The sequence below is a fragment of the Streptomyces sp. NPDC051243 genome (assembly GCF_044455405.1).
Lineage (GTDB): Bacteria > Actinomycetota > Actinomycetes > Streptomycetales > Streptomycetaceae > Streptomyces.
Window position 1 is genome coordinate 112,271 of the sequence record NZ_JBITES010000008.1, and the last position, 56,934, is coordinate 169,204.

Here is a 56,934-nt window from a genome sequence, read left to right on the forward strand (position 1 = left end):
TCCTCGGCGATCGCGCGCATCTTCGCGTAGTCCATGCCCATGAACTCAGAGTACTGAGCCGGAAGCCTGCAGACGTGCCCGTCGCCGCAGCTCAGCCCCCCGCCGCCCCGAACGCCCCCCGAGCCATCCGGTGCAGCAACTCCGCCGTGACCCCCCGCCCCGGCAGCGACCCCGGCCGCCCCAGGTGCGGCGTCGAGTTCAGCAGCCCGAACACCGAATGCACTGCCGAGCGGGCCGTCGGCTCGGCGAGGTCCGGGTAGACCTCGCGCACCACCTCCACCCACAGCTCGACGTACTGCCGCTGGAGCTGGCGCACGAGCTTGCGGTCGCTGTCGCGGAGGCGGTCCAGCTCGCGGTCGTGCAGGGTGATGAGGGGGCGGTCGTCGAGGGCGAAGTCGATGTGGCCCTCGATGAGGGAGTCCAGGACCGCCTCGGCCGGCACCCCGTCGGCCTCCGCCAGACGCCGCTTGGCGCCCGTCAGCAGCTGACCGCTGATGCCGACCAGCAGTTCGGCGAGCATCGCGTCCTTGCCGGCGAAGTGCCGGTAGAGACCGGGGCCGCTGATGCCCACGGCGGCGCCTATCTCGTCGACACCGACGCCGTGGAATCCACGCTCGGCGAAGAGGCGCGCGGCCTCCTTGAGGATCTGCTCGCGGCGGGTGGGGGCGTCGGTTCTGGTGGCCATGAAAGCAATTCTAGACAGGGAGGTTAGCGGTCGTTAACCTGAAGGAAATGGTTAACGCTCATTAACAGTCGACCACTGGGTGAGGGGACCGCAGGATGCACGAGGCACCGGAGCTTCACAGCGCGGCAGACCCCGCGTCGGAAGCCTGGCGGGCCAACGAGGAGGCCCACCGGGCGCTCGGGGAGGAGCTGCGCGCCAAGCTGGCGGCGGCCCGGCTCGGGGGCGGTGAGAGGGCACGCGCCCGGCACACCGCGCGCGGCAAGCTGCTGCCCAGGGACCGGGTGGACGCCCTCCTCGACCCCGGCTCCCCCTTCCTGGAGCTCGCCCCCCTCGCCGCCGACGGCATGTACGAGGGCCAGGCCCCGGCGGCCGGTGTCATCGCCGGGATCGGGCGGGTCAGCGGGCGCGAGTGCGTGATCGTCGCGAACGACGCCACGGTCAAGGGCGGGACGTACTACCCGATGACCGTGAAGAAGCATCTGCGCGCCCAGGAAGTCGCCCTGGAGAACCGGCTGCCGTGCCTGTATCTGGTGGACTCCGGTGGGGCCTTCCTGCCCATGCAGGACGAGGTGTTCCCGGACCGCGAGCACTTCGGGCGGATCTTCTACAACCAGGCCCGGATGTCGGGCGCCGGCATCCCGCAGATCGCGGCCGTGCTCGGCTCGTGCACCGCCGGGGGCGCCTACGTCCCGGCCATGAGCGACGAGGCCGTCATCGTCCGGAACCAGGGGACGATCTTCCTGGGCGGTCCGCCCCTGGTGAAGGCCGCCACCGGCGAGGTCGTCACCGCCGAGGAACTGGGCGGCGGCGAGGTGCACTCCCGGATCTCCGGTGTCACCGACCACCTCGCCGAGGACGACGCCCACGCCCTGCGGATCGTGCGGAACATCGTCGCCACGCTCCCCGCGCGCGGGAGCCTGCCCTGGTCCGTGGAGCCGTCGGCCGAGCCGAAGGTGGACCCGTACGGGCTCTACGGCGCCGTACCGGTCGACTCCCGCACCCCTTATGACGTGCGCGAGATCATCGCGCGCGTGGTGGACGGCTCCCGTTTCGCCGAGTTCAAGGCGGAGTTCGGGCAGACCCTGGTCACCGGATTCGCCCGGATCCACGGCCACCCGGTGGGGATCGTGGCCAACAACGGCATCCTCTTCTCCGAGTCCGCCCAGAAGGGCGCCCACTTCATCGAGCTGTGCGACCAGCGCGGGATCCCGCTGGTGTTCCTGCAGAACATCTCCGGGTTCATGGTCGGCAAGGACTACGAGGCGGGTGGCATCGCCAAGCACGGCGCCAAGATGGTGACGGCCGTGGCCTGCACACGCGTGCCGAAGCTGACGGTCGTGGTCGGCGGGTCGTACGGCGCCGGGAACTACTCCATGTGCGGCCGGGCCTACTCGCCCCGCTTCCTGTGGATGTGGCCGAACGCCAAGATCTCCGTCATGGGCGGCGAACAGGCCGCCTCCGTCCTCGCGACCGTCAAGCGGGACCAGTTGGAGGCGCGCGGGGAGTCCTGGCCCCCGGAGGAGGAAGAGGCCTTCAAGGACCCGATCCGTGCGCAGTACGAGCGTCAGGGGAATGCCTACTACGCGACGGCCCGCCTCTGGGACGACGGGGTCATCGATCCCCTGGAGACCCGGCAGGTGCTGGGCCTGGCCCTGACCGCCTGTGCGAACGCCCCGCTGGGTGACCCCCAGTTCGGCGTCTTCCGGATGTGATGAGGGGACTCATGTTTGACACCGTGCTTGTGGCCAACCGGGGCGAGATCGCCGTCCGTGTCATCCGGACCCTGCGCACGCTGGGCGTGCGCTCGGTGGCCGTCTTCTCGGACGCGGACGTAGACGCGCGGCATGTGCGGGAGGCCGACACGGCGGTACGGATCGGTCCGGCGCCGGCGGCCGAGAGCTATCTGTCGGTGGAGCGGATCCTTCAGGCGGCGGCCCGCACCGGCGCCCAGGCCGTCCACCCCGGCTACGGCTTCCTCGCGGAGAACGCGGCGTTCGCGCGCGCGTGCGCCGAGGCGGGGCTCGTGTTCATCGGCCCGCCCGCGGACGCCATCTCGCTCATGGGCGACAAGATCCGTGCCAAGGAGACCGTGAAGGCGGCCGGGGTGCCGGTGGTTCCCGGGGGCCGGGATCCCGAACTGGCCGAGGCGGCCCGCGAACTGGGCGCGCCCGTGCTGCTGAAGCCCAGCGCCGGCGGTGGCGGCAAGGGCATGCGGCTGATCCGGGACCTCACCGTCCTGGAGGAGGAGATCGCCGCCGCCCGCCGCGAGGCCCGCGCCTCCTTCGGTGACGACACGCTCCTGGTCGAGCGGTGGATCGACCGGCCCCGGCACATCGAGATCCAGGTCCTGGCCGACGGCCACGGCAATGTGGTCCACCTCGGCGAGCGCGAGTGTTCCCTCCAACGGCGGCACCAGAAGATCATCGAGGAGGCGCCGAGTGTGCTCCTCGACGAGTCCACGCGCGCGGCGATGGGCGAGGCGGCCGTGCAGGCGGCCCGCTCCTGCGGGTACCGGGGCGCGGGCACGGTGGAGTTCATCGTGCCGGGCGGCACTGTGCCTGTCGGGGGGACACCCCCCGAACCCCCCGTGTCCTCGTTCTACTTCATGGAGATGAACACCCGCCTCCAGGTGGAGCACCCGGTCACCGAGCTCATCACCGGCCTCGACCTGGTGGAGTGGCAGCTGCGGGTGGCGGCGGGCGAGCGGCTGGCTTTCGGGCAGGACGACGTCCGGCTCACCGGGCACGCGATCGAAGCCCGCATCTGCGCGGAGGACCCCGCGCGCGGATTCCTGCCGTCCGGCGGCACGGTCCTGCGCCTGCGCGAACCGCAGGGCGACGGCATCCGCACCGACTCCGGGCTCAGCGAGGGAACGGAGGTCGGGAGCCTGTACGACCCGATGCTGTCCAAGGTGATCGCGTACGGGCCGGATCGCGAGACGGCGATCCGCAGGCTCCGGGCGGCCCTGGCGGAGACGGTCACTCTGGGCGTGCAGACGAACGCCGGGTTCCTGCGGCGGCTGCTCGCGCATCCGGCGGTAGTGGCGGGCGAGTTGGACACGGGGCTGGTCGAGCGGGAGGTGGCGGGGCTGATCGCCACGGACGTCCCGGAGGAGGTCTACGAGGCCGCGGCGGCCGTACGGCTGGACGGCCTGAAGCCGCGCACGGAGGGCTGGACGGACCCGTTCTCGGTGCCGAACGGCTGGCGGCTGGGGGGCGTTCCGAAGCCCGTCGCCTTCCCGCTGCGCGTCCAGGAACCGGTCGCCTACGTCCCGCGCGGCACACACACCGTCACCTCGGACGACGTCTGCGTCGTCCTCGACGGCGTCCGCCACGCCTTCCACCGGGCCGGCGACTGGCTGGGGCGCGACGGCGAGGCGTGGCACGTGCGCGACCACGACCCGGTGGCCGCGTCACTGACCGGCGCGCGCCACTCGGGCGCGGACTCCCTCACCGCCCCCATGCCCGGCACGGTCACCGTCGTGAAGGTCGCCGTCGGGGACGAGGTGACCGCCGGTCAGAGCCTCTTGGTCGTCGAGGCCATGAAGATGGAGCACGTCATCTCCGCCCCGCACGCCGGCACGGTCGCCGAGCTGGACGTCACTCCGGGCACGACGGTCGCCATGGACCAGGTGCTCGCGGTGATCGCGCCCCACGAGGAGGTGGCGGAATGAGCACCCCGGAACTCGGCCTTCCCATGGTCGTACCCGCACCGGGCCTGCCCGCCCGCGTCCGGATCCACGAGGTCGGCGCCCGCGACGGCCTCCAGAACGAGAAGTCGACCGTCCCGACGGAGGTGAAGGCGCAGTTCGTCCGCCGCCTCGCCGACGCGGGGCTGACGACGATCGAGGCCACCAGCTTCGTCCACCCGAAGTGGGTGCCCCAACTGGCCGACGCGGAGCAGCTGTTCCCGCGGGTCGCCGACCTCCCGGTGGCACTGCCGGTCCTCGTTCCCAACGAACGCGGCCTCGACCGCGCACTGGCCCTCGGAGCCTCGCGCGTCGCCGTGTTCGCCAGCGCCACCGAGTCCTTCGCCAAGGCCAACCTCAACCGCACGGTCGACGAGGCGCTGGCGATGTTCGAGCCGGTGGCGGCCCGGGCGAAGGCGTCCGGCGTCCACGTCCGCGGCTACCTCTCCATGTGCTTCGGCGACCCGTGGGAGGGGGCGGTCCCGGTCCCGCAGGTGGTGCGGGTGTGCAGGGCGCTGCTGGACCTGGGCTGCGACGAGCTGAGCCTGGGCGACACGATCGGGGTGGCGACGCCGGGGCACGTGGGCGCGCTGCTGAGAGCCCTGAACGAGGCGCGGATCCCCACGGACGTGCTCGGCGTCCACTTCCACGACACCTACGGGCAGGCGCTCGCCAACACCTACGCCGCCCTGGAACACGGCGTCACCACGGTCGACGCCTCCGCCGGCGGCCTCGGCGGCTGCCCGTACGCCAAGTCCGCCACCGGCAATCTCGCCACCGAAGACCTCGTGTGGATGCTGCGGGGTCTCGGCATCGACACCGGAGTCCACCTCGACCGCCTCGTCGCCACGAGCGCGTGGATGGCCGAACAACTGGGCCGACCCAGCCCGTCCCGCACCGTACGAGCCCTGTCCCACAAGGAGCAGTGACCCGCGATGGACCACCGACTCTCCCCCGAACTCGAAGAACTCCGCCGTACGGTGGAGGAGTTCGCGCATGACGTCGTAGCGCCCAAGATCGGCGAGTACTACGAGCACCACGAGTTCCCCTACGAGATCGTCCGCGAGATGGGCCGCATGGGCCTGTTCGGGCTGCCGTTCCCGGAGGAGTACGGCGGCATGGGCGGCGACTATCTGGCGCTGGGCGTGGCCCTCGAGGAGCTGGCCCGGGTGGACTCCTCGGTCGCCATCACCCTCGAAGCGGGCGTCTCGCTGGGCGCGATGCCGATCCACCTCTTCGGCACGCAGGCCCAGAAGCAGGAGTGGCTCCCGCGCCTGTGCTCCGGTGAGATCCTGGGCGCGTTCGGGCTGACCGAACCCGACGGCGGCTCGGACGCGGGCGCGACGCGCACGACGGCCCGCCTCGACCCGGACACCGGCGAGTGGGTGATCAACGGCACCAAGTGCTTCATCACCAACTCGGGTACGGACATCACCGGCCTGGTCTCGGTCACGGCGGTGACCGGCCGCAAGCCGGACGGCAGGCCGCGGATCTCGTCCATCATCGTCCCGTCCGGCACCCCGGGCTTCACGGTGGCCGCCCCGTACTCCAAGGTCGGCTGGAACGCCTCCGACACCCGCGAGCTGTCCTTCGCCGACGTCCGGGTCCCGGCGGCCAACCTCCTGGGCGAAGAGGGCCGCGGCTACGCCCAGTTCCTGCGCATCCTGGACGAGGGCCGGATCGCCATCGCGGCACTCGCCACGGGTCTGGCCCAGGGCTGTGTGGACGAGTCCGTGAAGTACGCCAAGGAACGCCACGCCTTCGGCCGCCCCATCGGCGCCAACCAGGCCATCCAGTTCAAGATCGCCGACATGGAGATGAAGGCCCACACGGCCCGCCTCGCCTGGCGCGACGCGGCCTCCCGCCTGGTGTCCGGGGAGCCCTTCAAGAAGGAGGCGGCGCTGGCGAAGCTGTACTCGTCGACGATCGCGGTGGACAACGCCCGCGACGCGACGCAGATCCACGGCGGCTACGGCTTCATGAACGAGTACCCGGTGGCCCGTATGTGGCGGGACTCCAAGATCCTGGAGATCGGGGAGGGCACGAGCGAGGTGCAGCGGATGCTGATCGCTCGGGAGCTGGGGCTTGTGGGCTGAGCGCGTCGACCGCTCGAACAACGCTCAACGCCCCTTGATTTCATGGGGCGTTGAGCGTCTCTGTCCATGTGAGGCACCCTCACAGCGTGCGCACAACTTCGATCAGAAGGCCACCCACCCCTGGACATCAGCTCAGGTTAGGCTAACCTACCTTCGAATTGTCCGGCGGGCGATCCGCCCTGTTCGAAAGCAGCGTAGCTATGCCCAACGCCAGAGCCACCCACCTCACCCGCCGCGGCATCCTCGCCGCGGGCGGCGCCCTCGGCCTCGGGGCCGTGCTCGCAGCCTGCGGGGACGAAAACGCGAAAAGCGGTGGGTCGGACGAGGCCACGACCGCTGCCAAGTCCGGCCCCTGGACGTTCAAGGACGACCGCGGCACCACCGTGAAGCTCGACAAGGTCCCGACGAAGATCGTCGCCTTCGTCGGTGTCGCGGCCGCCCTGTACGACTACGGCATCGAGGTCAAGGGCGTCTTCGGCCCGACCAAGACGCAGGACGGCAAGGCCGACGTCCAGGCCGGCGACATGGACGTCAGCAAGCTGACGGTCTTCGGCAACGTCTGGGACCAGTTCAACGTCGAGAAGTACGCCGCGTTCGCCCCCGAGGTCCTCATCTCCACGACCTTCGACAGCGCCGGCACCCTCTGGTACGTCCCGGAGGCGTCCAAGGACAAGATCGCCAAGCTCGCCCCGAGCGCCGCGATCTCCGTCTACGACCGTCAGCTGACCCAGCCGCTGGAGCGGGTCTGGGAGCTGGCCGAGTCCCTCGGCGCGGACATGAAGGCCGACAAGGTGGCCCAGTCGAAGAAGGAGTTCGAGGCCGCCGCCGAGCGTCTGCGCAAGGCCGCCAAGGCGCGCCCCGAGATCAAGGTGATGGCCGGTTCCGCCAGCCAGGACATCTTCTACGTCTCCGGCACCAACCTCTCCATCGACCTTGAGTACTTCAAGGCCCTCGGCGTGAACTTCGTCGAGCCGCCGGAGAGCGCCAAGAAGGAGGGCGGCGGCTGGTTCGAGTCGCTGAGCTGGGAGAACGTCGACAAGTACCCGGCCGACATCATCATGATGGACGACCGCTCCTCGACGATCCAGCCGGCCGACATCACCGAGGCGACCTGGAAGAAGCTGCCCGCGGTGAAGGCGGGGCAGGTCATCGCCCGGTCGCCCGAGCCGATTCTGTCGTACGACAAGTGCACGCCGCTGCTCACCAGCCTTGCTGAGGCCATCGAGAAGGCCAAGAAGGTCGCCTGAGAAAGGGCCACTTGAGGTTGTGGGGCGACTGCGGATCCGTTGTGGCCGGTCGCGCAGTTCCCCGCGCCCCCAGGTAGGCATACCTGACGTCGATTCAGGAGTAACCCCCCATGACTACTGCCGTAGCCGCCCCGTTCCGTTTCTTCTCTCTGCAAGTCGTACGGACGAGGCGGCTCGGGCCGTCCATGGTCCGGGTCACCTTCGGCGGGGAGGATCTGGAGTACTTCTTCTCCGACGGGCACGACCAGAGCCTGTCGATCTTCCTGCCGCACCCGGGTCAGACGGAGCCGCAGGTCCCCCTCGAGCTCGGTGACGGCTGGTGGCAGGGATGGCGTGAACTGCCGGACGACGTGCGGGCCGTGATGCGGTCGTACACGCTCCGCTCGCTCCGCCGGGACCCCGACGAGATCGACATCGACTTCGTCCTGCACACCCCGGCCGGCCCGGCCTCCGGCTGGGCCGCCCGCGCCACCGCCGGTGACCGCGTCCTGGTGCTCGGGCCCGCCATCGCCGACAACCGGGCGATCCGGTTCCGGCCGCCGGAGGACACCGATCTCGTCGTCGTCTGGGGCGACGACAGCGCCGTACCCGCCGTCTCCGCCATCCTCGAGTCGCTGCCCGCCGGCACGCGCGCCCGGGTGTGGCTGACGGTGCACGATGCCGGAGACATCCAGGACCTGGTGACCGAGGCCGACGCCGAGATCACCTGGCTGGTCCAGGAGGCCACGCACGCCGAGGGGTCCCCCATGACCCTCGACACCATCCGCGCCGCCCAGCTCCCCGCCGCCGAGCGCCCGTACGTCTGGATCGCGGGCGAGTCCGGCAGCGTGAAGGCGCTGCGCCGGCACTTCGTCGGTGAGCGTGGGGTGGAACGTCGCCGGGTCACCTTCGTGGGGTACTGGCGGCAGGGGCTCAGCGAGGAGCAGCTGCGCGAGCAGGCGTAACTCCCGCTGAAAGCAAGGCGATCGGGCGACTGTCGCGACGTAAGTGATCGTAGTCACCCTTGATGCCGCCTTGACTCAAAGGGACTTAGGTTAGGCTAACCTAAGTCGCAGATACGGCATTCCGCAGTTCGCGGCACCCCCGCACTCACGGCCCGTCCCCACCGGAGGACCTCCCCATGCGCTCGCACCTGCTCAATGACACGACCGCGGAGCAGTACCGCCGCTCCGTGACCGAAGGAATCGAGCGGGTGGCCGCCAAACTCGCCGCCACCGACCGTCCGTTCACCGGCGTCACGGTCGACGCCCTGGCCCCCGCCATCGACGCGATCGACCTCGACAAGCCGCTGCTGGACACCGCCGCGGTCCTCGACGAGCTGGAGGACGTCTACCTCCGGGACGCCATCTACTTCCACCACCCCCGCTACCTCGCCCACCTCAACTGCCCTGTCGTCATCCCGGCCGTGCTCGGCGAGGCGATCCTCTCCGCGGTCAACTCCTCCCTGGACACCTGGGACCAGTCGGCCGGCGGCACCCTGATCGAGCGCAAGCTCATCGACTGGACGACGGCCCGAATAGGCCTTGGCGAGAACGCCGACGGTGTCTTCACCTCGGGCGGCACGCAGTCCAACCTGCAGGCGCTGCTACTGGCCCGGGAGGAGGCCAAGACCGACTCCCTCGCCAAACTGCGCATCTTCGCCTCCGAGGTCAGCCACTTCAGCGTGAAGAAGTCCGCGAAACTGCTCGGGCTGGGCCAGGACGCGGTCGTGTCCATCCCCGTCGACCACGACAAGCGCATGCAGACCGTGGCCCTCGCCCGCGAACTGGAGCGCTGCCGCCGCGACGGCCTCGTCCCCATGGCTGTCGTCGCCACCGCCGGCACCACCGACTTCGGCTCCATCGACCCGCTGCCCGAGATCGCCGAGCTGTGCGAGCAGTTCGACACCTGGATGCACGTCGATGCCGCCTACGGCTGCGGTCTGCTCGCCTCCGTGAAGTACCGGGGCCGCATCGACGGCATCGAGCGCGCCGACTCGGTCACCGTCGACTACCACAAGTCCTTCTTCCAGCCGGTGAGTTCGTCGGCCGTGCTGGTCCGGGACGCCTCGACGCTGCGCCACGCGACCTACCACGCCGAGTACCTCAACCCGAAGCGCATGGTGCAGGAGCGCATCCCCAACCAGGTCGACAAGTCCCTGCAGACCACCCGCCGCTTCGACGCCCTCAAGCTGTGGATGACCCTGCGCGTGATGGGCGCCGACGGCATCGGGCAGCTCTTCGACGAGGTCTGCGACCTGGCCGTGGAGGGCTGGAAGCTGCTCGCCGCCGACCCGCGCTTCGACGTGGTCGTGGAGCCCACGCTGTCCACCCTCGTCTTCCGCTACATCCCGGCCGCCGTCACCGACCCCGCCGAGATCGACCGCGCCAACCTCTACGCCCGCAAGGCCCTGTTCGCCTCCGGTGACGCGGTCGTCGCGGGCACGAAGGTCCAAGGCCGCCACTACCTGAAGTTCACCTTGCTCAACCCCGAGACGACGGCCGACGACATCGCCGCCGTCCTCGACCTGATCGCCGGCCACGCCGAGCAGTACCTGGGAGAGTCCCTTGACCGCGCGTCCTGAAAACCCGACCAAGACCCATGATTTCGTGGGGATCGGGCTCGGCCCGTTCAACCTCGGCCTCGCCTGCCTGACCGAGCCGATCGACGAGCTCGACGGCGTCTTCCTGGAGTCCAAGCCGGACTTCGAGTGGCACGCGGGCATGTTCCTGGACGGCGCCCACCTCCAGACCCCGTTCATGTCGGACCTGGTCACGCTGGCCGACCCGACCTCGCCGTACTCCTTCCTGAACTACCTGAAGGAGAAGGGCCGGCTGTACTCGTTCTACATCCGCGAGAACTTCTACCCGCTGCGGGTCGAGTACGACGACTACTGCCGCTGGGCCGCGAACAGGCTGAGCAGCGTCCGCTTCAGCACGACGGTGACGGAGGTGACGTACGAGGACGACCTGTACGTCGTACGCACCGAGGCCGGCGAGGTCTTCCGCGCCCGGCACCTCGTCCTCGGCACCGGCACCTCCCCGCACTACCCGGAGGCGGTGCGCGGTCTGGGCGGCGACTTCTTCCACAACTCCCGCTATGTGCAGAACAAGGCGGAACTCCAGCAGAAGGAGTCGATCACGATCGTCGGCTCCGGCCAGTCCGCCGCCGAGATCTACTACGACCTCCTCAGCGAGATCGACGTCCACGGCTACCGGCTGAACTGGGTGACCCGCTCCCCGCGCTTCTTCCCGCTGGAGTACACCAAGCTCACGCTGGAGATGACCTCGCCGGAGTACATCGACTACTTCCGCGCGCTGCCCGAGGCCACCCGCTACCGGCTCACTGCCCAGCAGAAGGGCCTGTTCAAGGGCATCGACGGCGACCTCGTCAACGAGATCTTCGACCTGCTCTACCAGAAGAACCTCGGCGGGCCGGTGCCCACGCGCCTGCTCACCAACTCCGCGCTCCACGGCGCCCGTTACGAGAACGGCACGTACACGCTCTCCTTCCGCCAGGAGGAGCAGGAGAAGGACTACGAGATCGACACCCAGGGCCTGGTCCTGGCCACCGGCTACCACTACGCCGAGCCCGAGTTCCTGGCACCGGTCCGCGACCGCCTGGTCCGCGACTCCCAGGGCAACTTCGACGTCGCCCGCAACTACGCGATCGACGTCACGGGCCGCGGCGTCTTCCTCCAGAACGCCGGCGTCCACACCCACAGCATCACCAGCCCCGACCTGGGCATGGGCGCGTACCGCAACAGCTACATCATCCGTGAGCTGCTGGGCACCGAGTACTACCCGGTCGAGAAGACCATCGCGTTCCAGGAGTTCGCCGTATGAGCACCGGTACCTTCACCTTCCGCCCCCTCGACCCCCTGAAGGACGCCGAGCTGCTGCATGCCTGGGTCACCCACCCCAAGGCGGCCTTCTGGATGATGCAGGACGCGAAGCTGGAGGACGTCGAGCGCGCCTACATGGAGATCGCGGCCGACGAACACCACCACGCGCTGCTGGGTCTCGACGAGCGCGGCGCGCCCGCCTTCCTGATGGAGAAGTACGACCCCGCCCACCGGGAACTGGTCGGCCTGTACGAGCCGCAGCCCGGCGATGTCGGCATGCACTTCCTCACCCCCGCGACCGACACGCCCGTCCACGGCTTCACCCGGTCCGTCATCACCGCCGTGATGGCGCACCTCTTCGAGGACCCGGCGGTGCGGCGCGTCGTCGTGGAGCCGGACGTCTCCAACAAGGCCGTCCATGCCCTGAACGAAGCGGTCGGGTTCGTTCCCGAGCGCGAGATCCAGAAGCCGGAGAAGAAGGCGCTGCTGAGTTTCTGCACGCGTGAGCAGTTCGTGGCCGCCATAGGAGTTGCCGTATGACCCTGTCCGACGCCGTAGCGCACCTGTCCCCCCACCGCTGGGCGCGGGCCAACCGCCTCCTGATCCGCAAGGCGCTCGCCGAGTTCGCACACGAGCGGCTCATCACCCCGGAGGCCACCGGCGAGGGCACGTACGTCGTCCGCAGCGACGACGGCCTGACCCGGTACACCTTCACCGCCGTGCTCCGCGCCCTCGACCACTGGCAGGTCGACGCCGACTCGATCACCCGCCACCGTGACGGCGTCGAACTTCCGCTCGCCGCCCTGGACTTCTTCATCGAGCTGCAGAAGTCCCTGGGCCTGAGCGACGAGGTCCTGCCGGTCTACCTGGAGGAGATCTCCTCCACCCTCTCCGGCACCTGCTACAAGCTCACCAAGCCGCAGATCCCGGTCGCCGAGCTGGCGAAGTCCGGCTTCCAGGCCATCGAGACCGGCATGACCGAGGGCCACCCCTGCTTCGTCGCCAACAACGGGCGGCTCGGCTTCGGCATCCACGAGTACCTGTCGTACGCTCCCGAGACCGCGAGCCCGGTCCGGCTGGTCTGGCTCGCGGCCCACCGCTCGCGCGCCGCGTTCACGGCCGGTGTCGGCATCGAGTACGAGGCTTTCGTACGGGACGAGCTGGGCGAGGAGACCGTCGAGCGCTTCTACGGCGTCCTGCGCGAGCAGGACCTCGACCCCGCCGACTACCTCCTCATCCCGGTCCACCCCTGGCAGTGGTGGAACAAGCTCACCGTCACCTTCGCCGCGGAGGTCGCCCAGAAGCACCTGGTCTGCCTGGGCGAGGGCGACGACGAGTACCTGGCCCAGCAGTCCATCCGGACCTTCTTCAACCGGACCAGCCCGGAGAAGCACTACGTCAAGACGGCCCTGTCCGTCCTCAACATGGGCTTCATGCGCGGACTGTCGGCCGCCTACATGGAGGCCACGCCCGCCATCAACGACTGGCTGGCCCAGCTCATCGACAACGACCCGGTGCTGAAGTCCACCGGCCTGTCGATCATCCGCGAGCGGGCCGCCGTCGGCTACCGGCACCTGGAGTACGAGAGGGCGACCGACCGCTACTCGCCGTACCGCAAGATGCTGGCGGCCCTGTGGCGGGAGAGCCCGGTCGCGTCCCTCCAGGAGGGCGAGTCGCTGGCGACCATGGCCTCCCTCGTCCATGTCGACCACGAGGGCAACTCCTTCGCGGGCGCCCTGATCGAGCAGTCGGGCCTGGCGCCGAAGGAGTGGCTGCGCCGCTACCTGAAGGCCTACTTCACCCCGCTGCTGCACAGCTTCTACGCCTACGACCTGGTGTTCATGCCGCACGGCGAGAACGTCATCCTGGCCCTGAAGGACGGCGTGGTCCAGCGCGCGATCTACAAGGACATCGCCGAGGAGATCGCCGTCATGGACGTGGACGCGGTGCTGCCGCCCACGGTCGAGCGGCTGCGCGTGGACGTCCCGGAGGAGAAGAAGCTCCTGTCCGTCTTCACGGACGTCTTCGACTGCTTCTTCCGCTTCCTCGCCGCGAACCTCGCGTCCGAGGGGATCCTGGAGGAGGACGACTTCTGGCGCACGGTCGCCGAGGTCACCCGGGACTACCAGCACTCGGTGCCCGAACTCGCCGACAAGTTCAAGCAGTACGACATGTTCGCGCCCGAGTTCGCGCTGTCCTGCCTCAACCGCCTCCAGTTGCGCAACAACAAGCAGATGGTGGACCTCGCGGACCCGGCGGGCGCACTGCAGCTGGTCGGCAATCTGAAGAACCCCATCGCAGGGCTGTAGCCACGGCCCCCGTCAGACGGGCGGGCACCTCGGAGTACGGTCCTCCGAGGTGCCCGTCAGCCTTTACCGTCGGTTCCTCTTACTCAGCCGTCTGCCAGGGAACCTGCGGCGACCGGTAGTACCCGATCCCCAGCGCCTCCCACCGAGGCCCCTGAGCCGCGAGCCGCACCTTGTAGCCCTCCCAGTCATGCGTGGAAGCCGGCGACCAGCCCAGCTCCGCCGCACCCGCCAGCCTCGGGAAGGCCATGTACTCGACGTCGGCCGACTTGGCGATCGTCTCCGTCCAGAGCGGCGCCTCCACACCGCGGATCGCCGAAGGGGGCGCCCCCGGAAGGTAGTTGCCCGGGTCCCAGTCGTACGACCGCTTCACCTCCACCAGCCCCGCCCAGTCCAGGCCCAGCGGAGTGTCCGCCGTGTACTTCATGTCGAGGTAGATCCGGTCGGCCGGCGAGAGAATCAGCCCGGTCCCGTTCTGTGCCGCCTTCGCGACCTGCGCCTTCTCCTCCGTACTCGTACCGTCCAGCCCCCAGTACTGGGCGAGCGCCCCCTCCGCCGGCGTCGCCCCGGTCAGCTGGTGCCAGCCGATCACGGTCTTGCCGTACTCGGCGACGATGGGCTGTACCCGGTCCATGAACTTCACATAGTCCGTGTGGCTGGTGGAGTGCGCCTCGTCCCCGCCGATGTGGAGGTATTGGCCCGGCGTGAGCGCGGCCAGCTCCCGGATCACGTCGTCCACGAAGTCGTACGTGATCTCCTTGCCGACGCACAGCGAGCTGAAGCCGACGTCGGTGCCGGTGTAGAGCGGGGGTGCGATGCCGTCGCAGTTCAGTTCGGCGTACGAGGCCAAGGCGGCATTCGTATGGCCGGGCATGTCGATCTCGGGGACGACCTCCAGGTAGCGGGAGGCGGCGTAACGGACGATCTCCTTGTAGTCGGCCTTGGTGTAGTGGCCGCCGGGGCCGCCGCCGACCTGGGTGGAGCCGCCGTAGGTCGCCAGGCGCGGCCAGGAGTCGATGGCGATGCGCCAGCCCTGGTCGTCGCTGAGGTGCAGATGCAGCTTGTTGATCTTGTAGAGGGCGAGCTGGTCGATGTAGCGCTTGACCTGGTCGACGGTGAAGAAGTGCCGGGAGACGTCGAGCATCGCGCCGCGCCAGCCGTAGCGCGGGGTGTCCGCGATGGTGCCGCCCGCGACCAGCCAGGGGCCGGGCTGGACGGAGTCCTTCTCGACGGCCGCCGGGAGCAGCTGGCGCAGGGTCTGCACGCCGTGGAAGAGGCCGGCGGGCTTGGCCGCGGTGATGGTGACGCCCTTGCGGCCGCTGTCGAGGCGGTAGCCCTCGGCTCCGAAGGGGCCCTTGGCGAGGCGGAGGCGGATGCCTCCGGCGCCGTGGGTGGTGACGGGGAGGCGGTAGCCGGTGGAGGGGCGCAGGACGGTCGCGAGGTACTCGCCCAGGCGGCGGGTCTCACGGGAGTCGTCGACGCGGATGTGCGTGTCGTGGGTGATCCGGTAGGGGGATCCGCTCGGGGCGGCCGACGCGGGCGCGGGGACCACGCGGTCGAGCGGGGTGGGCGAGGCCGCCTGCACGGGAGCGGCTCCTGTCACGGAGACGCCCATCGCGACCAGCAGCAGGGAACCGAGAAGGCGCAGTGTTCTGTGGTGCTGTCTCACACGGCGAGCTCTCACAAGCGTGTCCCTTCCATGAGCCGTTGAGCTCCAAGAGGTCTGGACCACTCTCCCGTGAAACCGGTGGAACAATCCACCCCATGGCGGAAATCATCCAGAAGGACGGCACCTGGGTTTTCGACGGCGACGCCCTGCGCCTGACCCCCGGCCGGGACAAGAACGTCAGTCTGTTCCGCAAGACGCTGGGTGAACTGGTCGTCCCCCTGGAGGCGTTGGCGGGGGTCTCCTTCGAGCAGGGCAAGAAGGCCGGACGGCTCAGGCTCCGTCTGCGCGACGGCGCCGACCCCCTGCTGCTCGCCACGGGCGGCCGCCTCACCGAGCCCAACGACCCGTACCAGCTGATCGTCGAGTCCGACCGCTACGGCGTCGCCGAGTACTTCGTGGACGAGGTCCGGGGCGCCCTGTTCCTGGACCAGGTCCCCGCCGACCCGGTGGACGAGTATCTGGTGCCGGGCCCTTCCGTGCCCCTGTCGGTGTCGGCCGGGGACGGCACCGCGAGCTTCGACGGCGAGCACATCCGCCTGGAGTGGAACTGGAAGACGGAGGACGCCAAGGCCGCCGCCGGCAGCCGTACCCTGACGCTCACCGACATCGCGGCGGTGGAGTGGCATCCGGCGGCGGGCCTCGAGAACGGCTACCTCCGCTTCACCGTCAGGAACGCGCCCACCAAGGCCCCACCCAAGTACGACCCCAACTCGGTCGAGCTGTGGGGCTTCAAGAAGGACCCGCTGATGGCCCTGGTCGCGGCGGCGGTCCAGGCCCGCCTGCCGCACCCGGCCACCGCGGAGGGGCCGCAGGACGCCGTGCCGCAGGACCACGACGCCCTCCTGCGCCGCCTGCGCGAACTGGGCGAGCTCCATCGCACGGGCGTGCTGACGGACGAGGAGTTCACGATGGCCAAGCAGGCGGTGCTCAAGCGGATGTAGTGCGCGTGCCGGTACGGCTACTTGGCGCGGCGGGCCACCGTGAAGTGGTCGATCCGCTCCCCCGTCTCGGCGATGCCCTGCACCTTCAGGGTCGCGTACCGGCCCCTCGGCGCGGGGTTCACGTCCACGCGCAGGAACGAGTAGTTCAGGTAGCGCACCCGCGACCAGGCGACCGTCTCGTTCTGCTTGCCCTCCTTGAGGTTGACGAAGGACGCCACGGAGTCGACCTCGTTCTCGTGCCCCTCGTAGGAGTCCGGCGCGCTGAACGCGTAGAGGCTGCGGCCGGCCGCGCCCGCCGTGACGTAGACGACACCATCGGTCTCCGGGTAGGCCGTGCCGCCGATCGGCAGCTTCTTGGTGACCTCGTTCCCCTTGATCACGTCCGTGCGCTCGTACTGGTGGTTGTGGCCGTTGATGACCAGATCCACCTGGTACTTCTCGAACAGCGGCACCCACTCCTGTCGCACACCGCCTTCCGAGGCGTGCGCCGTGGAGGTGCAGTACGCGCAGTGGTGGAAGAACACGACGACGAAGTCGATGTCGGGGGCCGCGCGGAACTTCTTCAGCTGCCGCTCTAGCCATGCGGTCTGCGTGCCGCCGCTGATGCCGAGGTTGGCGGGGATCTCGTACGACACGTCGTTCGGGTCGAGCGAGATGACCGCCGTGTTGCCGTAGACGAAGGAGTACACGCCCGGCAGGTTCTTCCTGTCCGGCCCGTTGTCGGGGAGCGTGAAGCGGGCCTCCTCGCCGCCGTAGCCGTTGGGCGAGTACCAGGCCTCCATGTCGTGGTTGCCGTACGACACCATCCACGGCACGGACTTGGCGACCGACTCGGTCTGGTAGAGGAACTGGTCCCAGGTGCGCGCGTCGAAGCCCGTGTCGGAGGCCTTGCCCTGGCCGGCCGGGTCGCCGTACGCGATGTCGCCGGCGTGCAGGTGGAAGACCGGGTTCTGGCCGAGGATCAGGCTGTCGTTGGCCAGCGCGTGGTAGCTGACGCCCTGGTCGCCGAAGGCCGTGAAGGTGAACGGCGTCTTGTGCGCGGGGGCGGTGGTGAGGGTGCCGAGGGTGCCCAGGAGGTGGGGTTCGGCGGGGTCGAAGCCCTCGTGGCCGACGCCGTAGTAGTACGTCCGGCCGGGGCGCAGGTGGGCCAGCCTGGCGTGGACGTAGTACTGCGTGTGGTCGGCGCTGGCGCCGACGCCGGCCGGGGTGTACAGGGTGCGCACCTCGGCCTCGATCCGGCGGGAGAGGTCCCAGGGGTGGGCGCCGATGCGGACGAACGGCCTCCTCACCGCGACCGGCACCTGCCACGAGATGGTCATCTCGGTGCGCGGGTCGTTGCCGTAGGCGAGGTGGCGGCCGAAGGGGGCGACGAGGGCACCGTCGACGGTCTCGGTGCGGGGAGCCGTCTGCGTCGGTACGGCGGCCCGTGCGGTGGCGCCCGGCACGAACGCGCCACCCGCGACGGCGCCGAGCGTGACCGCGCCGCCTCTGATGATGTTGCGCCGCGAGAACCTGGCGCGCAGGTACTCGTGCTGCTCGGCCATGCTCATGCGCTCGGCCAGCTGCTGGGGTACTCCCATGCGAGGAATGTCCATGGCCACACAAGCTGCTCGCCGCACACATCCCCCCGCGAAACAACCGATCAACGAACACCCATGGCTCTCCCATAACTGTCCATGGGTGTCCCATGACTGCCCCAAAGCCCTTTGACACACTCGTGCCCGAAATCGGGCAGGATTCTTGCGTACGAGTCGCCGATAACCCAGGATCTACCGAGTGCACGACGACCTTGTTGATCACCTGACCCGCACCACCCCCCTGAACCGGGGCGAGGCGCTGCGGGTGATCCAGGATGTGCTCGCCTACTTCGACGAGACGACCGAGGACTACGTCCGTCGCCGCCACCGCGAGCTGCAGGCCCAGGGCCTGGTGAACGCGACGATCTTCGAACGGATCGAGGCGGACCTGAAATACCGGGCGGTGGCCCCGCCGGAGCTCACGCTCAGGCAACTGCGCCGGATCGTCTACGGCTGAGACCACCGCCGAGCCGCCACTCACGGAACTCGAGGGATACCTATATATGTGTGGAATCGTCGGATACATCGGGAAGCGTGACGTAGCTCCCCTGCTGCTCGAAGGCCTCCAGCGCCTGGAGTACCGCGGCTACGACTCGGCGGGCATCGCCGTCACCTCCCCGAAGGCGTCGGGCCTGAAGACGGTCAAGGCCAAGGGCCGGGTCCGTGACCTGGAGGCCAAGGTCCCGGCCCGCTTCAAGGGCACGACCGGCATCGCCCACACCCGCTGGGCCACCCACGGCGCCCCCTCCGACGTGAACGCCCACCCGCACCTGGACGCCGAGGGCAAGGTCGCCGTCGTCCACAACGGCATCATCGACAACGCCTCCGACCTGCGCCGCAAGCTGGAGGCGGACGGCGTCGAGTTCCTCTCCGAGACCGACACCGAGGTCCTCGTCCACCTCATCGCCCGCTCGCAGCAGGAGAAGCTGGAGGACAAGGTCCGCGAGACCCTCCGGCTCATCGAGGGCACGTACGGCATCGCGGTCCTGCACGCCGACTTCCCGGACCGCATCGTCGTCGCCCGCAACGGCTCCCCGGTCGTCCTGGGCATCGGCGAGAAGGAGATGTTCGTCGCCTCGGACATCGCGGCCCTGGTCGCCCACACCCGGCAGATAGTGACCCTCGACGACGGCGAGATGGCCACCCTCAAGGCCGACGACTTCCGGACCTACACCACGGAGGGCACCCGCACCACGGCCGAGCCCACCACCGTGGAGTGGGAGGCCGCCTCCTACGACATGGGCGGCCACGACACCTACATGCACAAGGAGATCCACGAGCAGGCCGACGCCGTGGACCGCGTCCTGCGCGGCCGCATCGACGACCGCTTCTCCACCGTGCACCTCGGCGGCCTCAACCTGGACGCCCGCGAGGCCCGCCAGATCCGCCGTGTGAAGATCCTCGGCTGCGGCACCTCGTACCACGCGGGCATGATCGGCGCCCAGATGATCGAGGAGCTGGCCCGTATCCCCGCGGACGCCGAGCCGGCCTCGGAGTTCCGCTACCGCAACGCGGTCGTCGACCCCGACACCCTCTACATCGCCGTCTCCCAGTCCGGTGAGACGTACGACGTCCTGGCGGCCGTCCAAGAGCTGAAGCGCAAGGGCGCGCGGGTGCTGGGCGTGGTGAACGTGGTCGGCTCCGCGATCGCCCGCGAGGCCGACGGCGGCATCTACGTCCACGCGGGCCCCGAGGTCTGCGTGGTCTCCACGAAGTGCTTCACGAACACCACGGTGGCCTTCGCCCTCCTCGCGCTCCACCTGGGCCGCACCCGTGACCTCTCCGTCCGTGACGGCAAGCGGATCATCGAGGGCCTGCGCAAGCTGCCCGGCCAGATCGCCGAGATCATGGAGCAGGAGGCGGAGATCGAGAAGCTGGCCAAGCAGTACGCCGACGCCCGCTCGATGCTCTTCATCGGCCGGGTGAGGGGCTACCCGGTGGCCCGCGAGGCCTCCCTGAAACTCAAGGAGGTCTCCTACATCCACGCCGAGGCCTACCCCGCCTCCGAGCTCAAGCACGGCCCCCTGGCCCTGATCGAGCCCGCCCTCCCCACGGTCGCGATCGTCCCCGACGACGACCTCCTGGAGAAGAACCGCGCCGCCATGGAGGAGATCAAGGCCCGCAGCGGCAAGATCCTCGCGGTGGCCCACCAGCACCAGGAGAAGGCCGACCAGACGATCGTGGTCCCGAAGAACGAGGACGAACTGGACCCGATCCTCATGGGCATCCCCCTCCAACTCCTCGCCTACCACACGGCCTTGGCCCTGGGCAGGGACATCGACAAGCCGCGGAACCTCGCAAAGTCGGTAACGGTCGAGTAATCGCCTGTTCTTAGGGGCGCGGGGCTGTATCGATTTGCGGCTCCGCCGCGCGGGCGCGAGCAACCCCCGAACACCCGCAGAGGCCGACGAACGAGAACGGACCCCCACGTGATGCCACCATTCACGGGGGGTCCGTTATCAACGCCGGGGGCCGCCCAACCCCCGGCCTGCGCAGCTAACCGGCGGCCGTCACCCCCCGGCCCGCAGCGCGTCGAGGAAGGGCAGTCGGCCAGTGGGCCAGAGCCGCAGTAGCCGCGTACCAAGCCACCGCCCCCGCCGCCACGGCGAACCAGCCACCCACCTTGGTGAGCCCGTCACTGCCAGCGAAGTTGGCGACAGCCATGAGCAACAGGGACACGAAGAACAGCCCGTAAGCACCCTGCCCCAGCTGGTCCCCACCGGCGAGCGTGAGAGACAGCACCACAAGGGCGAACAGCAGCAGGAACAACCCGGCTGCATTGGCGGAGCCCTCCGCGGAGACGGCCCAGGTGAACCACAGTGCGCCGAGCGCCACGAACGCGGTCCCGTTCGCGCTGTCACGGTCCCGCAGGGCCATCAGGCCGGCCACGAAGAGGGCTATGCCGCCCACGTACTGGGCGATTGATACGGCGTCAGCGGCCGACACACCGTCGATCACGCCGGTGTACCCCAGCCCGAAGGCCAACAGGGTGATTCCGAGGGCGAGTCGGCCGACCACGGTAGTGATTCCGCTTCCCGCAGAGACGTCGTTGTCCACGGCGGGCTCCCTTCATGCATGTGCAGTTGTGCGGTGACCGGTATATGCCCTTCACAAAGGCACAAACACCTCTACGCGCGAGTAAATTCACGCACTGCGGGAGGGATTCCGACGTCCCGAACGGCTCATCTCACCTGGGACAACGACGAGTTACGGAATGACAACGACGGGACGCTTGGCCCGCTTGGCGAGCCGCCCCGCGACGGAGCCGAAGATGCGTCCGACGATGCCGTGCGTGGAGCCGACGACGATCGCGTCCGCCTCGTACTCCCGCCCGACCTCTTCGAGTTCGTGGCAGATGTCGCCGCCGCGCTCGACCAGGATCCAGGGCACCTCGGCGAGGTAGTCGGCGCAGGCGAGTTCGAGGCCGAGCACCTCGGTGCGGTGGTCCGGCACGTCCACGAAGACCGGCGGCTCGCAGCCGGCCCACACCGTGGTGGGCAGCCGGTTGGCGACGTGCACGATGATCAGGCCCGACCCGGAGCGATGGGCCATGCCGATGGCGTAGGCGAGGGCACGCTCACTGGAGGTGGAGCCGTCGAAGCCGACGACGACGCCGTGCTTGAAGGCGGGGTCGCAGGAATGGCGTGACTCTTCCGCCGCCAGGGGCTCGGACGCCGTGGGGTCGGCGACCGGCCGCTTGCGGTCCGCGGGTTCGAAGAATTCGTGACCGGCCATGGCTGTCTCGGCGTATTGATCCTTTATGGGTGGGCCCGCGAGCGGAGCTCTCTGACAGATGCAGCGGTGTGCGGCGGAGCTGTGTCCGGGAATGGTCTTCCCAACCCCATACCCCAAGGGTACGGCGGCACGCCTCCTTTACCCAGATCCCCGCTCACGGTCGGTGCGGGTTCCAGGGAGCATGCACGAGGGGGAGCCCGTAACGCAATGGTTGCTGCGGTGTACAGGCGGTTTGCACAGGATTCACTTGCGCGGGACGCCCCGGACCAGTGACCCACCGCCCGAACCGGCGTTGATCACCGTGATCCGCCCCCATGGAGCACAGGGAGCACGCACCCATGTCCGGACCCCGCATCCCCTCCGAGGACAGCGCCACCCTCGTCCGGTGGGCGGTGTTCAGCTGTGCCCTCGTCCCGGTGGTCCTCCTCTGGTACGGCACCTCCCTGGCCGGCGCCACCGGCACGGCCCTCGGGCTCGCGGCCGTCACGGCGGTCTGCCGCGTACTTCTGCGCGAATCGGAACGCGGCGCGGCGCGCATGCGGGACGACGCGGCACGGCTGCGGGACGAGGAACGCAACGGGCCGTCGCCGTCGCGTCGCGGACGCCACCACAGGACCGGAACCGGTGCCCATAGAGGCGGACGTCACACTGGGGGAAATACACCGGTCGGCTGACCGGTTTCCGCGCACGGGCAGGTTGGTTTTCAGCCAACTTCTGGCGTGCATGCATCCCCCGCCCAGAACACCCCCCAACCCCCGTTCCACCTGCACGGAAAGGGCCTCAGGGGGTCTGCGCACCCTACGTGGATTGGCCACTGCGACAAGGCGCACTTCCCTGCACGGCCCGCGAGTGCAACGCTTCGTGATCGAATGCTTCACGCCAAGTTGCCAAGTCGACAATGTGCCGAGTGCCGAACCGGCCACTGCGGCGCGACGCGACACAGTAGATTCGATCTTGACTGTCTACGGCGGGGGACTCGTGCAGGACCGAGGGGAAACGTGCAGGAGCGACACAACCGAGGAGCCGCGACCACCGAGGGGGGCTTAGCAGGATGAGCCACGACTCCACTGCCGCGCCGGAAGCTGCGGCCCGGAAGCTGTCCGGGCGACGCCGCAAGGAGATCGTCGCGGTGCTGCTGTTCAGCGGCGGCCCCATCTTCGAGAGTTCCATACCGCTGTCGGTGTTCGGGATCGACCGCCAGGACGCCGGCGTGCCGCGCTACCGACTACTGGTGTGCGCCGGCGAGGACGGCCCGCTGCGGACCACAGGGGGCCTGGAACTCTCCGCACCACATGGCCTGGAGGCGATCTCGAGGGCGGGCACGGTCGTAGTACCGGCCTGGCGCTCGATCACGTCACCACCACCCGAGGACGCGCTCGACGCACTGCGCCGCGCGCACGAGGAAGGCGCCCGCATAGTCGGGCTGTGCACCGGCGCCTTCGTCCTCGCCGCGGCCGGCCTGCTGGACGGCCGTCCCGCGACGACGCACTGGATGTACGCGCCGACGCTGGCCAAGCGCTACCCGTCGGTGCACGTGGATCCGCGGGAACTCTTCGTGGACGACGGGGACGTCCTGACGTCGGCGGGCACGGCGGCCGGAATCGATCTCTGTCTGCATATCGTGCGGACGGACCACGGCAACGAGGCGGCCGGTGCGCTGGCCCGTCGTCTGGTGGTCCCCCCGCGCCGATCCGGCGGCCAGGAGCGCTACCTCGATCGATCTTTACCGGAGGAGATCGGCGCCGACCCGCTCGCCGAGGTCGTCGCCTGGGCCCTGGAGCACCTCCACGAGCAGTTCGACGTCGAGACGCTGGCCGCGAGGGCGTACATGTCGCGCCGCACCTTCGACCGCCGCTTCCGCTCGCTGACCGGCAGCGCCCCGCTGCAGTGGCTGATCACTCAGCGGGTCCTGCAGGCTCAGCGCCTGCTGGAGACGTCGGACTACTCGGTGGACGAGGTCGCGGGCCGCTGCGGCTTCCGCTCGCCGGTAGCGCTGCGCGGGCACTTCCGCCGTCAGCTCGGGTCGTCGCCGGCCGCGTACCGGGCGGCGTACCGGGCCCGGCGCCCCCAGAGCGACCGCCCCGCGGACCCAGAGCCCACGGTCGGCCCACCGCCGCCACCGGGCCCACCGCCCGCCCCGTACCCCGAGGGCGGCCCGGTCCCGCTCCAGACCCGCCGCACCCCGGCACCACTGGGCACCTCCGCGCCCCTGTCGGTGGCGTCGGAGAACGGCCGCGAGGCGTACGCGGCGAGCCGGGCGAGCCTGCCGGGGCAGCGCAGCGGGTCGTGACGTGACCTCGTGACGCCGGACGGGCTGACCGACTCAGCCCGTCCGGCGTTTGAGGACGAGGTCCCTTGGGGACCGAAGCGGGGTCTGGGGGCGGCAGCCCCCAGTGGCGTCGGCACGGACGCGGGGCACCACATACACGGACGTCAGCCGTAGGGTGGTCGCATGAACGATCGCATGGTGTGGATCGACTGCGAGATGACCGGCCTCTCGCTGTCCGACGACGCGCTCATCGAGGTTGCCGCCCTCGTCACCGACTCCGAGCTGAACGTCCTCGGCGAGGGCGTGGACATCGTCATCCGCCCGCCGGACGCGGCGCTGGAGACGATGCCGGAGGTGGTGCGTCAGATGCACACCGCGTCCGGACTGCTCGAGGAGCTCGCCGGCGGCACGACGCTGGCGGACGCCGAGGAGCAGGTCCTGGCGTACGTCCGCGAACACGTGAAGGAACCCGGCAAGGCCCCGCTGTGCGGAAACTCCGTCGGCACCGACCGCGGCTTCCTGCTGCGCGACATGCCGACACTGGAGGACTACCTCCACTACCGCATCGTCGACGTCTCGTCGATCAAGGAGCTGGCCCGGCGCTGGTACCCGCGCGCCTACTTCAACAGCCCCGAGAAGAACGGCAACCACCGCGCCCTCGCCGACATCCGCGAGTCCATCGCCGAGCTCCGTTACTACCGCGAGGCCGTCTTCGTACCCCAGCCGGGCCCCGACTCGGACACCGCGAAGGCGATCGCCGCGAAGCACGTTCTGCCTGCTCAGTAGGTGTGCGAGGGGGGCGCGCAGGGCCGCCGCAAAAGCTGTGCGCGAGCACCCCTTCGGACCCTGTACACTTTTTCTCGGCCGGTCGGGGACTCCACGGAAGTCGATCGCCGGTCATGGTGGGTGTAGCTCAGCTGGTAGAGCACCTGGTTGTGGTCCAGGATGTCGCGGGTTCGAGTCCCGTCACTCACCCTCACTGGTCAGCCGGTGGCTTCGGAACAGAAGCCACCGGCTGAGTCCGTTTCCCGGGGTAGGCCGTAGGCCGCGGGCCGGGGGGTAGGCCGTAGGCCTCAGACCGGGGGTAGGCCATAGGCCGCAGACCGGGGGTAGGCCATAGGCTGCGGACGATGTCCCAGCCCCGCGTCTTCGCCGAGCCCGTCCCCACCGCCCGCCTCGACCTCCTCCCGCTGCGCGTCGAGCACGCCACGGAGATGGCCGTCGTCCTGTCCGACCCGGCGCTGCACACCTTCATCGGCGGCGCTCCCCTCTCCCCCGGCGACCTGCGCGCCCGCTACGAGCGGCTCGTCGCCGGATGCCCCGACCCATCCGTCACCTGGTGCAACTGGGTGCTGCGGCTGCGCGGATCAGAACCCGGCGCGTCGTGTCTCGTGGGCACGGTCCAGGCCACGGTCGCCGAGGACCACAGCGCCGAGATCGCCTGGGTGGTCGGTACGCCGTGGCAGGGGCGGGGGTTGGCGTCCGAGGCTGCGCGGGGGCTGGTCGCCTGGCTGGGGCGGCGGTCGGTGCATACGGTCGTCGCACACATCCACCCCGCCCACCTGGCCTCGGCGGCGGTCGCCACGGCGGCCGGCCTGACCGCCACCGAGGAGCAGCGGGACGGGGAGACGCGGTGGAGGTTGGGGCCGGGGCTCTGATGACGTCGGTCACCGGAACGGCCGCTCCCGCAGCACGCGCATGCCCGCGGCGCAACTCTCCGCCAGTTCGGCGAGTTCGTCGGCCGGCAGACTCCGGGCGGAGCCGCGTCGGGTGTGGTCGAGAGTTTCGGACGCGGTGAGCAGCCACCCCGGCTCGGGGTCGACACCGACGAACTCGGCCAGGCGGGTCAGTTCGTCGGCCGGCTTGGCGAGGAGGTCCTCGTAGGCGAGGGTGGTGCGCCGGTCGGCGGGGAGTCGGCCGAGGAACTCCGTGCCGTCGGTGACGAGTTCGGACCACAGAGTGCCGAACCTGCGCAACGGTAGGTCCCGGTCCCGTACCAGCGCGGGGTCGAAGCGGTCGTCGAGCAGGGGAGACAGTTCGGCGGGCAGCGCGCGGACGTGCTCCGGGGTCAGCTCCGAGAAGCTGTCGATGCCGGCCCGCTCCTTGATCTCGCGCAGCAGCAGGATCGTGCGGTATCCGGGATGACGGCTCATGGACAGGGCGCAGTCCGGCCCGTCCCTGAACATGTGCACGAACCTCGCGTCCGGGAAGGCCTCCCGTAGCCCGGGGGCCCAGCCGGTCGAGTATCCGGACCGCTCCACGACGGCGGTCCGTCCGAACCGCCCGCACAGGAGACCGAACAGCGCCCGGTGGTGCTCGGCGGCGGTGCGCCCGGGCCACCGGACCGCCTCCGCGCCGAGTTCGTCGAGGAGCCCGTCCGGGTCGTCGGTGAGGTGAGGCAGCACCATCAGGGAGAGCGCGGGGATTCCGGTGGCCTGCGCCGAGTACCTGCCGGGGCGGCGGGTGTAGAGGAACTCCGGCAGCGGGAGCCCGCTGCGGATCATCCGCTCGAAGTGCGGGGCGGGCCGGAAGAGCGCCTCCCAGAACTCCGCACCGGACAGCGCCCCTTCGGGGAAGGCGGCGTCGCCCACGGAGGCCATGTACTCGTTGAGGCTCAGTACGTCCGGGTGGGCGTTGAGAATGCGTGACAGCGCGGTCGAGCCGCTGCGTCCCGTACCGATGACGAAGGTCAAGGAACGCATGGTCACCCTCCACATGCCGCACGGCTCTGCCCGGTCCATCAGGCTGCGTACCCGTCGCAGCCCGGGATCCTGCACGGCGCGCTCCTGGAGTTCCTCGGTGGCATCGCCTGGGATCCCCGCGGCGCCCCAGACGGGGCCATTCAGGTACGGACGTCGCGCTGGCCGACTTCCTTCAGCACACCGGCGACGGTGGCAGTCGTTGTCCACGTGGAGCACAGTGTGGCCATAGTGAACCGCAGTGGCACAGACGAGCAGGTCAACGGCCCCGGCGGCGCGATGCTACTGCGTGAGCTTGTACTGAGCCGTGTCGACCCAGCGCCACGCGTTCTTGGGAACCGGTGAGAGATGGCACAGGCGTCCAACTCGGCGACCAGTTCATCGCGGTGGGCAAGGGCCGGTGGCGGAATACAGGAACTCGGTGCGTGTGGGCTCGCAGATTTGACGTCCTCCCCCTCTTAAAGGGACGGGGATCCCCACCCAGGTGGGTTGAGGTTCGTCGGGTACATCCGGAAGCGTGACATGCCGCGAACCTAGCCCACACGTTCCCCGACCGGGCAGGCCATCGATCAACATCACCTGTGTGAGCGACCGCTCCCGGCTGCGACCCGGCCGGCCACCGACCACCGGGCCCTCAACTCCCCGTCACCAGCCCCTGTTTGCGGCCGCCCATACGGCCATGGGCGGCCACGCCGAATCGCCCTGACGGCGATTCGGCTTCCCCTGCCTCGCTCCGCGGGAGCGGGCATTCACCCAGGCCCTGAAGGACCGGGCACCCTACCCGAATGCAAGGTGGAAGGCGCCCGCACAGATGTGCCCTTCTCAGGCGCTCAACGCCCCCAGGCGCGCGGAAGAGATGCCAGAGGGCCGAGGCGTCCAACAAGTACGTGATCACTCGAGAGCGGCCCCGGCGTGCCCGCTTGGCTGCTTCATGAGCCGCTGCCGCCGCGTCGAACTCCCCCGTGCGCCACGCGCTGCCAGAGCCTCGGCCGCCTCGAGCCGCTTGACACGTGCGACGTAGTCCTGCAGGGCAGCGTTCACCGTGTCCTTCTTCCTGGTGGCCCCATGAGACGCATGACCTCGGCCAGCGCCTCGTCGTCCAGATCGATCTGGGTCACGCTCATCCCGCCCACCTCAATGTCCGCGACGTACACAGAAAGTGTGTGTCACCGACATCCAGCGATCGGCCCCTAGGTCGTGTCCGCAAAGTCCCGTCGTCCGCCCGAAGGGCGGGCCCCGCGGCGTCTGGTGCGTGCGCCCGGTGCGGCGAGAGTGCGTGCCAGGCGTCGCGGGGCAGGCGGGACTTTGCGGACACGGCCTAGGACGATGCCCGCGACACCAGTTCCGTAGGCAGAACCACCTGCGACCTCTGCAGCCCCCGCGACACCGCCGGCCGGCGATCCGCGATCTCGGCGAGGAGGAGGTCCAGCATCCGGCGGCCCATCTCCTCGATGGGCTGGCGGACGCTGGTGAGGGGCGGTTCCATGTGGCGGGCGATGGCCGAGTCGTCGTAGCCGACGAGGGCGACGTCGTCGGGGATACGGCGGCCCGCCTCGCGCAGCGCCTGGCGGGCGCCCGCCGCCGTCACGTCGGACGCCGCGAAGACCGCGTCCAGGTCGGGGCAGCGCTCCAGCAGCGCCTCCATCGCTCTCGCGCCGCCCTCCTCCGTGAAGTCGCCCGGCTCGATCAGCCGCTCGTCCACCTCGTGCCCGGCGTCAAGCAGGGCGTCGCGGTAGCCGTCGACGCGGCGCTGGGCGCCGTAGACGTCGAGGCGGCCCGTGATGTGGGCGATGCGGGTGCGGCCGCGGGACAGCAGGTGCTCCACGGCCGAGCGCGCGCCGCCGTAGTTGTCGGAGTCCACCGAGGTCAGGGTCTCCGCGGCCGACCTCGGGCCGCTGATCACCGCCGGGATCTCCAGCTGGGACAGCAGGTCCGGCAGGGGGTCGTCGGCGTGGACCGAGACGAGCAGCACGCCGTCCACCCGGTGTGCCGCGAGGTACTGGGCGAGCCTGCGCCGCTCCCGGTCGCTGCCCGCGAAGATCAGCAGGAGCTGCATCTCCGTTTCCGCGAGCTCGGCGCCCACGCCCCTGAGCATGTCCGAGAAGTACGGCTCCGCGAAGAAGCGTGTCTCCGGCTCGGGGACGACCAGCGCGATCGCGTCCGTGCGGTTCGCCGCCAGGGCGCGGGCGGCCGTGTTGGGGACGTAGCCGAGCTCGGCCACCGCCGCTTCCACCGCCGCGCGGGTCGCGTCGCTGACCCGGGGCGAACCGTTGATCACCCGGGAGACGGTGCCGCGGCCGACGCCCGCACGGGCCGCCACCTCTTCGAGGGTGGGCCGACCGCCACTCCGGCCCCGCGCTCCGTGGCTTGCCATGGGCTCCGCCTTCCCGCCGTTGTCCTTGCGCCGGCCTGGAATTTAACAGTCCCGGAGGGGGGAGTGACCGCCACGTCCATCCCGGTGAACCCTTGCCGTCCGACCTCTCCGGGCCCTCGCACGTGCCCGAACGGGGCCAGTTAACGGCCCGATAACTGAACGCATCTCTCCGCGTCGACGCCCTTGACACCCCCGCCGCGACCGGCGAACCTTCAACACATCACTTGTGGGAGCGCTCCCACAGTACCTGACACATACACATCCCGCACGTTCCCCGCCCGAGCCGCAGCGATGCAAGATGACATTTCAACGGGCCCAACAATGCCGTTGGCCGGGGGGTCGGCACGTCAGGCAACAGGAGGACGCAATGCGCACGAGTACCCGCGGGTCCCGCAGGCTGGTGGCCCTCGCGGCCGCGGCCGCGCTGGCGACAGGGCTGCTCGCCGGCTGCGCCGAGGACTCGGACGACCCCTCGAACGAGGGCGGTGGCAACGGCGGCGGTGGCAAGACCACCCTCACCATCGGCACCTTCGGCACCTTCGGCTACAAGCAGGCCGGCCTCTACGACGAGTACATGAAGCTGCACCCCGACATCACCATCAAGGAGAACGTCACCACCCGGACCGACGTCTACTGGCCCAAGGTCCTCACCCGCCTCCAGGCCGGCTCCGGTGCCGACGACATCCAGGCGATCGAGGTCATGAACATCACCGAGGCCGTGCAGACGCAGGCCGACAAGTTCGTCGACCTCGGCAAGGAGGCCGACAAATCCCAGTGGCTGGACTGGAAGAACGCCCAGGCCACCACCCAGGACGGCAAGCTGATCGGGCTCGGCACCGACATCGGCCCGATGGCGATCTGCTACCGCAAGGACCTGTTCGAGAAGGCCGGACTGGAGACGGACCGCACCAAGCTCGCCGAGCAGTGGAAGGGCGACTGGAGCAAGTACGTCGACCTCGGCAAGCAGTACATGGAGAAGGCCCCGAAGGGCACCAAGTTCGTGGACTCCGCCTCCTCCGTCTACAACGCGGCCCTGGGCGGCGAGCCCGAGCGCTACTACAAGACGGACGGCACCGTCATCTGGGACAAGTCCGCGAGCGTCAAGAAGGCCTGGGACGTCGCCATGGACGTGGCGACCAGCGACATGTCGGCGAAGCTGAAGCAGTTCGACAAGCCGTGGGACCAGGGCTACGCCAACGGCACCTTCGCCACGGTGGCCTGCCCGGCCTGGATGATCGGCTACATCCTGGAGAAGTCCGGTGACGCCGGCAAGGGCAAGTGGGACGTGGCGGCGGCGCCGACGGCGGCCAACTGGGGCGGTTCGTTCCTGGGCGTGCCGACGTCGGGCAAGCACCAGAAGGAGGCCGTCGCCCTGGCGAAGTGGCTGACCGCGCCCGAGCAGCAGGCGAAGGTCTTCGCCAAGCAGGCCAGCTTCCCGTCGACCCCGTCGGCGTACTCGGCCCTGAAGCCGGCGGCCGCCACCACGGAGTACTTCTCCGACGCGCCGATCACGGAGATCTTCTCGGCCTCCGCCGAGACCATCCCGTCCCAGTACTTCGGCATCAAGGACCAGGCGATCAACACCGCGCTGACGGACATCGGCATCCTCCAGGTCGAGCAGAAGGGCAAGACCCCTGACGAGGGCTGGGACGCCGCCTCCGAGGAGATCAAGGACGTGCTCGGCCAGTGAGCAGTCCCAAGCAGGCCCTCGCGCATTCCGCGTCGAGCGCCGACGCCGCGCCCGGTGACCAGCCGGGCGCGGCCGGCCGCGCTCACGGTCGCGGTACGCCGCCTCCGGGGAGCAGTTCCTGGCGCAGCCGGCTGTACCGCTGGGACATGAAGGCGTCGCCGTACGCGTTCATCGCCCCCTTCTTCATCGTCTTCGGGGCGTTCTCGCTCGTCCCGCTGCTGTACACGGCCTGGTACTCGCTGCACAACGTGCAGTTGTCCGACCTCGACGGGCAGTCCTGGGCGGGGCTGAAGAACTACGAGAACCTGCTGTCCTCGGACTTCTTCTGGAACGCGCTGTGGAACACCTTCACCATCGGTGTGATCTCCACGGTCCCGCAGCTGCTGATGGCGATCGGCCTGGCGCACCTGCTGAACTACAAGCTGCGCGGCTCGACGATCTGGCGGGTCGTGATGCTCACCCCGTACGCCACCTCGGTGGCGGCGGCGACGCTGGTGTTCGTGCTGCTGTACTCCTACGACGGCGGCATGATCAACTGGCTGCTGGACTTCGTCGGGATCGACCCGGTCAACTGGCGTGAGTCCGACTGGGGTTCGCAGTTCGCGGTCTCGTCGATCGTGATCTGGCGCTGGACGGGCTACAACGCGCTGATCTACCTGGCGGCGATGCAGGCCATCCCGGCCGACCTCTACGAGTCGGCGGCGATCGACGGCGCGAACCGCTGGCAGCAGTTCATCCATGTGACGATCCCGCAGCTGCGGCCGACGATCCTGTTCACGGTGGTCGTCTCCACGATCGGCGCGACCCAGCTCTTCGGTGAGCCCCTGCTGTTCGGCGGGGTCAGCGGTTCGAAGGGCGGCTCGGACCACCAGTACCAGACGCTCGGCCTGTACATGTACGACCAGGGCTGGATCATCGGCAACCTCGGCAAGGCGTCCGCGATCGCCTGGTCGATGTTCCTGATCCTGCTGATCGTCGCCGCGATCAACCTGCTGATCACCCGACGGCTGAGGAAGTCCCAATGACCGCGAGCGAACTGACACTTCCGCAGACGGAGAAGAAGCCCCGGCGGGAACGCCCGCGGGTGATGGGCGCCGGCAAGCAGCTGCACGCCGGCCCGCTCACCTATGTCGTACTGAGCCTGTTCGCGCTGGTGTCGCTGGCCCCGCTGGTGTGGACGGCCATCGCGGCCTCGCGCACCGGCCAGCGCCTCGCCGAGACGCCGCCGCCGCTGTGGTTCGGCGGGAACCTGTTCAAGAACATGGAGCGGGCCTGGGAGGAGGCCGGACTCGGCACGGCGATGTTCAACACCACGATCGTCGCCGGCACGATCACCGTCAGCACGGTGCTGTTCTCCACCCTCGCCGGCTTCGCCTTCGCCAAACTGCGGTTCAGGTTCTCAGGCGTCCTGCTGCTGCTGACGATCGGCACCATGATGGTCCCGCCGCAGCTCGCCGTCGTACCGCTGTACCTGTGGATGAGCGACCTCGGCTGGTCCAACCAGCTGCAGACGGTCATCCTGCCGACGCTGGTGACCGCCTTCGGTACGTTCTTCATGCGGCAGTACCTGGTGCAGGCGCTGCCGACCGAGCTGATCGAGGCGGCGCGGGTGGACGGCGCGAGCAGTCTGCGGGTCGTCTGGCACGTGGTGTTCCCGGCCGCGCGGCCCGCGATGGCCGTACTCGGCCTGCTGACCTTCGTGTTCGCCTGGAACGACTTCCTGTGGCCGATCATCGCCCTGAACCAGGAGAACCCGACCGTGCAGGTCGCCCTCAACTCGCTCGGCACCGGCTATGTCCCCGACGAAGCGGTCATCATGGCGGGCGCCCTGCTCGGCACGCTGCCGCTGCTGATCGCCTTCCTGCTGTTCGGCAAGCAGATCGTGGGCGGCATCATGCAGGGCGCGATCAAGGGCTGACGCCCGGTCCCGTCCCTTCCTTCGTACGACCTCGGGGGCCGCGCCACCGCCGCCTCGGCCCCCGCTCTTCCCCTCCCCTCCGATCCGCCTTCCCCCCTCCTACCCGTCGGTCTCCACGACCTCCAATGGGAGCGCTTCCATGCCTGAGCCCATGTCCCCTGTGTCCTTTCCCCCCGCCTTCCTCTGGGGCGCGGCGACCTCCGCGTACCAGATCGAGGGAGCGGTGCGGGAGGGCGGCCGTACGCCGTCCATCTGGGACACCTTCAGCCACACCCCGGGCAAGACCGCCGGCGGCGAGCACGGTGACATCGCTGTCGACCACTACCACCGCTACCGCGAGGACGTCGCGCTGATGGCCGAGCTCGGCCTGAGCGCGTACCGCTTCTCGATCTCCTGGTCGCGCGTGCAGCCGACGGGCCGGGGCCCGGCGGTGCAGGTGGGCCTGGACTTCTACCGCCGTCTGGTGGACGAACTGCTGGCGCACGGCATCAAGCCCGCCGTCACGCTCTACCACTGGGACCTGCCCCAGGAACTGGAGGACGCGGGCGGCTGGCCGGAGCGCGACACGGCGTACCGGTTCGCCGAGTACGCGCAGATCGTCGGCGAGGCGCTCGGCGACCGTGTGGAGCAGTGGATCACGCTCAACGAGCCGTGGTGCAGCGCGTTCCTGGGCTACGGCTCGGGCGTGCACGCGCCGGGCCGCACCGAGCCCGCGGCCACGCTGCGGGCCGCCCACCATCTCAACCTCGCGCACGGCCTGGGCGCTTCGGCGCTGCGCTCGGTGATGCCGGCTCGCAACTCGGTGGCGCTCAGCCTCAACTCCGCAGTGGTACGGCCGCTGTCGCAGGACCCGGCGGACCTGGCGGCGGCCCGCAAGATCGACGACCTGGCCAACGGGGTCTTCCACGGCCCGATCCTGCACGGCGCCTATCCGGAGACGCTGTACGCGGCGACGGAGCAGCTGACGGACTGGTCGTACGTCCTGGACGGCGACCTGGCCGCGATCAACCAGCCGTTGGACGCGCTGGGATTGAACTACTACAGCCCGTCACTGGTCTCGGCGGCGGAGCCCGATGCCGGCGGCCCGAGGGCCGATGGCCACGGGGCAAGCGAGCACTCGCCGTGGCCGTCCGCGGACGACGTCGCCTTCCACCAGACGCCGGGCGACCGCACGGAGATGGGCTGGACAGTCGACCCGACCGGCCTGCACGAGCTGATCATGCGCTACACGCGGGAGGCGCCCGGCCTGCCGCTCTACATCACGGAGAACGGCGCGGCCTACGACGACAAGCCGGACCCCGAGGGCCGCGTCCACGACCCGGAGCGCATCGCCTATCTGCACGGCCACCTCCGCGAGGTCCGCCGCGCGATCGCCGACGGCGCCGATGTCCGGGGCTACTACCTGTGGTCCCTGCTGGACAACTTCGAGTGGGCGTACGGGTACGAGAAGCGGTTCGGGGCGGTGTACGTCGACTACTCGACGCTCGAGCGGACGCCCAAGTCGAGTGCGCGCTGGTACGGGAAGGCGGCTCGGACGGGGGCGTTGCCGGAGGTGGACGAGGAGTTCTAGGGAGTGAGGGGCGGGCCGGTGGACGGGGCGCGGCATGCGGAGGAGGCGTGCCGCGCCCCGGTGCGGGAGTGTCAGGGGCGGCCCGCGGCTCCGCGCAGCCCGTCTGTGATCGCCCGTCCCGTCGCCACGGCGGTGAGGTACGGCCGGACGTCATGTGCCTTGGCACCGTTGTGGACCAGGACGTCGCAGACCCGGTCTCCGAAGTGCGGGGCCAGTTCCTTGGCGAGAGCCACGACATCGCCCCGGTCCGCGATGTTGCTCCACCGGCTCACCGGGGCCGGCCACCGACCGCGTCCCTGTGCGGGTTTCGGCAGAAGCCGGTCGAAGACGAGGCGCGGTACCGCGAGCGGAGAGCCGAGGGTGACGAGTTTGAGGTCGGGCCAGTCCGGGCGGGCGCACAGCGTCTCGTACGCCACCACCGTTCCGAGCGAATGGGCCACGATCACTTCCGTGCTCTCGGTCACCGCGGAGGCGAATCGTTCCCTGATCCGCTCGCGCAGCTCCGGCTCGGTGAAGTAGCGGCGGACCTGGCGCACGCTGTAGATCATCAACCGTTCGCTCAGTCCGGCGAAGAAGGCGGAGTGGCTCAGCGCGTTGAGTGCCCGCTGCACGACGTCCGGGGTGCGCATGCGCGCGGCTGCCTCGGGTCCCGGAACCCGGTTCTCCGCACGCGCCGCCGTCTCCCACCACTGGAGAAGCAGGTCGCGTTCCAGGCCCTCCTCGACGTCACCGGCGTCGAGTTCGGGAATGCCGAGACCTCGATGCCCGGCGGGGCGGAACAGGTCGCCGTAGAACGCCATGGCCACTTCGCCCGGGTCGAGCCGGGGCCCGCCGGCCAGGGCGACGCCGTCGCACAGCGCGGGGTACCAGTCGGCGAGCAGGGTCTGGCCGCCCCTGAACTGCTGGGCGATGCCGTGGACGAGGACGACCCGAGTCACGACGCGTTCTCCCGTTCCCTGTCGGACTTCGTCAGATGGATGCCGAGCGCGACAGCGCCCATGTAGGTCGCCACGCAGACCCGGTCCCCGCCGACCGCGACATCCGCGACGCTGCTGCCGATGTCGAGCTCGGCCGACCAGGTGGCGGACTCCATGTCCCACACCCGTACGACTCCGTAGCCGTCGGCTGCGATCAGTGCCTGCGCGCCGTGGATGTCCGCCACCCGGAGGGCACGGACGGCCGACGGGAACGGCTCCAGGTCGACGCCTGCGTCGGTTCCGTCCTCCGGGTCCCAGAAGTGCAGTCGCCCGTCACCCGCGCCGCAGACCACGATGTCGCGGCCCAGGTGCGCGAAGTCCACGCTGTAGGCGCCACCGCCGTGGCCGCCCAGAGGTTCCGAGTACCGCTCGCCCGTGCGCAGGTTCCACAGCCGGACAGTTCCGTCCCCCGAAGCGCTGGCGAGGAGATCGACGTCTCCGATCCTGCCCGCTCGCAGGCCGAGCACCATGGCCGTGTGACCGGTCATGGGCGGACATGTCGGCGACTGGGTGCGCAGATCCCAGGCGTGCAGCACGTGGTCGGCGTCGGCGGTCACCACGACGGGCCTGTCGTCCAGGGCGTACACGCCCACCCGCATGGATGCGCCCGACCGTCGCCCCAGCCGTCGGCGGGGTTCCAGAGCCCACGCCTCGGCGTGCGTCCAGCCGCTGCGAACGACGACCGTCTCGCCCTCCACGTGACGACTGGCCGTGTCGTACACCGTGCCCATGGCCGATGCGATGTGGGCGGCTGTCTGCAGGCCGTCACCGAGTCCGTGGAATCGCACCGTCCCGTCGACGCTCGCCGTGACCACTGTCTCGCGGCCGGCGGCGGTGCGGACCACATCCACCGAGACCAAGGAGTGATCTGTACCGCACAGCGCTTCTCCGACGGGCTGCATGACGGTCAGGTCCCAGACCCGCACCTCGCGCGAGGTGGCGATGACGGCCACGGGAACGCCGTCCACCCTCCCCAACACCGGAGCCGGAGGGTCGTCCATGCCGCCCGGCCTGATCACGGCGTCCAGCGGAGGCCCCAAAGCGGTGCCGGTCTCCAGGTCCCAGACACGCGCCGTGTCGTCGAGTGCGGCGGACGCCACCAGGGTGATCGCGCCGACACGCGCCAGTGTCGCCGTCATGATGTAGTTCGTGTGGCCTGGGAGAGGGGCGCCGACGGCGGCCCGCGTTGCGATGTCGTGGACGTACAGGCCATTGCCCTCGCGGGTGGAGAGGACGACCGGACGGCTGTCGTGGAAGGCCACGCCCACGGCCCTCGCGGTCGGTGTCAGCTCCTCGATGTCGAAGTGCGCGGTGGGTCCGCTCGTCCGGCCCGAGCCACTGCCGTCCACCCGCCATACATAGGCGTGGTCGAGCGAGGTGGCGATGGCGATCTCCAGGTGCTGGGAGGTGGAGCGGATCGCCAAGTGGCGTACGGCGCCGATGTGGCCCGCCAGCGGCGGGACGATCTCAGCGCCGCCGCGGACGGACCAGATCCGGACCGTGCCGTCCTCTCCCCCGCTGACCACGACCGGCGCGTCCGCCAGCATGCCGAGTGCCACGCAGCGAACGAGGTTGGTGTGCCCCCTCAGCGGCGGTCCCAGAGCTTCGCCCCGCCGTGCGTTCCAGAGCCGTACGGTGCTGTCGGCGCCTCCGGTGACGGCCAGCAGACGCCCCCCGATCTCGCCCATGGCCACGGCTCGCACCTGTCCGCGATGGCCCTCCATGGGTGGGCCGGCCTGCTGACGGGTGCGCAGGTCCCACAGTCGGGCCGACCCGTCGGTCCCGCCTGTGACTGCCAGGGGACGTCCCCGTACGTCACGGAAAGCCACCGAGAGCACCTGGCCGGTGTGGCCGTCCACCGGCTGGTCGCTCGACAGGTCCCAGATGCGCGCGGTGCGGTCGTCGCCGACCGTGACCGCCAGCGACGCGTCCCCTCGATCGGTGAGCGCGGCCGCGGTGATGTCGTACACATGCCCGCGCAACGGAGGGCCGAGCTGACGAAGCGTCTGCAGGTCCCACAGTCGGGCGTCGTGCGCCCCGGCGGTCAGGGCCACGGGACGGCCGTGGAAGTCACCGGTCACGGCCGAGGCGACTCCGCTGCGCGCGAAGTAGCGATGAGCCGCGACCTGTTCGCCGATCTGGCGGCGTTCGGCCACGTCCCAGAGGCTGAGCATGCCGGCCTTGTCGCCGACCAGCGCGACCGTGCGGCCGTCCAAGCGGCCCAGGCAGACGGCCGTGACCGCCTCTGCCGGGCCGAGCAACGGGCTGCCGTCGATGCGGGGGTCGCCGCCGGTGGGCAGGTCGCTCAGGTCCCAGACGTAGACCGCCTTGTCCTCGCCACCGGTGACCGCGATCGGACGACCGTGGAGTTCGCCCAGTGCGGCGTCGCGCACAGTGCGCTTGTGTACCGCCAGGTCGCAGCCGAGTTGCCTCCTGTCGACCAGGTCCCAGATGCGGGCGGTGCCGTCCTGGCTGGCCGTCAGGACGACGGGGCGGCCGTCGAGGTCACCGATCCGCATGGCTTCGATCCGGTTGGTGTGCCCCCGCAGTGGCTGCCCGTATTCCTGGCCGGCCGAGAGGTCCCAGACCCGCACCGTGCCGTCGACGCCACCGGTCAGCGCGACCGTGTAGTCCTCCATGTCCCCGATGGCGATCGCGCTCACGGCGATGCCGACCGGGAGCGGTTCGCCGATCTGGCGCTGCGTGGTGAGGTCCCAGATCCGCGCGGTTCTGTCCAGACCGCCGGTCACCGCGATGGGCCGCCCGTCGAGGTCGCCGACGGCCACACAGGTGACGCCCTTCGTGTGCCCGCTGAGCAGCCGGTGCGCACCGCTCGCCGACCACCAGGCCCACCGTGCGGTCCAGGGCAGCTCCACACCGAGCCGACCGATGCGGTCCGCGAGTTCGTCGGCCTCGCAGCGGCGCGCCGAGAGCTGCAGATCGGCCGCCCTGGCGCCGAGCGAGCGGTCGGCCGTCAGCCGATGCGCCACCTGCTCATAGGTGGTTCGCACTCGCCTGGCGCGTTCACCCTCGATGGAGGCGAGCGCGCGTAACAGGCTGAGCGGTTCACTGGCCAAAAGGAACCCCGGGTCGTCGACGAGATCGACGAGAACGCCCGCCGCATCGGCGTGCGTCGCCAGGTGACGGCGGACATACGGTGGCGCAGCGAACCAGTCGGGCCGATCGCCGCCGGGCACCCGGGGAACGACGCCCACGAGGGCATCGACGACGGTTCCCTGGATCTCTGCGGCCGGTCGGCCGAACGTGGCCCGCAGATGTTCCGCCAACGCCTTGTGGTAGAGCCGGTACACCGAGCGCCGGTCGTCGTCGATGACCTCGGCGACATAGGCCCCGGCGACGTCCAGAAGCCAGGAGACGTCCTGTTCCGTGCACTGCGTGCCGGAGAACACGGAGCTGAGCGTCGTCCACACATGGCCCCGGGGAAGACCCTTGCCCTCGGAGAAGGCGAGGGGGAGCAGCATGCGGCGCACCCGCGGCTCGTCGGGACCGAACCTGGCCAGGTAGTCGTCGAACGCCTCGCCCACCTCGCTGGGCAGCGCCCGCTCCCACCCGGCGCGGGACACGTCCACGACGGAGCAGTCGGATCTCAGGGTTCGGGCCGTCGTCCTGGCGTAGAGGTAGACACCGTCGGCCCGGGCGGCCACTCCCTTGGCCACGGTTTCGGCGAGGTGCGGGAAACCCCGGTACGGGGTGCGGACCTCCGGCTCTTCGGACGCCAGCAGCACCTTGGTGACGTATCCGGTGACGTCCGCCTCGTCGGCGCAGTAGGCGGGGAGGTCGAGATCGAGGCAGGTGAACGTGGGACCCAGGGGTGCCACCAGTTCACGGCGGGTGCCGACCAGCAGGCGCACCCCGTGGATCTCCGACATCGGGCGCAGCAGTTCGCGGGTGATGCGGCGCGGCTCCCCGTGCCCGCCGGCGTCGGCGGCGGTGTCCGATCCCGCCTCGTCGACGGCGTCGACGACGATGACGACCGGTGCTCCCCGGCGGCCCCGACGGGTCAGTTCCTGGAGCAGGGCCGCCGTGCCGTCCACTTCGACGTCGAGGAAGGCCGCGATCCGTTCGACGACCTCCTCCAGCCGTTTGTGACGCGCGTGCACGGCGGCTGTGACACAGCCTTCGGGGATCACGGTGGCGGGATCGACGTCCGACAGCTCGAATCGCGCACGGTACTGGGCGTCCGACAGGGCGACGATCCTGCCCAGCACCGCCGACTTGCCGCAGCCGGGGCTTCCGGTGACGACCCGTCCCCTGCTGTCGCCGTCCTCGGCGGTGAGCCACTGAACGAGTTCGGTCAGTACCCGCACCCGTCCGCTGAAGTAGAGCCCTTGCTCGGACTCGAACTCCACGCCTCGGGAACGGGGGCCGAAGTGCTCGATCAGATCCCGGGCGGCCACCCGGCGCTGTACTTCGAGGTCGGTACCGACGGGCGGCAGTTCCTCGCGGAAACCGGGATTGGGCAGGAAGGGGGCCAGGCCGGTGACCAGGCTGCCGGCGAGTTCGGCGCGTTGGCCCCGGCCCTCCCCGTCGAAGCACTCGTTGACCGCCTTGACGAGCTCCGTCAGGTCCAGGTACTGCTGCCGCTGCCCGGTACGGCCAGTCGTGATCTCCACGGATGTGCGCAGGGCACTCGTGAAAGCGCCGTCCTCGGCTATGTCCTTGCGGCGGGCGGAGGCCAGGAACCACAGTCCGCTGGACGCTCCTGTCCCCCCGTACCGGTAGGCGATCGACTGCAGGGCTACCCCGGCCGCTTCCGCGCTTCCCGCACCGGCCGCGCATGTGTCGAGGATGAGAAGAAGGTGCCGCAGATCCCCCCGGCACAGGATCCGCACCAGGTCCTCGGTCGCGAGGGCGGTGGTGGCCGGATCATCCTCCTGGGAGTCCCAGCAGAGGAGGTAGTGCCGGTCGCGGTCCTGCACGAGCCCGTGCCCCGCGAAGTACACGACCACCACGTCGTCTTGGGTCAGCGAGGTGTCCGCCGACCAGTGACGCAGCTTCTGCCGTATCTGTTCCGCCCCGTCGTACTCCCCGAGTCCCGGCAGCACCCCCTGGTACCCGAAGCCCTCGAAGAGTTCGGTCATCGAGGAGACGTCCATGGGAACGTGGCGCAGTTGTTCTTCGTCCGGGAGATGGCAGTACCGGCCACTGCCCAACGCTATGAAGAATCGCCGCTCCACGCTCAGCCCCACCTCGCCGCCCGACAGGCTTACGAACGAACGGTACGAAATGATCGCCGTCCATGTCGGGACTGGCAATGATGTGCCCCTCGCATGCGCCGACTACACCGCGACGAGCCGCACCTTCTCGCCGCACAATTTGGTCATGTCGTCGACATCCGAGGTCAGCATGACCACAGGACGACGTTGCCGCAGCGCCATCTCGGCCACGGCGGCATCGATCGCGTATTCGTGACCATGCAGTCCGGCATTGATCAGCATGGTCGAGGCGGACTTCGCTTCCTCATCACCGACCGGCGCGATCCGAAGGCCGGACAACACCCATGCCAGTCGCTTGCTGTCGGTCTTGCGGTGGACCGCCTCGATGAGAGCAAGCGCGCTGATGACCACTTCCATGCCCCGCTTGCGCGCCTCGGCGATCAGGGCGACGACCGGCTCGTGATCGCCGACGAACTTGGACAGTCCCTCACAGTCGAGGACCAGCGTGCCCTCGTGACTCAGCTTGCGGCGGGCCACTGGCCCTCCTCGGCGAAGACCTCGTCGAAGACCTGACGCGCTCGCTGCTGCTCCTCCTCGGAGATCGGCCCCTTGCGACGTTCGTAGTCCGCCAGGTACTCGTCCAGGATCTGGCCGCGCAGCTCTCGCTCCACCGCCTCGGTGATGAACGCGGAGAACTCACGCTTGCCGACCCGCCGGCGGATCGCCTCGGCCGTCCCCTCAGGGAGGGAGAGGCTGACTCTGGTGGCAGGCCCCTCGCCGACGCCGTACGGAGTCTCATCCATGCACAGGGATTATCAAACGAGTAGGAAAGGGCGAGCAGGAAAGGCGGGCCCGGTTGTACGCGTGCCCCGGCCGGATGGGGGGAAGACCGGCCGGGGCACGCCCCCCGTGGTTCGAGAGGTGACCTGCACCAGGTGACCTGCACCAGTTGATCTGCGCCAGTGGACCTGCGTCAGTTGTAGGCCGCGAACGCCTTCGTGAACGCGAACTTCTCCTGGAGGATCGAGCTGCAGGTCGCGTCGGCCGCCGGCTTCTCGCCGCCCGGGCACTGCTTGTCGCGGGTCGCCGACCACATCGACAGCCAGCCGAGGCCCTTGGACTTGGCGAAGTTCACCAGCTGGGTGGCATCGTCGACCTTGAAGATCTCGGTGGTGACGTCGTTGACGCCGATCATCGGGGTGACGGCGACCGTCTTCCAGGCTGCGCTGTCGGTCAGGCCGAGCACGCTCTTGACCTGGGCCTGGGTGGCGGTGGCCGCCTGTTCGGCGTAGGTGCCCATGTCGCCGCTGTACGCGGGGCCGTAGTCCATCGCCATGATGTTGACGGTGTCGATCCGCACGCCGTTGCGCTTGGCGTCGGCGAGGAGGTCGACGCCCGGCTGGGTCAGGCCCTCGGGCATGACGGGGAGGGTGAAGGAGACGTCCAGGCCGGGGTGTTGCCGCTGGAGCTCGGCTATCGCCTGGGCGCGGCGGGTGTTGGCCGCCTTGTCCGGCAGCGCGCCGCCCTCGACGTCGAAGTCGACCTTGGTCAGCTTGTACGCGTCCACGACCTTGCCGTAGGCCGCCGCGAGCGCGTCCGCCGAGGAGCAGGTCGTCGCCAGCTCGCTGCCCGCCGCGCCGCCGAAGGAGACACGGACGTCGCCGCCCTTGGCGCGCAGGTCACCGATCTGCGCGGCCACCGCGTCACTGCCGAGGTCCGTGACACCGCCCCACTTCGGGGTGCAGCCGCCGCCGTCCGTGACGAAGGCGAGGTTGTAGTCCTTCACGCCGGTCGCCTGCGCGGACGCCGACAGGTCGAACGCCGGGTAGAGGGAGGTGTCGATGTACGGGGCGAAGCCGGCGGTGGCGCCCGTTCCGGTGCCGGGACTCTCCGAGGGCTTGGCGGTGGAGGTCGGGCTCTGCGTCGGGGGCGCGGTCTCGGTGGGGGTCGCGGACTGCGTGGGGGTGGCCGTCGGGTTCGGCGTCATGGGCTGTGTGGACGTCGGGCGACCGCTCGGCTCCGGCGTCGCGCCGTCGTCCGTCGAGCACTTCGCGCCGTCGATCAGACAACCGGTCGGCGCGCCCGTGCCGTTGACCACGAAACCGACCGTCACCGACTCACCGGCCGCCAGGCCGTCCGTGTCCCACTTCGGCGGCGTCACGGTGACGTGCTGCCCGCGCACGCTCGACTCCGCGTTCCACAGGGAACTGAGCTTCGAGCCCGTCGGCAGGTCGAACTCGAGGGTCCAGGCCTTCTCCGCCCGACCGCTGGTGTTCGTGACGACGTACTGCGCGGTGTAACCCGTCGACCAGTCACTGGTCTTGGTGTACGCCGCCCCGACTCCGGCCGCCTGGGCGGTACCGGTGAACAGGACCGCGCCGCCGCCGACCACGGCCGCGGCGACCAGGCCGCCTATCGCCTTGTTCCTGCCACTGACCTTGCGCCGGTGGGTCGTCATCACGTGCCTGCCTCACTGTTCACGGGGTTCGCGGGGGTGGGTGCGGCAGCACGCTAGCGATTCGGAATCGGGCAAAGTGCCTGATCCGGACGGGGGTTGGCGACCTTAGGGCGCGCTTAAGGAAGGGATCGGGGCCGGTTAAAGGTCGAGACCAATCTGCCGGGCCGGCGGCGTCGCACCGACCCCCGGTGCCCCCTGCGCACCGGCGCCCTGCCGTCCAGCTGGATCCAGATCCGCACCTCGGCCCCGCCCAGCACCGACGACCCGATCCGCACGTCCCCGCCCGTCGACTCCGCGAGCCGCCGCACGATGTCCAGCCCGAGCCCGGTCGACCCGGCACTGCCCGAGCCCCGCCCGCGCGCCATCGCCGCCTCGGGGTCGGCTATGCCGGGCCCCGCGTCCGAGACGAGCACGATCACCGCGTCCTCGCCGTTGTGCACGTCGACCGCGAACGCCGTGCCCTCGGCCGTGTGCCGGAAGACATTGCCGAGCAGGGCGTCCAGCGCCGCCGCCAGATCCGCCCGGGCCACGGGTATGCGCACCGGCCGGTCCACCCCGGCCACCCGCACCTTGCGGCCCTCGTCCTCCGCGAGCGCCGACCAGAACGCCATGCGCTCGCGCACCACCTCGGCCGCGTCGCACCCGGCACCCGGACCGGCGGCCACCGTCTGCGGCTTGGCCTCCCGTGCGGTGCGGATGATGGTGTCGACCTCCCGCTCCAGCTGGGCGACCGCCGCCCGGGTCTGCTCGGCGGCCGGACCGTCCCCGAGCGAGGCGGCGTTCAGCCGCAGCACGGTCAGCGGAGTGCGCAGCCGGTGGGACAGGTCTGCCGCCAACTCGCGCTCGTTCGCGAGGAGTTGCACGACCTGGTCGGCCATCGAGTTGAACGCGACCGCCGCCAGCCGCAGTTCCTTCGGCCCGTCCTCGGGCACCCGGGCGCCCAGCTTGCCCTCCCCCAGCTCGTGCGCGCCCTCGACCAGGCGCTGCGCCGGCCGCACCATCCGCACGCCGAGCCGGTCCGCGACCGCCACCGACCCGACGACCAGCGCCAGGCCGACGCCGGCGAGCACCGCCCAGGCCGTGGTGAGGCCGTTGGTGACCTCCGCCTCGGGGACGTACACCTCGACGACGGCGATCTCGCCCGAGCTCAGCGCGACCGGCTGGAGCAGCGTGGACCCGCCGGGTACCTCGGTGGTCGAGGCGCGGCCCAGCCGTCGTACGGTCGCGATGTCGCCGTCGGCGGCGCGCTGCCGGCCGAGGTCGACGGCGGCCGTGTCACCGGACGCCGGTATGTGCACGGCCATGCCCGCGTCCGACCCGGCCGAGGCGACGACCCGCTCCAGCTGGTCCCGGTCGGTGGTGATGGACAGCGCGGGTGCGACGGCCGCGGCCTCCCGCTCGGCGTTGGAGAAGGCGCGGTCGCGGGCCATCTCCCGGATGACGAGCCCGAGCGGGACGGCGAAGGCGACCACGACCATGGTGGTGACCGCCAGGCAGACCTTGACCAGTGCCCATCTCATCGCGGCGGCTCCGATCCGGGACGAGGCCCGGGGCCGGCCGCGGGATCGGTTCCGTAGGCCTGCGCGGCCGGCGGCTCCAGCTTCACGCCGACACCCCGCAGGGTGTGCAGATAGCGGGGGTTGGCGGCCGTCTCGCCCAGTTTCCGTCGCAGCCAGGACAGATGGACGTCGATGGTCTGGTCGTCGCCGTACGACTGCTGCCACACCTCGGCGAGCAGTTCCTTGCGGGGTACGACGACCCCGGGCCGTCCGGCCAGGAAGGCGAGCAGGTCGAACTCGCGGCGGGTGAGGTCCAGGCGTACACCGTCCAACTCGGCCTGGCGGCGCAGCGGGTCGACGGTCAGGCCGCCGACGCGGAGAACGCTGGACGGGGCGGCCTCCGCGCTGCCCGACCGGGCCCGGCGCAGGACGGCGGCCATCCGGGCCGACAGGTGCTCGACGGAGAACGGCTTGGTCAGGTAGTCGTCCGCCCCCGCGTTCAGCAGCCGGACGATCTCCGCCTCGTCGTCCCGGGCCGTCGCGATGATCACTGGCACGTCCGTGATGCCGCGCAGCATCTTCAGGGCCTCGGAGCCGTCCAGATCGGGCAGACCGAGGTCCAGGATCACCACGTCGAAGCGGAAATGGGCGACCTCGCGCAGCGCCTCCAGTGCCGTCCCGACGCTGCGCACCGTGTGGGCGGCGTCGGTCAGGTGCCGGATGAGCGCCGAGCGTACGAACTGGTCGTCCTCGACCACGAGCACACTTGCCATGCGCCGCACCGTACGCCATGCCGACAGGGCGGGTCGGAGCCTGTGGACAACTCGTCCGCTGTGGACAACTCCGTCTCCGTGGGCAACTTCACCCCTGTGGACAGCCGCGCGACACGTCCGGGACGCGTGAGGCAGTATGGCCCGCGATGCGCAGAGGACTCGTACACGTACTGGCTTGGTCGCTCGCCACGGGCGCGGCGGTCACGCTGTCGTGGTGGGGTGTCCACACGGTGATGGCGGGCACGGTGTACGACCGCCCGCGCGCCCTGCCCATCACGGCGGCCGACGCGACGACGCAGGAGTCGAAGCCGCTGGCGTCGTCGACGAACCGGCCGACACCGTCGAAGAGCCCTTCGAACTCCCCGGCCCCCTCCCCGAAACCGACCGGGACGCCCCGTACGCCCACCCCCTCGAAGGCGCCTCCGCAGCGAACCAGCCCCACGCCCGCCACGTCCGGCCAGGTCAAGAGCTACGACACCGACGGTGGCCGCGTGGTCTTCGACATCGGCGAGAGCTCCGCGAGCCTCGTCTCGGCCACTCCCGGCTCGGGCTGGTCGATGCAGGTGTGGAAGACGGAGACGTGGATCCGGGTGGAGTTCGGCGCGGGCGCGGACCGGGTGTCGGTGTTCTGCACGTGGCACGACGGACCGCCGCGGGTGGAGATCGGGAACTACTGAGTCAGCGGCGCGACAGCCGGCCTGTAGCGCTCACCGGAACACGGACGTCGCGCTCACCGGAACACGGACGTCGCGCTCACCGGAACACGGACGGGGGCGGCGCCGGAGAGGCCACCGCCGCGAGGTCGGTCACGGGTAGGGCCCCGCCGGTGAAGTCGCTGAGCGCCTTGCCGTGCTCTACGCGGCCGGGGTGCGGGTCGGAGGCGGCGCGGCGGGTCAGTTCGGCGACCGGGAGCGGCTGGTCGGCGGCGACGAGAACGGCGTTGCCGAAGCGTTTGCCGCGCAGCACGGTCGGGTCGGCGACCAGTGCCAGTTCGGCGAACCGGGCGGCGGCGGTGGCGATCTGACCGCGCAGGTGCGCGAGCGGCGGGCCGTCGGCGAGGTTGGCGGTGTAGACGCCGCCGGGCCGCAGGGCCCTGCGTACGTCGTCGAGGAACTCCGTCGAGGTCAGATGGGCGGGCGTCCGGGCCCCGCTGAACACGTCGGCGATGACGAGGTCGGCCCACGCGTCGGGCACCTTGGCGAGTCCGTCCCGGGCGTCCACCGACCGCACCCGGATCCGGGCGTTGGGATCCAACGGCAGCTCCCGCCTGACCAGTTGGACGAGGGTGGCGTCCCGTTCGACGACCTGCTGCGTGGAGCGCGGGCGGGTGGCGGCGACGTACCGGGCGAGCGTGAACGCGCCACCGCCGAGGTGCACGACGTGGACGGGCTTGCCCTGCGGGGCGACGAGGTCGATGACATGCCCCAGGCGCCGCTGGTACTCGAAGGAGAGGTACGCCGGGTCGTCCAGATCGACGTGTGACTGCGGAGCCCCGTCGATGAGCAGCGTCCAGGCGCGGGCACGGTCCCGGTCGGGGATCAGCTCGGCGAGCCCGCCGTCGACGCGTTCGACGACCGCTTCGGCCGCGGCCGGTCGGCGCCGGGCATTCCTGGACTTCCCCATTGGGTCATTGTCGCAGGTGGGAGGCGCCGCCGCCCGGGCAGCCGGGTCACCGGCAGTTGTCGGCCGCCTCGATCAGCCGCGCCGCCTCTCCCAGCGCCGCCCGCAACGCCGCGGGATCGGTCGCCAGGTCCGCCTCGCCGGGCGGCAGCAGCCAGTCGGAGCCCTCGACCGGCGGCTCCGGGTCCAGGTCGAGGCTCAACCCCCGGCCGTCGGTCTCCGTGCAGGTGCTGCCCGGCACGTCCCAGGCGGCCGCCGTGCCCGGCGGGACCACGAAGCCGAGCGTGTCGCCACCGTCGTCGTGCAGCACGGGGCCCACCCCGTCCCCGGCCCCGCGCCGCAGGATGTCGACCGCCTCCAGCCCCTGGCGCGCCGGAACGGTGACCACGTCGCAGCCCGACCCCGGCGGCTCGCTGCACTCCACGGTCGGCGCGTGCGCCGCCGTGGTCGACGGCGTACGAGGAACGATGCTCTGGCTGGTCTCCATCCCGACCTCCACCACGGAACCCCTTTTGCAGTCCGAAGAGTTCAACGCGGGGCACCGTCAACGGCTACGGCGGAAGTCCGCCGCAAAGGATGGCAGTTCATGGCAGATCCCGTATGAGATATCCGGTTTGTAGCCAAACCCAGCGTGGCGAGTCCGACACAGCAGGTACGTTCTTGCCCGCCGGAGACAAGGGCACCAGACGGATTATTCGGTTCAACTCGTCCTCGTCCCGGCATGGTTCGACGGTTCGCACGAGAGGACCCGGCCATGGCGTCGTCAGAGCTGACCTCGTCCCAGCCCCCCAGGCCACCACGGCCGAATCTCGCGTTCCGGCAGTTGCGCGGACAGCGCTCGCCGGCCGAGTTCGCCGCCGCGGTGCGACGGGCCGCCCGCGAGATCGGCGAGCGGGTCAGCTGTGACGCGCGTTACGTCGGACGGGTCGAGGCCGGCGAGATCCGCTGCCCCAACTACGCGTACGAACGGGTGTTCCTGCACATGTTCCCCGGCCGCACACTCACCGACCTCGGCTTCGCGCCCCGCTCGTCCGTACGCGGACGCCGGGCGTGCGTGGACGAGGACGCGCTCCCCGTGCACACCACGATCCCGGTGCACGCGCCGAGTGAGACATGGGGAGCCCACGAGCCGTATGACCCGCTGAACCCTCAGGACCCGTACGACCCCCACGACCCGTACGGCACACAGCAGAACCACCAGAACCACGAGATCCACGAGGAGAGCGACGTGCTGCGTCGCGCATTCATGACCGGCGGCGGTGCCACGGTGGCCGCCGCCTCACTGAGCCCGCTGGGGCTCGCCATCGACGCCGCCGCCGCGGAGCGTCCCGTCCGACGTGTCGGGGGACGCGAGGCGGACGCGCTCGAGGAAGCCGTACGCCGTATCCGGCTGCTCGACGACCGGCACGGCGCCGACGGCCTCTACCGGCGCGCGGCCGCCCCGCTGCGGGCCGCCTACGAGCTGCTCGACGCCGGTACGACCCGGCAGGCGGTCGGCGACCGGCTCCACTCGGGCGCGGGTGAACTGGCCATCTCGGTGGGGTGGCTGGCGCACGACTCGGGGCGGTTCGACGACGCGCGCTCGCACTACGCGGAGGCGCTGGCGACGGCCCGGATGGCCGGCGACCCGGCCCTCGAGGCGCACGCCTTCTGCAATACGTCCTTCCTGGCAAGGGACGCGGGCCGGCCCCGTGAGGCGGTGCGGGCGGCGCAGGCCGCGCAACGCGTCGCGCGCCCGCTGGGCTCCTCCCGTCTGATGTCCCTGCTCGCGCTGCGCGAGGCGGGCGGCTGGGCGGGGCTCGCCGACCGCACCGGGTGCGAGCAGTCCCTCGCCCGCGCGCAGGCCCTCTTCGAGCGGGGCCGCTCGGACTCCGACCCCGAGTGGATGAGCTTCTACGGCGAGGCGGAGCTGGAGGTCCTGGAGGCGCAGTGCTGGTCGACGCTGGGCAACTGGCGGCGCGCGGCGCGGCATGCCGGGCGGGCGGCGCAGCTGCAGGATCCGCACTTCACGCGCAACATCGCGCTGTACACGGCGGAGCTGGCGGACGATCTGGCCCGGGGTGGGCGCCCCGACGAGGCGGCGGCCGCCGGGATGCGGGTGCTGGATCTGCTGGATCAGGTGCAGTCGTCGCGGGTGCAGACGATGTTGGCGGGGACCGCGCGGGTGTTGCTGCCGCATCGGCGGGCGAGCGGGGTGTCGGCGTTCTTGGAGCGGCATGCTTCTGTGCCGCGGACTGTGTGAGCGGCGTGAGCGGTACGGCGTGAGAAGGCCCGGCGTTGGTGCTGGGCCGGGGGGGTGCGCAGCCCGGCGCGACGGGGTGCCTCCCCCAGGCTCTTCGAGCAGCCCGAGTCTTCGAGCAGGAGGTGCCCCAGCGCCCACCCGTGCCGCTCATGGGGGTGCCTCCCAGGATTTGGGCACTGGGGGAGGCACGACTGCCCGCAGGCTGGGCCGATGTGCGGGCTAACCGGCCAAGTGCCCCAAGTCGTTCCAGCTCTCGATCGCCGGTTCCCCGTAAGCCCACCCCAGCACCGACAGCGACGTCGGGTTCAGGCGGATCCGGGCCGCGAAATCGAGCGGCATCCCCAACCACCGCGCGCCTATGGACCGGAGTATGTGCCCGTGCGCGAACACCAGCACATCCCGGTCCTCCTCGCGCGCCCACGCCACCACCTCGTCGGCCCGGTCGGTCACCTCGTTCAGGGTCTCGCCCTCGGGCACGCCGTCGCGCCAGATGAGCCAGCCGGGCCGGACGGCCTGGATGTCCGCGGGGGTCATGCCCTCGTACGCGCCGTAGTCCCACTCCATGAGCGTGTCCCAGGCACGCGCGCGTTCCCCGAAGCCGGCGAGTTCGCACGTCTCACGCGCGCGTGCGAGAGGGCTGGTGCGGACCTCGACGCCCGCCAGCCCGTCGTACGGCGCCCTGTGCAGACGTTCGCCGAGGAGCTTCGCGCCCCTGCGGCCCTCCTCGAGGAGCGGCACATCGGTCCTGCCCGTGTGCTTGCCGGACAGTGACCATGCGGTCTGTCCGTGCCGGGCCAGCAGGATGCGCGGTGCCATGCGGGGGGCCTTCCGGGAGAAATGAGAGGCGGAACCGCTCCATCATCGCGCACGCTGTCCCGGGGCAACCCGGCGGGCGATCTCTGCGTCTAGAGGGCCGGGGCGCCCGAAGGGGGCGCGCGCATACACCGTAAAGTGGTGCGGCCGGTCGACCGGGCGCCGCGACGAGAAGGGGGAGGCGATCGGATGCCGCACGCCGACATAGCTGGCGTGGAGGCGACGCGGACCCGCCTGCGATGGTGGACCGAGCTGCCGCTGATACTGCTGGTCTACGCCTGCTACTCGGCGGGGCGACTACTCGCCCGGGGCGATGTCAACGGCGCCGTGGACCACGGGCTCGCGATCCTGGACATCGAGAAGGCCCTGTACCTCAACGCGGAGCACCCCCTCAACCGCCTCTTCACCCGCGAGCCATGGCTCGGCGTCCCGGCCGACTTCTGGTACGCGTCGCTGCACTACCTGGTCACGCCCGTGCTGCTGGTCTGGCTCTTCAGATCGCGCACCGTGCACTACCGGGCCGCCCGTACCTGGCTGATGACGTCCACCTTCATCGGTCTGATCGGCTTCACCCTGCTGCCCACCTGCCCGCCCCGGCTGCTCGACGCGAGCCACGGCTTCGTGGACACGATGGCCCACTACAGCTCGTACGGCTGGTGGGGCGGCGAGGCGAGCGCGCCCAAGGGCCTCGGCGGCCTGACCAACCAGTACGCGGCCATGCCGAGCCTGCACGTCGGCTGGGCGCTGTGGTGCGGCGTGATCCTGTGGCGGTACAGCGGCACGCGCCTCGCGAAGGTCGCGGCGATCGCCTACCCCCTGATCACCACGATCGTGGTGATGGGCACCGCCAACCACTACTTCCTCGACGCGGTCGCCGGCGCCGCCGTGATGGGCGTCGGACTGCTGCTGGCGCCGTACGTGACGCGGACCATGGACCGGGCGCGGGCCCAGTTCGGAACGCGGAACGCGACCCCCGTCCCCGTGGGCTCGGGCGACGCGGCTTCCCCCATTGTCAGTGGTGGATGCCAGACTTCCGCGGGTGAGCGAATTCCACGGCAGCGCGAGTCCCGGTTCGGATCCGGAGCCGAGCCGAGTGCCTCTCCCCAGGACGCGGGGGACGGCGCTCCGGCAAAGGCTCGCTGAGCTGCGCGGTCCCGACGTACCGGCCAAGGCGCTGGACGCACGCGCCCTGGCCGCACTCGCCGCCAACCCCGGCTGCAGGCGGCGCGCGATCCTGGACGGCGCCGGGGTGAACAAGGCGGCGCTGGCGAGCGCGCTGGGCTCGCCGTCGGTCTTCGGGCAGTCGCAGTTCGCCTTCACGCGCGGGAACGCCTTCGAGGCCAAGGTCAAGGCGGACGGCGGCGCGGAGCTGCTGCGCCTGGTGCACGAGAAGCTGGACCGCGCCGCCGAACCGCCCGCCCACGCGCGCGTGCCCGAACTCACCGCGTCGGGCCCCGAGGGCCGCACGGCCCGTACCGCACTGGCGCTGCGCGAGGCCGCCGAGGCCCGTGGCGAGTGGACCCTGCTCGACCACCCGATGCTCGCGCTGGACGTCGCCGGCTCGCCCGCCTTCCTGGAGCCGGACGCGGTGGTCGTGCACCCGGACGGCAGCTGGACGGTCGTGGAGATCAAGTCCTTCCCGATGCTGGACGGTTCGGCGGATCCGGCGAAGGTCGGCGCCGCGGCTCGTCAGGCGGCGGTGTACGTCCTGGCGCTGGAGCGGATCGCCGCCCGGCTCGGCGCGGAGCCGGAGGGACGTGCCCCGGACGGCGCCCCCGCGCCGCGCGTGCGCCACCGCGTCCTCCTCGTCTGCCCCAAGGACTTCTCGAACCTCCCCACCGCCTCCGCCGTCGACATCCGCAAGCAGCGCGCGGTGACCGCCCGCCAGCTGGCCCGCCTCACCCGCATCGAGGAGATCGCCGACACGCTCCCCGACGGCACCTGCTTCTCCCCCGACCTGCCCGCCGCCGACCTCACGGCCCACGTCGAGTCGGTCCCGGCGACGTACGCGCCCGAGTGCCTGTCCGCCTGCGAGCTCGCCTTCCACTGCCGGGCCCGCTCCCGCGCGTCCGGCGCGGTGACATCGCTCGGCCGTTCGGTGCGGGCCGAACTGGGCGGCCTGACCACGGTCGAGGACGTCCTGTCGGCGGCGCGCGGCGAGACCGGCGACCCGGACGACCCGGCGGTGGCGGCCCTGCGCAGGGCGGCACGCCTGCGCGCGGAGGCCCTCGGCCACCGAGCTCACGAACCCCAGGCCGCCGGCCACGGACCTCACGAACCCCATGCCTTCGGTCAGGAGGCGGTGGTCCCGTGTCGCTGATCGCCACCCTCGCGCGCCTCGAAGCCGTCAGCACCGGCCGCGCCCAGCCCGCCGCCACCGTCCGCCACCGGCACCTGTCCGACCGCCCGCTGGTCTTCGTGCCCCTCACCACCGCCGGTGAGGCCGGCGCCCCGCTCGGCGCGCTGGTCGGCACGGACCGGGACGCCCCGCACCTGCTCGTCGTACCGCAGCCGCGCGACCGGGACCTCAGGTTCGCGTTCCTGGCCGAGCTGGCGAACGTCGTCCTGCCGTACATCGACGCCCACGCCGATGTCGTGGAGGCCGCCGAGCGCAGCGAGACCGACCCCGGGACCGGCAAGCGGGTCAAGGTCGAGGTCGAACTGTGCGCGGACGCCCCGCAGTTGATCGTGCCGAGCCGCGCGGGCGTCGACTACGTACGGCTCCTCGGCCGCTCCATGCGCTTCAGGCGTACGGCGGAACAGGACCCGGAGACGCCCTACCCCGCGCCCCCGCGCGTGCCGCTGCTCGGCCGCTGGCTGACCCACTTCGGCGAGCGGGCCCGCGTGCCCGGCTCGTCACTGCTGCTCGCCATGACGGACGTACTGTCCCGGCACTGGGCGACCGGCCAGTCCACCCTGGAGGACCAGCACCTCGGCGCGCTGCTGGCGTGGATCGCTCCGCCGCAGGGCGAGACCGGCGCCGAGGCGGCGCTGCGGGCGGAGCTCGCGCGGGACCGGGAGGGCCAGTTGCTGTGCCCGCCGGCCGGTCCCGCCACCGACCCGGCGTTCGACAACAAGCTGCTCGCCCCCGCCATCGAGCGCTACGACCGCGCGCGTACGGCCCTCGCCGCCGCCGAGGACGGTCTGGAGGCCGACGACCGGCTCGGTGACCTCGCCGCCGCCGAGCGGGAGATCCGCGCCCTCGTCGAGAGCCGGACCCGCCCCACTTGGGACGCCGTGTGGCACGGCCTCGACCTGCTGCGCTCCCGCCTGCCCGAGGCCGGTCAGCACGTCGAGGAGCGGTGGACCCGCGATCGCTGGTCGTTCACCGGCCACCGCGACCGCGTCCTCGCCGGCGAGCCGCCGCAGCCGCGCCGCGACGACGCCGTCACCGCGGCCAACAAGCTCGCCGCGCGCGAGCGCGAACAGGCCCGTCTGGAGGCGCAGGAGGCGCTCGACGACCCGCTGGTGATGGCGGGGCGGAGGCTGGCCGGGGAGGCGTTCGCGGGCGAGGTCACCGAGGTCGTGATGGCGTACAGCGAGGGCAAGCGGCCGAGCCCGCGCCCGCTGGTCACCGTCCGCACCGACGACCGGCCGCAGCTGGGCGAGCGGGCCAAGGTGTACCGGTCGCTGGGCGGGAAGCCGCAGTCGGCGGAGTTCGTCGGCTACGAGGAGGCCCTCGCCGAGGACGGCAAGGACGGCGGCGTGCTGCTCGTGCTGCGGGTGCTGGACAAGATGGGCCGCGGCAAGGAACCGGAGGTGGGATCCGTGCCGGAGAAGGGTGACCGGGTCTGCTTCACGCTGTTCGAGCACGAGCAGCGGGGCGGCGCGAAGCTGCCCGACCCGGAGGAGACGCCGTGGACGCACGGCGGGCCGCCCGGGGAGCAGGTGTCCGAGGCCGCCGATCCGCTGACCGAGGAGGACGTCCTGTGACCGCCGTGTTCGACCCGGGCGCGGCGGCGGCCGAGGCCACCGCCGCGATCCTCGCCGACACCCTGCACGGCACCACGCGCGGAGTCGTCGTCGACTCCCCGCCCGGCGCCGGCAAGTCCACGCTCGTCGTCCGCGCGGCCCTGGAACTCGCCGATGCCGGACGCCCGTTGATGATCGTCGCGCAGACCAACGCCCAGGTCGACGATCTGGTGCTGCGGCTCGCCGAGAAGAGCCCCGAGCTGCCGGTGGGCCGTCTGCACAGCAGCGACGCAGACCCGTACGACAAGGCGCTGGACGACCTGCCGAACGTACGCAAGTCGGCGAAGGCGGGTGACCTCGGCGGCCTCGCGGTCGTCATCTCCACGGCGGCCAAGTGGGGGCACGTCAAGGTCGACGAGCCCTGGGGGCACGCGATCGTCGACGAGGCGTACCAGATGCGCTCGGACTCGCTGCTCGCCGTGGCCGGCCTGTTCGAGCGGGCGCTGTTCGTGGGCGACCCCGGTCAGCTCGACCCGTTCGCGACCGTGGGCAGCGAGCAGTGGGCGGGCCTGTCGTACGACCCGTCGGCGTCCGCCGTCACCACTCTCCTGGCCCACAACCCGGACCTTCCCCAGCACCGCCTGCCGGTCTCCTGGCGCCTCCCGGCGTCCGCCGCGCCGCTCATCTCCGACGCCTTCTACCCCTACACGCCCTTCCGCAGCGGCACCGGGCACGACGACCGCCGGCTCGCCTTCGCGGTCCCGTCGGACGGCTCGGGGCCCGATCGGGTGATCGACGAGGCGGCCGAGTCGGGCTGGGGCCTGCTGGAGCTGCCCGCCCGGCACACACCGCGCACGGACCCGGAGGCGGTGCGGGCGGTCGCGACGGTCGTACGGCGCCTCCTGGACCGGGACGGCGCGACGACGTCGGAGCGCTCGGCCGAGGCCGCGCCCCTCACCCCCGACCGGATCGCGGTCGGCACGGCGCACCGGGACCAGGCGGCGGCGGTCCGGGCGGCGCTGGCCGAGCTGGCCGTCACGGACGTCACGGTAGACACCGCGAACCGCCTCCAGGGCCGCGAGTACGACGTGACGGTCGTCCTCCACCCCCTCTCCGGCCGCCCCGACGCCACCGCGTTCCACCTGGAAACGGGCCGCCTGTGCGTCCTCGCCTCCCGCCACCGCCACGCGTGCATCGTGGTGTGCCGGGCCGGCGTGAGCGACCTGCTGGACGACTATCCGTCGACGGAGCCGGTGCAGCTGGGAACGCTGGTGAAGTTTCCTGATGGCTGGGAGGCGAACCACGCGGTGCTGGCACGGCTCGCGGAACATCAGGTGCGGTGGCAGCCCTGAACCGACCGCACACACCCACCCGCGACCGACGCCCCCCGCCGGACGGAGTCCGGCACGCCGCCGCAGGCGGCCGACAAACACAGCCCTGATGGCTGGGAGGCGAACCACGCGGTGCTGGCACGGCTCGCGGAACATCAGGTGCGGTGGCAGCCCTGAACCGACCGCACACACCCACCCGCGACCGACGACAACACCGCCGGGTGCCGGTGGCGGCCCGGTTGATCCGAGGCGCATTGGCCCGCGTCATAGGCCTACTTGCGCGGGCGCGGGACAATGGACGGTGGACCGGTCCACAGGGGATCGCCGATGTCGCACGAGATCGGTGACGTACGTAGGAGGAGAACGCATGGCGGAGCCCACGCCGCGCAGGAACGAACCGCGGCTACGCCCCGCGCCCTTGCTCTTCGAGCCCGCGCAGGTGGCCGCCGACCCGGAGCACTTCTTCGACCTGGAGTCGATCGACGACCCCCGGGTGCTGCTGGCGCGGGCGACCGAGCTGACGCAGGCCTTCCGTGCCGCGACGGACCGTGCGATGGAGTTCCAGGCCATCGCGGCGGCCCAGCTCTCGGACCCCCGGCGGTTCGACCGGCTGACGCCCGCCGACATCGCCGCACAGGCCGAGTGGACCGAGGACTACGCCAAGAAGATGGTGGAGTTCGGCCGGGATCTGATGCGGGGAGTCGAGGGGCCGGGGCACGTCGATCCGGTGTGAGCAATCCCACGGCATATGCCAGGCGGGCAAGATACCCGCTCCTCCCGCCCCCTGTCCGGCTTTTCGGCAACCCTCGGAAACCGACCCCTCACCGTCGGTAGATGTAGGTGTCATGAGCCTCACACGGGACGACCTCTTCGCCAACTTCTCCTCCAGCCCTTCCTACACCTCATCCTCCAGCCCTTCCCCCGGCCCTTCCTCCACCTCATCCTCCAGCCCTTCCCCCGGCCCCTCCTCCAGTTCCTCCTTCAACCTCTTCTCAGATCACTCCGACGCCCCCCTCGACAGCTCCGAAGTCACCGGCGTCACCCCCGACGGAGCCGCCTGGCTAGCCTCGGCAGGAACGTATCCCCGCAGCATGCTCGCCCTCTGGGCGGAACGCCCGCAGGCCCCGGTTGTCCTGCCCTGCGGCTCCGTATTCGACGTGGTCAGCACCCCCGCGGTCTTCGGCCGCCGCATGCTCGACCGGCTGTGGGACGAGGGCCCGGGGGCAGGCCCCGTGGCCGCCTTCCGGGGGCGGATCCTGCTGTTCGCCGCCCCGGGCACCGCCCAGCGGCTGCCCTCACTGCTGCGCTGGGAGGAGTTCGGCCGCACGGACGGCATCCCGCCCCTCCTCTGCCACGGCTCCGGCGACGCGGTGACCGTCCCGGCGCCGGCGGACACCTACGCGGCGTCCCCGACGACCTCCGGAACCCGCTGGCTGGTCGCCCCGGACAGCCGTAACCCCTGGTTACCGGGCCCGGAGGTACTGCTCTGGGCGGCCGTGCGGGCGGCTCGCGCGGCCGTTCGGATTTCGATTTTTCCCCACGCCGACCAGGGTGCTAAGGTCTACGACGTCAGCAGGCGCCGCTAGCTCAGTTGGTTAGAGCAGCTGACTCTTAATCAGCGGGTCCGGGGTTCGAGTCCCTGGCGGCGCACAGACAGTGAAAGCCCCTCGCGGAAGCGAGGGGCTTTTCGCATGCCCCCGGCGTGCACCCGTCACTACTCGTGTACGCCTGCATCCATCCCGTACGCCCGGCACTACCCGGCGCATTCCCGCCGACCGCGCCCTCCGGCCCCGCGCGGGCGCTACCCCGTCGCGCGCGCCCGCGGTCCCATCGGCGCGATCTTCA

Annotated in this window: 48 protein-coding genes, 2 tRNA genes and 2 pseudogenes (2 of these 52 only partly in view); 31 read left to right on the top strand and 21 right to left on the bottom strand. The window is 70.6% G+C overall.

Annotated features, from left to right (window positions below; all coding sequences use genetic code 11):
* Positions 1 to 35, bottom strand: partial view of a Uma2 family endonuclease gene (locus ACIBAG_RS21275; RefSeq protein ID WP_399107360.1) — the beginning only. 541 nt of this gene lie to the left of the window's left edge; the window shows 35 of its 576 coding nt (coding positions 1-35); the start codon lies at positions 33 to 35; its stop codon lies off the left edge, out of view.
* Between the two features lie 56 nt (positions 36 to 91).
* Positions 92 to 685: a TetR/AcrR family transcriptional regulator gene (locus ACIBAG_RS21280; RefSeq protein WP_399107070.1), complete on the bottom strand. Its 594-nt coding sequence runs from the start codon at positions 683 to 685 to the stop codon at positions 92 to 94.
* A gap of 95 nt (positions 686 to 780) precedes the next feature.
* On the opposite strand from ACIBAG_RS21280, the gene ACIBAG_RS21285 reads away from it, so the two are divergent.
* The 10 genes from ACIBAG_RS21285 (at position 781) to ACIBAG_RS21330 (ending at position 13,848) form a co-directional block, all read left to right on the top strand.
* Positions 781 to 2,397 carry a carboxyl transferase domain-containing protein gene (locus ACIBAG_RS21285; protein ID WP_399107071.1) on the top strand — a complete coding sequence of 539 codons (1,617 nt, stop codon included), beginning with the start codon at positions 781 to 783 and terminating at the stop codon, positions 2,395 to 2,397.
* A gap of 11 nt (positions 2,398 to 2,408) precedes the next feature.
* Complete coding sequence (locus tag ACIBAG_RS21290) at positions 2,409 to 4,358, top strand: acetyl/propionyl/methylcrotonyl-CoA carboxylase subunit alpha (RefSeq protein ID WP_399107072.1); 1,950 nt, start codon at positions 2,409 to 2,411, stop codon at positions 4,356 to 4,358.
* Positions 4,355 to 5,302 carry a hydroxymethylglutaryl-CoA lyase gene (locus tag ACIBAG_RS21295; RefSeq protein WP_399107073.1) on the top strand — a complete coding sequence of 316 codons (948 nt, stop codon included), beginning with the start codon at positions 4,355 to 4,357 and terminating at the stop codon, positions 5,300 to 5,302. Before ACIBAG_RS21290 ends, ACIBAG_RS21295 begins: the two co-directional genes overlap by 4 nt.
* A gap of 6 nt (positions 5,303 to 5,308) precedes the next feature.
* On the top strand, positions 5,309 to 6,469 hold the full coding sequence (locus ACIBAG_RS21300; RefSeq protein WP_399107074.1) for an acyl-CoA dehydrogenase family protein: 1,161 nt from the start codon (positions 5,309 to 5,311) through the stop codon (positions 6,467 to 6,469).
* Between the two features lie 200 nt (positions 6,470 to 6,669).
* Complete coding sequence (locus tag ACIBAG_RS21305) at positions 6,670 to 7,716, top strand: ABC transporter substrate-binding protein (RefSeq protein WP_399107075.1); 1,047 nt, start codon at positions 6,670 to 6,672, stop codon at positions 7,714 to 7,716.
* Between the two features lie 110 nt (positions 7,717 to 7,826).
* Complete coding sequence (locus ACIBAG_RS21310; protein WP_399107076.1) at positions 7,827 to 8,660, top strand: siderophore-interacting protein; 834 nt, start codon at positions 7,827 to 7,829, stop codon at positions 8,658 to 8,660.
* 176 nt (positions 8,661 to 8,836) lie between these two features.
* On the top strand, positions 8,837 to 10,279 hold the full coding sequence (gene desA / locus ACIBAG_RS21315) for a lysine decarboxylase DesA (RefSeq protein WP_399107077.1): 1,443 nt from the start codon (positions 8,837 to 8,839) through the stop codon (positions 10,277 to 10,279).
* Positions 10,263 to 11,540, top strand: a complete 1,278-nt coding sequence (locus ACIBAG_RS21320; RefSeq protein ID WP_399107078.1) for a lysine N(6)-hydroxylase/L-ornithine N(5)-oxygenase family protein — start codon at positions 10,263 to 10,265, stop codon at positions 11,538 to 11,540. Before desA ends, ACIBAG_RS21320 begins: the two co-directional genes overlap by 17 nt.
* Positions 11,537 to 12,079: a GNAT family N-acetyltransferase gene (locus ACIBAG_RS21325; RefSeq protein WP_399107079.1), complete on the top strand. Its 543-nt coding sequence runs from the start codon at positions 11,537 to 11,539 to the stop codon at positions 12,077 to 12,079. Before ACIBAG_RS21320 ends, ACIBAG_RS21325 begins: the two co-directional genes overlap by 4 nt.
* Complete coding sequence (locus ACIBAG_RS21330) at positions 12,076 to 13,848, top strand: IucA/IucC family protein (RefSeq protein ID WP_399107080.1); 1,773 nt, start codon at positions 12,076 to 12,078, stop codon at positions 13,846 to 13,848. Before ACIBAG_RS21325 ends, ACIBAG_RS21330 begins: the two co-directional genes overlap by 4 nt.
* A gap of 79 nt (positions 13,849 to 13,927) precedes the next feature.
* Here the strand turns inward: ACIBAG_RS21330 and ACIBAG_RS21335 are convergent, their stop codons facing one another.
* On the bottom strand, positions 13,928 to 15,514 hold the full coding sequence (locus tag ACIBAG_RS21335; protein WP_399107081.1) for a beta-N-acetylhexosaminidase: 1,587 nt from the start codon (positions 15,512 to 15,514) through the stop codon (positions 13,928 to 13,930).
* A 95-nt stretch (positions 15,515 to 15,609) separates the two neighbouring features.
* Here ACIBAG_RS21335 and ACIBAG_RS21340 point away from each other — a divergent pair, with 95 nt between their 5' ends.
* Positions 15,610 to 16,455 carry a DUF4429 domain-containing protein gene (locus ACIBAG_RS21340; RefSeq protein ID WP_399107082.1) on the top strand — a complete coding sequence of 282 codons (846 nt, stop codon included), beginning with the start codon at positions 15,610 to 15,612 and terminating at the stop codon, positions 16,453 to 16,455.
* A gap of 17 nt (positions 16,456 to 16,472) precedes the next feature.
* Here ACIBAG_RS21340 and ACIBAG_RS21345 read toward each other — a convergent pair whose 3' ends face one another.
* Entirely contained in the window at positions 16,473 to 18,035 is a 1,563-nt protein-coding gene (locus ACIBAG_RS21345) for a purple acid phosphatase family protein (protein WP_399107083.1), read from the bottom strand.
* A gap of 196 nt (positions 18,036 to 18,231) precedes the next feature.
* On the opposite strand from ACIBAG_RS21345, the gene ACIBAG_RS21350 reads away from it, so the two are divergent.
* Entirely contained in the window at positions 18,232 to 18,489 is a 258-nt protein-coding gene (locus ACIBAG_RS21350; RefSeq protein WP_031478539.1) for a hypothetical protein, read from the top strand.
* Positions 18,490 to 18,535: 46 nt separating this feature from the next.
* Positions 18,536 to 20,353 carry a glutamine--fructose-6-phosphate transaminase (isomerizing) gene (gene glmS, locus ACIBAG_RS21355; RefSeq protein WP_399107084.1) on the top strand — a complete coding sequence of 606 codons (1,818 nt, stop codon included), beginning with the start codon at positions 18,536 to 18,538 and terminating at the stop codon, positions 20,351 to 20,353.
* A 175-nt stretch (positions 20,354 to 20,528) separates the two neighbouring features.
* Here glmS and ACIBAG_RS21360 read toward each other — a convergent pair whose 3' ends face one another.
* Positions 20,529 to 21,089 (bottom strand): GPR1/FUN34/YaaH family transporter, encoded by a 561-nt coding sequence (locus tag ACIBAG_RS21360; RefSeq protein ID WP_399107085.1) that lies wholly within the window; start codon positions 21,087 to 21,089, stop codon positions 20,529 to 20,531.
* Positions 21,090 to 21,239: 150 nt separating this feature from the next.
* A complete protein-coding gene (locus ACIBAG_RS21365; RefSeq protein ID WP_031478535.1) occupies positions 21,240 to 21,767 on the bottom strand; it encodes a universal stress protein in 528 nt (175 codons plus the stop codon).
* A 338-nt stretch (positions 21,768 to 22,105) separates the two neighbouring features.
* Between ACIBAG_RS21365 and ACIBAG_RS21370 the strand changes: the two genes are divergently transcribed.
* From ACIBAG_RS21370 to ACIBAG_RS21390, 5 genes are all read left to right on the top strand, one after another.
* Positions 22,106 to 22,441 (top strand): hypothetical protein, encoded by a 336-nt coding sequence (locus ACIBAG_RS21370; protein WP_399107086.1) that lies wholly within the window; start codon positions 22,106 to 22,108, stop codon positions 22,439 to 22,441.
* A 377-nt stretch (positions 22,442 to 22,818) separates the two neighbouring features.
* Positions 22,819 to 24,057, top strand: coding sequence for a helix-turn-helix domain-containing protein (locus ACIBAG_RS21375; RefSeq protein ID WP_399107087.1), 1,239 nt, complete (start codon positions 22,819 to 22,821; stop codon positions 24,055 to 24,057).
* Between the two features lie 162 nt (positions 24,058 to 24,219).
* Positions 24,220 to 24,822: an oligoribonuclease gene (gene orn, locus ACIBAG_RS21380; RefSeq protein WP_399107088.1), complete on the top strand. Its 603-nt coding sequence runs from the start codon at positions 24,220 to 24,222 to the stop codon at positions 24,820 to 24,822.
* Between the two features lie 116 nt (positions 24,823 to 24,938).
* A tRNA-His gene (locus ACIBAG_RS21385) sits at positions 24,939 to 25,011 on the top strand.
* A 155-nt stretch (positions 25,012 to 25,166) separates the two neighbouring features.
* Positions 25,167 to 25,694 (top strand): GNAT family N-acetyltransferase, encoded by a 528-nt coding sequence (locus tag ACIBAG_RS21390; RefSeq protein WP_399107089.1) that lies wholly within the window; start codon positions 25,167 to 25,169, stop codon positions 25,692 to 25,694.
* A gap of 9 nt (positions 25,695 to 25,703) precedes the next feature.
* Here the strand turns inward: ACIBAG_RS21390 and ACIBAG_RS21395 are convergent, their stop codons facing one another.
* From ACIBAG_RS21395 to ACIBAG_RS21410, 4 genes and pseudogenes are all read right to left on the bottom strand, one after another.
* On the bottom strand, positions 25,704 to 26,738 hold the full coding sequence (locus ACIBAG_RS21395; protein WP_399107090.1) for a sulfotransferase family protein: 1,035 nt from the start codon (positions 26,736 to 26,738) through the stop codon (positions 25,704 to 25,706).
* A 140-nt stretch (positions 26,739 to 26,878) separates the two neighbouring features.
* Positions 26,879 to 27,179, bottom strand: a pseudogene (locus ACIBAG_RS21400) (PIN domain-containing protein); the annotation flags it as partial.
* A 463-nt stretch (positions 27,180 to 27,642) separates the two neighbouring features.
* Positions 27,643 to 27,859, bottom strand: a pseudogene (locus tag ACIBAG_RS21405) (type II toxin-antitoxin system VapB family antitoxin); the annotation flags it as partial.
* Positions 27,860 to 28,053: 194 nt separating this feature from the next.
* A complete protein-coding gene (locus ACIBAG_RS21410) occupies positions 28,054 to 29,109 on the bottom strand; it encodes a LacI family DNA-binding transcriptional regulator (protein WP_399107091.1) in 1,056 nt (351 codons plus the stop codon).
* A 367-nt stretch (positions 29,110 to 29,476) separates the two neighbouring features.
* Here ACIBAG_RS21410 and ACIBAG_RS21415 point away from each other — a divergent pair, with 367 nt between their 5' ends.
* From ACIBAG_RS21415 to ACIBAG_RS21430, 4 genes are all read left to right on the top strand, one after another.
* Positions 29,477 to 30,799, top strand: coding sequence for an ABC transporter substrate-binding protein (locus ACIBAG_RS21415; RefSeq protein WP_399107092.1), 1,323 nt, complete (start codon positions 29,477 to 29,479; stop codon positions 30,797 to 30,799).
* Entirely contained in the window at positions 30,796 to 31,824 is a 1,029-nt protein-coding gene (locus tag ACIBAG_RS21420; protein ID WP_399107093.1) for a carbohydrate ABC transporter permease, read from the top strand. Before ACIBAG_RS21415 ends, ACIBAG_RS21420 begins: the two co-directional genes overlap by 4 nt.
* Positions 31,821 to 32,717, top strand: coding sequence for a carbohydrate ABC transporter permease (locus ACIBAG_RS21425; RefSeq protein ID WP_399107094.1), 897 nt, complete (start codon positions 31,821 to 31,823; stop codon positions 32,715 to 32,717). Before ACIBAG_RS21420 ends, ACIBAG_RS21425 begins: the two co-directional genes overlap by 4 nt.
* 139 nt (positions 32,718 to 32,856) lie before the next feature.
* Positions 32,857 to 34,287, top strand: a complete 1,431-nt coding sequence (locus ACIBAG_RS21430; protein WP_399107095.1) for a GH1 family beta-glucosidase — start codon at positions 32,857 to 32,859, stop codon at positions 34,285 to 34,287.
* A gap of 71 nt (positions 34,288 to 34,358) precedes the next feature.
* On the opposite strand, the gene ACIBAG_RS21435 is transcribed toward ACIBAG_RS21430, so the two are convergent.
* The 7 genes from ACIBAG_RS21435 to ACIBAG_RS21465 all read right to left on the bottom strand — a co-directional run bounded on the left by ACIBAG_RS21435 (position 34,359) and on the right by ACIBAG_RS21465 (position 45,171).
* A complete protein-coding gene (locus ACIBAG_RS21435) occupies positions 34,359 to 35,225 on the bottom strand; it encodes a hypothetical protein (protein WP_399107096.1) in 867 nt (288 codons plus the stop codon).
* Positions 35,222 to 40,462 carry a caspase family protein gene (locus ACIBAG_RS21440; RefSeq protein WP_399107097.1) on the bottom strand — a complete coding sequence of 1,747 codons (5,241 nt, stop codon included), beginning with the start codon at positions 40,460 to 40,462 and terminating at the stop codon, positions 35,222 to 35,224. Before ACIBAG_RS21440 ends, ACIBAG_RS21435 begins: the two co-directional genes overlap by 4 nt.
* Positions 40,463 to 40,564: 102 nt before the next feature.
* Positions 40,565 to 40,978, bottom strand: coding sequence for a DNA-binding protein (locus ACIBAG_RS21445; protein WP_399107098.1), 414 nt, complete (start codon positions 40,976 to 40,978; stop codon positions 40,565 to 40,567).
* Positions 40,960 to 41,244 carry a hypothetical protein gene (locus ACIBAG_RS21450; RefSeq protein WP_399107099.1) on the bottom strand — a complete coding sequence of 95 codons (285 nt, stop codon included), beginning with the start codon at positions 41,242 to 41,244 and terminating at the stop codon, positions 40,960 to 40,962. The genes ACIBAG_RS21445 and ACIBAG_RS21450 overlap by 19 nt, the downstream gene beginning before the upstream one ends.
* Positions 41,245 to 41,414: 170 nt before the next feature.
* Positions 41,415 to 42,899: a cellulose binding domain-containing protein gene (locus ACIBAG_RS21455; protein ID WP_399107361.1), complete on the bottom strand. Its 1,485-nt coding sequence runs from the start codon at positions 42,897 to 42,899 to the stop codon at positions 41,415 to 41,417.
* A 116-nt stretch (positions 42,900 to 43,015) separates the two neighbouring features.
* Positions 43,016 to 44,419: a sensor histidine kinase gene (locus ACIBAG_RS21460; RefSeq protein ID WP_399107100.1), complete on the bottom strand. Its 1,404-nt coding sequence runs from the start codon at positions 44,417 to 44,419 to the stop codon at positions 43,016 to 43,018.
* Positions 44,416 to 45,171, bottom strand: a complete 756-nt coding sequence (locus ACIBAG_RS21465; RefSeq protein WP_399107101.1) for a response regulator transcription factor — start codon at positions 45,169 to 45,171, stop codon at positions 44,416 to 44,418. The genes ACIBAG_RS21460 and ACIBAG_RS21465 overlap by 4 nt, the downstream gene beginning before the upstream one ends.
* Before the next feature lie 146 nt (positions 45,172 to 45,317).
* On the opposite strand from ACIBAG_RS21465, the gene ACIBAG_RS21470 reads away from it, so the two are divergent.
* The gene (locus tag ACIBAG_RS21470) at positions 45,318 to 45,848 is read left to right on the top strand and encodes a hypothetical protein (RefSeq protein WP_399107102.1); all 531 of its coding nucleotides are present in this window, start codon (positions 45,318 to 45,320) and stop codon (positions 45,846 to 45,848) included.
* A gap of 76 nt (positions 45,849 to 45,924) precedes the next feature.
* Here the strand turns inward: ACIBAG_RS21470 and ACIBAG_RS21475 are convergent, their stop codons facing one another.
* Entirely contained in the window at positions 45,925 to 46,794 is an 870-nt protein-coding gene (locus ACIBAG_RS21475; RefSeq protein WP_399107103.1) for a spermidine synthase, read from the bottom strand.
* A gap of 46 nt (positions 46,795 to 46,840) precedes the next feature.
* Positions 46,841 to 47,278, bottom strand: coding sequence for a hypothetical protein (locus ACIBAG_RS21480; protein WP_399107104.1), 438 nt, complete (start codon positions 47,276 to 47,278; stop codon positions 46,841 to 46,843).
* Positions 47,279 to 47,545: 267 nt separating this feature from the next.
* Here ACIBAG_RS21480 and ACIBAG_RS21485 point away from each other — a divergent pair, with 267 nt between their 5' ends.
* Entirely contained in the window at positions 47,546 to 49,033 is a 1,488-nt protein-coding gene (locus tag ACIBAG_RS21485; protein ID WP_399107105.1) for a hypothetical protein, read from the top strand.
* Positions 49,034 to 49,252: 219 nt separating this feature from the next.
* On the opposite strand, the gene ACIBAG_RS21490 is transcribed toward ACIBAG_RS21485, so the two are convergent.
* Positions 49,253 to 49,849, bottom strand: coding sequence for a histidine phosphatase family protein (locus ACIBAG_RS21490; RefSeq protein WP_399107106.1), 597 nt, complete (start codon positions 49,847 to 49,849; stop codon positions 49,253 to 49,255).
* A 186-nt stretch (positions 49,850 to 50,035) separates the two neighbouring features.
* On the opposite strand from ACIBAG_RS21490, the gene ACIBAG_RS21495 reads away from it, so the two are divergent.
* The 7 genes from ACIBAG_RS21495 (at position 50,036) to ACIBAG_RS21525 (ending at position 56,739) form a co-directional block, all read left to right on the top strand.
* Complete coding sequence (locus ACIBAG_RS21495; RefSeq protein WP_399107107.1) at positions 50,036 to 50,989, top strand: phosphatase PAP2 family protein; 954 nt, start codon at positions 50,036 to 50,038, stop codon at positions 50,987 to 50,989.
* Positions 50,940 to 52,166 carry a hypothetical protein gene (locus ACIBAG_RS21500; RefSeq protein ID WP_399107108.1) on the top strand — a complete coding sequence of 409 codons (1,227 nt, stop codon included), beginning with the start codon at positions 50,940 to 50,942 and terminating at the stop codon, positions 52,164 to 52,166. Before ACIBAG_RS21495 ends, ACIBAG_RS21500 begins: the two co-directional genes overlap by 50 nt.
* Positions 52,157 to 53,779, top strand: a complete 1,623-nt coding sequence (locus tag ACIBAG_RS21505; RefSeq protein WP_399107109.1) for a hypothetical protein — start codon at positions 52,157 to 52,159, stop codon at positions 53,777 to 53,779. Before ACIBAG_RS21500 ends, ACIBAG_RS21505 begins: the two co-directional genes overlap by 10 nt.
* Positions 53,776 to 55,110: an AAA domain-containing protein gene (locus ACIBAG_RS21510; protein WP_399107110.1), complete on the top strand. Its 1,335-nt coding sequence runs from the start codon at positions 53,776 to 53,778 to the stop codon at positions 55,108 to 55,110. The genes ACIBAG_RS21505 and ACIBAG_RS21510 overlap by 4 nt, the downstream gene beginning before the upstream one ends.
* A 346-nt stretch (positions 55,111 to 55,456) precedes the next feature.
* Positions 55,457 to 55,822: a hypothetical protein gene (locus tag ACIBAG_RS21515; protein ID WP_399107111.1), complete on the top strand. Its 366-nt coding sequence runs from the start codon at positions 55,457 to 55,459 to the stop codon at positions 55,820 to 55,822.
* A gap of 112 nt (positions 55,823 to 55,934) precedes the next feature.
* Entirely contained in the window at positions 55,935 to 56,675 is a 741-nt protein-coding gene (locus tag ACIBAG_RS21520) for a bifunctional DNA primase/polymerase (RefSeq protein ID WP_399107112.1), read from the top strand.
* Positions 56,666 to 56,739 (top strand) — tRNA-Lys (locus tag ACIBAG_RS21525). The genes ACIBAG_RS21520 and ACIBAG_RS21525 overlap by 10 nt, the downstream gene beginning before the upstream one ends.
* 151 nt (positions 56,740 to 56,890) lie before the next feature.
* Here the strand turns inward: ACIBAG_RS21525 and ACIBAG_RS21530 are convergent.
* On the bottom strand, positions 56,891 to 56,934 hold the final stretch of the coding sequence (locus tag ACIBAG_RS21530) for a M6 family metalloprotease domain-containing protein (RefSeq protein ID WP_399107113.1). Its footprint extends 1,372 nt past the window's final position; only the last 44 of its 1,416 coding nucleotides appear in the window; its start codon lies off the right edge, out of view; the stop codon is at positions 56,891 to 56,893.

Bases quoted from the DNA above. Each gene is read 5' to 3' on its own strand.
- ACIBAG_RS21280 (WP_399107070.1), bottom strand. From the start codon at position 685: ATGGCCACCAGAACCGACGCCCCCACCCGCCGCGAGCAGATCCTCAAG.
- ACIBAG_RS21285 (WP_399107071.1), top strand. From the start codon at position 781: ATGCACGAGGCACCGGAGCTTCACAGCGCGGCAGACCCCGCGTCGGAA.
- ACIBAG_RS21290 (WP_399107072.1), top strand. From the start codon at position 2,409: ATGTTTGACACCGTGCTTGTGGCCAACCGGGGCGAGATCGCCGTCCGT.
- ACIBAG_RS21295 (WP_399107073.1), top strand. From the start codon at position 4,355: ATGAGCACCCCGGAACTCGGCCTTCCCATGGTCGTACCCGCACCGGGC.
- ACIBAG_RS21300 (WP_399107074.1), top strand. From the start codon at position 5,309: ATGGACCACCGACTCTCCCCCGAACTCGAAGAACTCCGCCGTACGGTG.
- ACIBAG_RS21305 (WP_399107075.1), top strand. From the start codon at position 6,670: ATGCCCAACGCCAGAGCCACCCACCTCACCCGCCGCGGCATCCTCGCC.
- ACIBAG_RS21310 (WP_399107076.1), top strand. From the start codon at position 7,827: ATGACTACTGCCGTAGCCGCCCCGTTCCGTTTCTTCTCTCTGCAAGTC.
- desA (WP_399107077.1), top strand. From the start codon at position 8,837: ATGCGCTCGCACCTGCTCAATGACACGACCGCGGAGCAGTACCGCCGC.
- ACIBAG_RS21325 (WP_399107079.1), top strand. From the start codon at position 11,537: ATGAGCACCGGTACCTTCACCTTCCGCCCCCTCGACCCCCTGAAGGAC.
- ACIBAG_RS21330 (WP_399107080.1), top strand. From the start codon at position 12,076: ATGACCCTGTCCGACGCCGTAGCGCACCTGTCCCCCCACCGCTGGGCG.
- ACIBAG_RS21340 (WP_399107082.1), top strand. From the start codon at position 15,610: ATGGCGGAAATCATCCAGAAGGACGGCACCTGGGTTTTCGACGGCGAC.
- ACIBAG_RS21345 (WP_399107083.1), bottom strand. From the start codon at position 18,035: ATGGGAGTACCCCAGCAGCTGGCCGAGCGCATGAGCATGGCCGAGCAG.
- glmS (WP_399107084.1), top strand. From the start codon at position 18,536: ATGTGTGGAATCGTCGGATACATCGGGAAGCGTGACGTAGCTCCCCTG.
- ACIBAG_RS21365 (WP_031478535.1), bottom strand. From the start codon at position 21,767: ATGGCCGGTCACGAATTCTTCGAACCCGCGGACCGCAAGCGGCCGGTC.
- ACIBAG_RS21370 (WP_399107086.1), top strand. From the start codon at position 22,106: ATGTCCGGACCCCGCATCCCCTCCGAGGACAGCGCCACCCTCGTCCGG.
- ACIBAG_RS21375 (WP_399107087.1), top strand. From the start codon at position 22,819: ATGAGCCACGACTCCACTGCCGCGCCGGAAGCTGCGGCCCGGAAGCTG.
- orn (WP_399107088.1), top strand. From the start codon at position 24,220: ATGAACGATCGCATGGTGTGGATCGACTGCGAGATGACCGGCCTCTCG.
- ACIBAG_RS21390 (WP_399107089.1), top strand. From the start codon at position 25,167: ATGTCCCAGCCCCGCGTCTTCGCCGAGCCCGTCCCCACCGCCCGCCTC.
- ACIBAG_RS21395 (WP_399107090.1), bottom strand. From the start codon at position 26,738: ATGCGTTCCTTGACCTTCGTCATCGGTACGGGACGCAGCGGCTCGACC.
- ACIBAG_RS21410 (WP_399107091.1), bottom strand. From the start codon at position 29,109: ATGGCAAGCCACGGAGCGCGGGGCCGGAGTGGCGGTCGGCCCACCCTC.
- ACIBAG_RS21415 (WP_399107092.1), top strand. From the start codon at position 29,477: ATGCGCACGAGTACCCGCGGGTCCCGCAGGCTGGTGGCCCTCGCGGCC.
- ACIBAG_RS21425 (WP_399107094.1), top strand. From the start codon at position 31,821: ATGACCGCGAGCGAACTGACACTTCCGCAGACGGAGAAGAAGCCCCGG.
- ACIBAG_RS21430 (WP_399107095.1), top strand. From the start codon at position 32,857: ATGCCTGAGCCCATGTCCCCTGTGTCCTTTCCCCCCGCCTTCCTCTGG.
- ACIBAG_RS21450 (WP_399107099.1), bottom strand. From the start codon at position 41,244: ATGGATGAGACTCCGTACGGCGTCGGCGAGGGGCCTGCCACCAGAGTC.
- ACIBAG_RS21455 (WP_399107361.1), bottom strand. From the start codon at position 42,899: ATGACGACCCACCGGCGCAAGGTCAGTGGCAGGAACAAGGCGATAGGC.
- ACIBAG_RS21460 (WP_399107100.1), bottom strand. From the start codon at position 44,419: ATGAGATGGGCACTGGTCAAGGTCTGCCTGGCGGTCACCACCATGGTC.
- ACIBAG_RS21465 (WP_399107101.1), bottom strand. From the start codon at position 45,171: ATGGCAAGTGTGCTCGTGGTCGAGGACGACCAGTTCGTACGCTCGGCG.
- ACIBAG_RS21470 (WP_399107102.1), top strand. From the start codon at position 45,318: ATGCGCAGAGGACTCGTACACGTACTGGCTTGGTCGCTCGCCACGGGC.
- ACIBAG_RS21475 (WP_399107103.1), bottom strand. From the start codon at position 46,794: ATGGGGAAGTCCAGGAATGCCCGGCGCCGACCGGCCGCGGCCGAAGCG.
- ACIBAG_RS21480 (WP_399107104.1), bottom strand. From the start codon at position 47,278: ATGGAGACCAGCCAGAGCATCGTTCCTCGTACGCCGTCGACCACGGCG.
- ACIBAG_RS21485 (WP_399107105.1), top strand. From the start codon at position 47,546: ATGGCGTCGTCAGAGCTGACCTCGTCCCAGCCCCCCAGGCCACCACGG.
- ACIBAG_RS21490 (WP_399107106.1), bottom strand. From the start codon at position 49,849: ATGGCACCGCGCATCCTGCTGGCCCGGCACGGACAGACCGCATGGTCA.
- ACIBAG_RS21495 (WP_399107107.1), top strand. From the start codon at position 50,036: ATGCCGCACGCCGACATAGCTGGCGTGGAGGCGACGCGGACCCGCCTG.
- ACIBAG_RS21515 (WP_399107111.1), top strand. From the start codon at position 55,457: ATGGCGGAGCCCACGCCGCGCAGGAACGAACCGCGGCTACGCCCCGCG.
- ACIBAG_RS21520 (WP_399107112.1), top strand. From the start codon at position 55,935: ATGAGCCTCACACGGGACGACCTCTTCGCCAACTTCTCCTCCAGCCCT.